At 65.6% G+C, this 54,982-nt stretch carries 54 protein-coding genes, 1 tRNA gene and 8 pseudogenes (1 of these 63 cut by a window edge); 35 read left to right on the top strand and 28 right to left on the bottom strand.

Annotated elements, in window-relative coordinates; translation table 11 throughout:
* Nucleotides 1-151: 151 nt before the first annotated feature.
* From BY998_RS18180 to BY998_RS18190, 3 genes and pseudogenes are all read left to right on the top strand, one after another.
* Nucleotides 152-388: pseudogene (locus BY998_RS18180) on the top strand (IS5/IS1182 family transposase); the annotation flags it as partial.
* A gap of 72 nt (nt 389-460) precedes the next feature.
* Nucleotides 461-760 (top strand): annotated as a pseudogene (locus BY998_RS18185) (transposase); the annotation flags it as partial.
* 198 nt (nt 761-958) lie between these two features.
* The gene (locus tag BY998_RS18190) at nt 959-2,173 is read left to right on the top strand and encodes a UDP-galactopyranose mutase (RefSeq protein ID WP_245421645.1); all 1,215 of its coding nucleotides are present in this window, start codon (nt 959-961) and stop codon (nt 2,171-2,173) included.
* Nucleotides 2,174-2,312: 139 nt separating this feature from the next.
* On the opposite strand, the pseudogene BY998_RS18195 reads toward BY998_RS18190, so the two are convergent.
* A pseudogene (locus BY998_RS18195) lies at nt 2,313-2,526 on the bottom strand (transposase); the annotation flags it as partial.
* 125 nt (nt 2,527-2,651) lie between these two features.
* Here BY998_RS18195 and BY998_RS18200 point away from each other — a divergent pair.
* The 6 genes and pseudogenes from BY998_RS18200 to BY998_RS18225 all read left to right on the top strand — a co-directional run.
* Nucleotides 2,652-2,825: pseudogene (locus BY998_RS18200) on the top strand (IS630 family transposase); the annotation flags it as partial.
* Between the two features lie 124 nt (nt 2,826-2,949).
* A pseudogene (locus BY998_RS18205) lies at nt 2,950-3,177 on the top strand (transposase); the annotation flags it as partial.
* 809 nt (nt 3,178-3,986) lie between these two features.
* Entirely contained in the window at nt 3,987-4,748 is a 762-nt protein-coding gene (locus BY998_RS18215; RefSeq protein WP_110353021.1) for a class I SAM-dependent methyltransferase, read from the top strand.
* Between the two features lie 377 nt (nt 4,749-5,125).
* Nucleotides 5,126-6,337 (top strand): hypothetical protein, encoded by a 1,212-nt coding sequence (locus BY998_RS24020; protein WP_146221800.1) that lies wholly within the window; start codon nt 5,126-5,128, stop codon nt 6,335-6,337.
* A 314-nt stretch (nt 6,338-6,651) separates the two neighbouring features.
* Nucleotides 6,652-8,181, top strand: coding sequence for a beta-1,6-N-acetylglucosaminyltransferase (locus BY998_RS18220; RefSeq protein WP_146221801.1), 1,530 nt, complete (start codon nt 6,652-6,654; stop codon nt 8,179-8,181).
* 49 nt (nt 8,182-8,230) lie between these two features.
* Nucleotides 8,231-8,494 (top strand): annotated as a pseudogene (locus BY998_RS18225) (transposase); the annotation flags it as partial.
* 201 nt (nt 8,495-8,695) lie between these two features.
* On the opposite strand, the pseudogene BY998_RS18230 reads toward BY998_RS18225, so the two are convergent.
* Nucleotides 8,696-8,863 (bottom strand): annotated as a pseudogene (locus tag BY998_RS18230) (IS110 family transposase); the annotation flags it as partial.
* Between the two features lie 58 nt (nt 8,864-8,921).
* On the opposite strand from BY998_RS18230, the gene BY998_RS18235 reads away from it, so the two are divergent.
* Complete coding sequence (locus BY998_RS18235) at nt 8,922-9,257, top strand: transposase (protein WP_110353023.1); 336 nt, start codon at nt 8,922-8,924, stop codon at nt 9,255-9,257.
* A 99-nt stretch (nt 9,258-9,356) separates the two neighbouring features.
* The gene (locus BY998_RS18240) at nt 9,357-9,548 is read left to right on the top strand and encodes an IS3 family transposase (RefSeq protein ID WP_181425559.1); all 192 of its coding nucleotides are present in this window, start codon (nt 9,357-9,359) and stop codon (nt 9,546-9,548) included.
* Nucleotides 9,549-9,732: 184 nt separating this feature from the next.
* On the opposite strand, the gene BY998_RS24025 is transcribed toward BY998_RS18240, so the two are convergent.
* On the bottom strand, nt 9,733-12,549 hold the full coding sequence (locus BY998_RS24025) for a glycosyltransferase (protein ID WP_181425560.1): 2,817 nt from the start codon (nt 12,547-12,549) through the stop codon (nt 9,733-9,735).
* Between the two features lie 735 nt (nt 12,550-13,284).
* Here BY998_RS24025 and BY998_RS18255 point away from each other — a divergent pair.
* Nucleotides 13,285-13,403 (top strand): annotated as a pseudogene (locus BY998_RS18255) (transposase); the annotation flags it as partial.
* Nucleotides 13,404-13,527: 124 nt separating this feature from the next.
* On the opposite strand, the gene BY998_RS18260 reads toward BY998_RS18255, so the two are convergent.
* On the bottom strand, nt 13,528-14,172 hold the full coding sequence (locus BY998_RS18260; protein ID WP_146221803.1) for a hypothetical protein: 645 nt from the start codon (nt 14,170-14,172) through the stop codon (nt 13,528-13,530).
* Between the two features lie 323 nt (nt 14,173-14,495).
* Here BY998_RS18260 and BY998_RS18265 point away from each other — a divergent pair, with 323 nt between their 5' ends.
* A complete protein-coding gene (locus tag BY998_RS18265; protein ID WP_146221804.1) occupies nt 14,496-15,470 on the top strand; it encodes a phospholipase D family protein in 975 nt (324 codons plus the stop codon).
* Between the two features lie 72 nt (nt 15,471-15,542).
* Nucleotides 15,543-16,001 carry a hypothetical protein gene (locus BY998_RS24475; RefSeq protein WP_181425561.1) on the top strand — a complete coding sequence of 153 codons (459 nt, stop codon included), beginning with the start codon at nt 15,543-15,545 and terminating at the stop codon, nt 15,999-16,001.
* Between the two features lie 549 nt (nt 16,002-16,550).
* Here BY998_RS24475 and BY998_RS18280 read toward each other — a convergent pair.
* From BY998_RS18280 to BY998_RS18290, 3 genes are all read right to left on the bottom strand, one after another.
* Entirely contained in the window at nt 16,551-16,754 is a 204-nt protein-coding gene (locus BY998_RS18280) for a helix-turn-helix domain-containing protein (protein WP_146221805.1), read from the bottom strand.
* Nucleotides 16,755-16,834: 80 nt separating this feature from the next.
* Entirely contained in the window at nt 16,835-17,083 is a 249-nt protein-coding gene (locus tag BY998_RS18285; protein ID WP_146221806.1) for a hypothetical protein, read from the bottom strand.
* A 287-nt stretch (nt 17,084-17,370) separates the two neighbouring features.
* Nucleotides 17,371-17,446: transfer RNA gene (locus BY998_RS18290), tRNA-Glu, on the bottom strand.
* Between the two features lie 123 nt (nt 17,447-17,569).
* Here BY998_RS18290 and BY998_RS18295 point away from each other — a divergent pair.
* A complete protein-coding gene (locus tag BY998_RS18295) occupies nt 17,570-18,568 on the top strand; it encodes an RluA family pseudouridine synthase (RefSeq protein WP_110353089.1) in 999 nt (332 codons plus the stop codon).
* A 221-nt stretch (nt 18,569-18,789) separates the two neighbouring features.
* Nucleotides 18,790-19,683, top strand: a complete 894-nt coding sequence (gene rpoH / locus BY998_RS18300; RefSeq protein ID WP_110353090.1) for an RNA polymerase sigma factor RpoH — start codon at nt 18,790-18,792, stop codon at nt 19,681-19,683.
* Nucleotides 19,684-20,092: 409 nt separating this feature from the next.
* On the opposite strand, the gene BY998_RS18305 is transcribed toward rpoH, so the two are convergent.
* The 5 genes from BY998_RS18305 to purB form a co-directional block, all read right to left on the bottom strand.
* Nucleotides 20,093-21,553: a histidine kinase gene (locus BY998_RS18305; protein ID WP_110353030.1), complete on the bottom strand. Its 1,461-nt coding sequence runs from the start codon at nt 21,551-21,553 to the stop codon at nt 20,093-20,095.
* Between the two features lie 41 nt (nt 21,554-21,594).
* The gene (locus BY998_RS18310) at nt 21,595-22,887 is read right to left on the bottom strand and encodes an adenylosuccinate synthase (RefSeq protein WP_110353031.1); all 1,293 of its coding nucleotides are present in this window, start codon (nt 22,885-22,887) and stop codon (nt 21,595-21,597) included.
* A gap of 246 nt (nt 22,888-23,133) precedes the next feature.
* A complete protein-coding gene (locus tag BY998_RS18315; RefSeq protein WP_110353032.1) occupies nt 23,134-23,451 on the bottom strand; it encodes a hypothetical protein in 318 nt (105 codons plus the stop codon).
* 71 nt (nt 23,452-23,522) lie between these two features.
* Nucleotides 23,523-24,380 (bottom strand): D-amino-acid transaminase, encoded by an 858-nt coding sequence (locus BY998_RS18320; RefSeq protein ID WP_110353033.1) that lies wholly within the window; start codon nt 24,378-24,380, stop codon nt 23,523-23,525.
* Nucleotides 24,381-24,441: 61 nt separating this feature from the next.
* A complete protein-coding gene (gene purB, locus BY998_RS18325; RefSeq protein WP_110353034.1) occupies nt 24,442-25,749 on the bottom strand; it encodes an adenylosuccinate lyase in 1,308 nt (435 codons plus the stop codon).
* 195 nt (nt 25,750-25,944) lie between these two features.
* Here purB and moaB point away from each other — a divergent pair, with 195 nt between their 5' ends.
* From moaB to BY998_RS18350, 5 genes are all read left to right on the top strand, one after another.
* Nucleotides 25,945-26,502, top strand: a complete 558-nt coding sequence (gene moaB / locus BY998_RS18330) for a molybdenum cofactor biosynthesis protein B (protein WP_110353035.1) — start codon at nt 25,945-25,947, stop codon at nt 26,500-26,502.
* 114 nt (nt 26,503-26,616) lie between these two features.
* A complete protein-coding gene (locus BY998_RS18335) occupies nt 26,617-26,823 on the top strand; it encodes a hypothetical protein (RefSeq protein WP_110353036.1) in 207 nt (68 codons plus the stop codon).
* Nucleotides 26,824-26,902: 79 nt separating this feature from the next.
* Entirely contained in the window at nt 26,903-27,265 is a 363-nt protein-coding gene (locus tag BY998_RS18340) for a TonB family protein (RefSeq protein ID WP_110353037.1), read from the top strand.
* An 84-nt stretch (nt 27,266-27,349) separates the two neighbouring features.
* Entirely contained in the window at nt 27,350-29,695 is a 2,346-nt protein-coding gene (locus BY998_RS18345; protein WP_110353038.1) for an Orn/Lys/Arg decarboxylase N-terminal domain-containing protein, read from the top strand.
* On the top strand, nt 29,695-30,318 hold the full coding sequence (locus BY998_RS18350) for a GNAT family N-acetyltransferase (protein WP_110353039.1): 624 nt from the start codon (nt 29,695-29,697) through the stop codon (nt 30,316-30,318). Before BY998_RS18345 ends, BY998_RS18350 begins: the two co-directional genes overlap by 1 nt.
* A 232-nt stretch (nt 30,319-30,550) precedes the next feature.
* Here the strand turns inward: BY998_RS18350 and BY998_RS18355 are convergent, their stop codons facing one another.
* From BY998_RS18355 to BY998_RS18365, 3 genes are all read right to left on the bottom strand, one after another.
* Complete coding sequence (locus BY998_RS18355) at nt 30,551-31,297, bottom strand: YebC/PmpR family DNA-binding transcriptional regulator (RefSeq protein WP_110353040.1); 747 nt, start codon at nt 31,295-31,297, stop codon at nt 30,551-30,553.
* A gap of 452 nt (nt 31,298-31,749) precedes the next feature.
* Complete coding sequence (locus tag BY998_RS18360) at nt 31,750-32,562, bottom strand: MBL fold metallo-hydrolase (RefSeq protein WP_110353041.1); 813 nt, start codon at nt 32,560-32,562, stop codon at nt 31,750-31,752.
* 23 nt (nt 32,563-32,585) lie between these two features.
* Entirely contained in the window at nt 32,586-32,795 is a 210-nt protein-coding gene (locus BY998_RS18365) for a hypothetical protein (RefSeq protein WP_110353042.1), read from the bottom strand.
* A 154-nt stretch (nt 32,796-32,949) separates the two neighbouring features.
* Here BY998_RS18365 and BY998_RS18370 point away from each other — a divergent pair, with 154 nt between their 5' ends.
* Nucleotides 32,950-33,264, top strand: coding sequence for a hypothetical protein (locus BY998_RS18370; RefSeq protein ID WP_110353043.1), 315 nt, complete (start codon nt 32,950-32,952; stop codon nt 33,262-33,264).
* Nucleotides 33,265-33,281: 17 nt separating this feature from the next.
* On the opposite strand, the gene BY998_RS18375 is transcribed toward BY998_RS18370, so the two are convergent.
* The 6 genes from BY998_RS18375 to rpe all read right to left on the bottom strand — a co-directional run bounded on the left by BY998_RS18375 (nt 33,282) and on the right by rpe (nt 39,520).
* Nucleotides 33,282-34,433, bottom strand: coding sequence for a GNAT family N-acetyltransferase (locus BY998_RS18375; protein ID WP_110353044.1), 1,152 nt, complete (start codon nt 34,431-34,433; stop codon nt 33,282-33,284).
* Nucleotides 34,434-34,435: 2 nt separating this feature from the next.
* Nucleotides 34,436-35,800 (bottom strand): lipopolysaccharide biosynthesis protein, encoded by a 1,365-nt coding sequence (locus BY998_RS18380; protein WP_110353045.1) that lies wholly within the window; start codon nt 35,798-35,800, stop codon nt 34,436-34,438.
* 92 nt (nt 35,801-35,892) lie between these two features.
* Nucleotides 35,893-36,834 carry a GDSL-type esterase/lipase family protein gene (locus BY998_RS18385; protein ID WP_110353046.1) on the bottom strand — a complete coding sequence of 314 codons (942 nt, stop codon included), beginning with the start codon at nt 36,832-36,834 and terminating at the stop codon, nt 35,893-35,895.
* Entirely contained in the window at nt 36,753-37,892 is a 1,140-nt protein-coding gene (locus tag BY998_RS18390) for an OpgC domain-containing protein (protein WP_110353047.1), read from the bottom strand. The genes BY998_RS18385 and BY998_RS18390 overlap by 82 nt, the downstream gene beginning before the upstream one ends.
* Nucleotides 37,893-38,081: 189 nt before the next feature.
* Nucleotides 38,082-38,843: an HAD-IA family hydrolase gene (locus BY998_RS18395; protein WP_110353048.1), complete on the bottom strand. Its 762-nt coding sequence runs from the start codon at nt 38,841-38,843 to the stop codon at nt 38,082-38,084.
* Complete coding sequence (gene rpe / locus BY998_RS18400; protein ID WP_110353049.1) at nt 38,837-39,520, bottom strand: ribulose-phosphate 3-epimerase; 684 nt, start codon at nt 39,518-39,520, stop codon at nt 38,837-38,839. Before rpe ends, BY998_RS18395 begins: the two co-directional genes overlap by 7 nt.
* Before the next feature lie 294 nt (nt 39,521-39,814).
* Here rpe and BY998_RS18405 point away from each other — a divergent pair, with 294 nt between their 5' ends.
* Nucleotides 39,815-40,732, top strand: a complete 918-nt coding sequence (locus tag BY998_RS18405; protein WP_110353050.1) for a hypothetical protein — start codon at nt 39,815-39,817, stop codon at nt 40,730-40,732.
* 13 nt (nt 40,733-40,745) lie between these two features.
* On the opposite strand, the gene BY998_RS18410 is transcribed toward BY998_RS18405, so the two are convergent.
* Together BY998_RS18410 and BY998_RS18415 are read right to left on the bottom strand one after the other, a co-directional pair.
* Entirely contained in the window at nt 40,746-41,606 is an 861-nt protein-coding gene (locus BY998_RS18410) for a phosphoribulokinase (protein WP_110353051.1), read from the bottom strand.
* A 28-nt stretch (nt 41,607-41,634) separates the two neighbouring features.
* On the bottom strand, nt 41,635-42,681 hold the full coding sequence (locus BY998_RS18415) for a class 1 fructose-bisphosphatase (protein WP_110353052.1): 1,047 nt from the start codon (nt 42,679-42,681) through the stop codon (nt 41,635-41,637).
* 206 nt (nt 42,682-42,887) lie between these two features.
* On the opposite strand from BY998_RS18415, the gene BY998_RS18420 reads away from it, so the two are divergent.
* Both BY998_RS18420 and BY998_RS18425 read left to right on the top strand, forming a co-directional pair.
* Nucleotides 42,888-43,874: a LysR family transcriptional regulator gene (locus BY998_RS18420; RefSeq protein WP_110353053.1), complete on the top strand. Its 987-nt coding sequence runs from the start codon at nt 42,888-42,890 to the stop codon at nt 43,872-43,874.
* Entirely contained in the window at nt 43,871-45,106 is a 1,236-nt protein-coding gene (locus BY998_RS18425) for an FAD-dependent oxidoreductase (RefSeq protein ID WP_110353054.1), read from the top strand. Before BY998_RS18420 ends, BY998_RS18425 begins: the two co-directional genes overlap by 4 nt.
* A 6-nt stretch (nt 45,107-45,112) precedes the next feature.
* Here BY998_RS18425 and BY998_RS18430 read toward each other — a convergent pair whose 3' ends face one another.
* Complete coding sequence (locus tag BY998_RS18430) at nt 45,113-45,391, bottom strand: helix-turn-helix transcriptional regulator (RefSeq protein ID WP_110353091.1); 279 nt, start codon at nt 45,389-45,391, stop codon at nt 45,113-45,115.
* Between the two features lie 357 nt (nt 45,392-45,748).
* On the opposite strand from BY998_RS18430, the gene BY998_RS18435 reads away from it, so the two are divergent.
* The 6 genes from BY998_RS18435 (at nt 45,749) to BY998_RS24480 (ending at nt 48,853) form a co-directional block, all read left to right on the top strand.
* Nucleotides 45,749-46,255, top strand: coding sequence for an META domain-containing protein (locus tag BY998_RS18435; RefSeq protein ID WP_110353055.1), 507 nt, complete (start codon nt 45,749-45,751; stop codon nt 46,253-46,255).
* A 118-nt stretch (nt 46,256-46,373) separates the two neighbouring features.
* Nucleotides 46,374-46,553: a hypothetical protein gene (locus tag BY998_RS18440; RefSeq protein WP_110353056.1), complete on the top strand. Its 180-nt coding sequence runs from the start codon at nt 46,374-46,376 to the stop codon at nt 46,551-46,553.
* Nucleotides 46,554-46,916: 363 nt separating this feature from the next.
* Complete coding sequence (gene cysK / locus BY998_RS18445; protein WP_110353057.1) at nt 46,917-47,894, top strand: cysteine synthase A; 978 nt, start codon at nt 46,917-46,919, stop codon at nt 47,892-47,894.
* A gap of 88 nt (nt 47,895-47,982) precedes the next feature.
* A complete protein-coding gene (locus tag BY998_RS18450) occupies nt 47,983-48,333 on the top strand; it encodes a hypothetical protein (protein WP_110353058.1) in 351 nt (116 codons plus the stop codon).
* Nucleotides 48,323-48,652, top strand: a complete 330-nt coding sequence (locus tag BY998_RS18455) for a hypothetical protein (RefSeq protein ID WP_110353059.1) — start codon at nt 48,323-48,325, stop codon at nt 48,650-48,652. The genes BY998_RS18450 and BY998_RS18455 overlap by 11 nt, the downstream gene beginning before the upstream one ends.
* Before the next feature lie 36 nt (nt 48,653-48,688).
* Nucleotides 48,689-48,853, top strand: coding sequence for a hypothetical protein (locus BY998_RS24480; RefSeq protein ID WP_181425562.1), 165 nt, complete (start codon nt 48,689-48,691; stop codon nt 48,851-48,853).
* A gap of 45 nt (nt 48,854-48,898) precedes the next feature.
* On the opposite strand, the gene hmpA is transcribed toward BY998_RS24480, so the two are convergent.
* Entirely contained in the window at nt 48,899-50,140 is a 1,242-nt protein-coding gene (hmpA, locus tag BY998_RS18460) for an NO-inducible flavohemoprotein (protein ID WP_110353060.1), read from the bottom strand.
* 165 nt (nt 50,141-50,305) lie between these two features.
* Here hmpA and BY998_RS18465 point away from each other — a divergent pair, with 165 nt between their 5' ends.
* Nucleotides 50,306-50,800 carry an Rrf2 family transcriptional regulator gene (locus BY998_RS18465; protein WP_110353061.1) on the top strand — a complete coding sequence of 165 codons (495 nt, stop codon included), beginning with the start codon at nt 50,306-50,308 and terminating at the stop codon, nt 50,798-50,800.
* A gap of 30 nt (nt 50,801-50,830) precedes the next feature.
* On the opposite strand, the gene BY998_RS18470 is transcribed toward BY998_RS18465, so the two are convergent.
* Both BY998_RS18470 and BY998_RS18475 read right to left on the bottom strand, forming a co-directional pair.
* The gene (locus tag BY998_RS18470) at nt 50,831-52,204 is read right to left on the bottom strand and encodes a PleD family two-component system response regulator (RefSeq protein ID WP_110353062.1); all 1,374 of its coding nucleotides are present in this window, start codon (nt 52,202-52,204) and stop codon (nt 50,831-50,833) included.
* A 54-nt stretch (nt 52,205-52,258) separates the two neighbouring features.
* A complete protein-coding gene (locus tag BY998_RS18475) occupies nt 52,259-52,639 on the bottom strand; it encodes a response regulator (RefSeq protein WP_110353063.1) in 381 nt (126 codons plus the stop codon).
* 77 nt (nt 52,640-52,716) lie between these two features.
* Here BY998_RS18475 and BY998_RS18480 point away from each other — a divergent pair, with 77 nt between their 5' ends.
* On the top strand, nt 52,717-53,013 hold the full coding sequence (locus BY998_RS18480; protein WP_110353064.1) for a DUF3572 domain-containing protein: 297 nt from the start codon (nt 52,717-52,719) through the stop codon (nt 53,011-53,013).
* A gap of 9 nt (nt 53,014-53,022) precedes the next feature.
* Here BY998_RS18480 and ruvA read toward each other — a convergent pair whose 3' ends face one another.
* The gene (ruvA, locus tag BY998_RS18485) at nt 53,023-53,649 is read right to left on the bottom strand and encodes a Holliday junction branch migration protein RuvA (RefSeq protein WP_110353065.1); all 627 of its coding nucleotides are present in this window, start codon (nt 53,647-53,649) and stop codon (nt 53,023-53,025) included.
* A 102-nt stretch (nt 53,650-53,751) separates the two neighbouring features.
* Here ruvA and BY998_RS18490 point away from each other — a divergent pair, with 102 nt between their 5' ends.
* Nucleotides 53,752-54,384: a YceI family protein gene (locus BY998_RS18490; RefSeq protein ID WP_110353066.1), complete on the top strand. Its 633-nt coding sequence runs from the start codon at nt 53,752-53,754 to the stop codon at nt 54,382-54,384.
* A 152-nt stretch (nt 54,385-54,536) separates the two neighbouring features.
* A protein-coding gene (gene ruvC, locus BY998_RS18495) for a crossover junction endodeoxyribonuclease RuvC (protein ID WP_110353067.1) crosses the window boundary here: on the top strand, nt 54,537-54,982 show its 5' portion. 124 nt of this gene lie beyond the right edge of the window; 446 of the gene's 570 nt are visible here — the first part of the coding sequence; its start codon is at nt 54,537-54,539; its stop codon lies off the right edge, out of view.

The following is a 54,982-nucleotide window of genomic DNA, read 5'->3' on the forward strand; positions in this document are numbered from 1 at the left end:
ACAGGCCAGGAGTTAAACCCGCAGCAAACCATCTGACCGTCGAAATCCCCATGCCAATCTCGACACGCGAACCCGTTACTCGGACGGGCTCCTAGGAGCCTGTCCGAGTAATCCTCTCGACGGCGAGGCTGGGGGGTGATTCACTCGGCTCATGGCCAAGGTGTTTCGCTCCTGGGACGTCGATCAGGGCTGGCTGCTGCCGCTCTCGCTGCACGAGTTCGTGCCACTCGGACACATGGCGCACCTCGTGAGCGATACGGTGCGGGAGGCGCTCGACCTCTCGGCCATCCTCGACACCTACACGGTAGAGCGCGGCTACCCGCCCTACCATCCCGGCATGATGGTGGCCCTGCTGCTCTACGGCTACAGCCGCGGCCTGTACTCCTCGCACGCTGCGCTCATGTGGCTTCGCGTGCCGCTCCAGAACCGTCGAGCCGTCTTCCTGATGTGCTATGGCACCGAGATGATCGCGAAGGCGTTGCGCAAGTAGGTCGCCAAGACGGGCGCGCAGATCCAGTACATCACGCCGGGCTTGCCCTGGGAAAACGGGTACTGTGAGAGCTTCAACGGCAAGCTGCGCGATGCGTGCCTACAGCGGGAAATCTTCTACGCATTGAGGGAAGCGCAGATCGGGATCGGGCTGTGGCAAAACACCTACAGCCGCGTCCGGCCGCATTCGGCGCTGGGCTATCGGCCGCCGGTGCCCGTCACCTTCCCGGATCTGGCCTTCCGGCTACCCATGGCTACTGCATTGCAGTAGCCTCTCACTCGGCTCGGTCCAAAATACCCGTCAGGTCACCCCACACGAGACTGATGTCGTGCGTCGAAATGACCGTTCAGCAAGAATATGCTGTGTGAGAGAATATATTTGACAATTGGTTAAATGAAGGCTGCGTAGCCCAGCCTTGATCATATATCTGTTGCAATTTGGTGGATTAATGGTATCTCTAAGATGCTTATGAAGAGACTCGGCACCTTCGGCTTGCATGAGTTAATCAACTCTCTGAGCAACAACACTCAAATGGCAGGTTTCGTTCGTATGCAAAAGATACTTGTAGTGGGTGCCGGGTTCGCGGGGGCAGTCTACGCCAGAATGTTGGCCGAGGGCGGCTATATTGTTACTGTTATTGACCGGAGATCGCACATTGGGGGAAACTGCTTCGACTATATACATGAAAGCGGTGTTCGTGTCCATAAATATGGACCGCACTTATTTCACACCTCTAACCATCGTGTTGTGGCTTGGCTGTCTCAGTTTACGAGCTGGGTCGACTATAATCACCGAGTTGTTGCAAAGATCGATGGCGATCGACTTGTGCCCCTGCCAATCAACAGAAAAACACTGAATATTACGTTGGGCCTTGATTTGAAAACGTCAGAACAGGTAGAGGAATATCTTACAAACGTCAGCAGCAAAGATGATGTGATTTCAAATGCAGAAGATTGGCTATTCGCCAATATTGGCAAGAAGCTGACGGATTTGTATTTCAGGCCTTACACAAAAAAAATGTGGAATCTTGATTTGTCTGATATGGACGCGTCTGTAGTCAAGAGAATTAATATTCGAGTAGATGACGACGATCGTTATTTTCCCCTAGATACGTTTCAAGGCATGCCGGCCGAAGGATATACGAATCTTTTTGAAAAAATATTTGAGCACGAGCGGATAAATGTCCTAACAAATATCGAATTTGACAAAAAGATGCTTCCAGATTACGATTTTTGCTTCAATAGCATGCCGATAGATGTTTTCTTCGATTACGAGTTTGGAGATCTACCCTATCGTTCGATAAAGTTTCACACTAAAATTGTTCGCATTGCCGATGCCGCATCGGAGGTTACAATAAACTACACAGACTCCGGTCCATATACGCGCGAAACATGGTGGCATAATATACCAAATCATCACTTGTTCGAAACTGGTGAGGTCGTTTGCACTGTCGAAGAGCCTTGTGATTACAAGGAGAATTATATGGAAAGATATTATCCAGTCAAAACCCACGATAGGCGTTATGAAAATGTTTATCAGCTCTACAGCAATAAAGCAAAAGAATTGAGGAATATGCAGTTCATTGGACGGTGTGGAACATATCAATACCTCGACATGCATCAGGTTATAAATCAATCGCTTATTGGCGCTGCGAAATGGCTTACAGAAAGACAATGCAAGTAGGTTGTCGCTCCGCTTGGAGGATCAGTTTCGGAATTGAATTTTGGCAAGAATGAGTACGAGTTAATGGGTAGAAACTGACGCAAGCTAAAGTGTTTTTCGGTTTGGGCTGAGGCGGCTTGGAGGGGTTCACAGGGCTTTGGCTGTAGGGCGGTAGGAACAAGAGCCGTGCGCCCGCCGTCTCGATAGCGGTCCGCACGGTCGCCCCTTGTGGCTTCCGAGGATTGTCCATCACCACGATGTCGCCCGGGGGCGACTTTGGGCACCAGCACTTGCTCTACATGTCTGGAATGCGACGCGGTTGATCGTCCGGTCGGGCACGAACGGGCCGCGATCCTGGTGAGGCGTAGACCGGCCCCAAGAGCCGCTCACGATCCGGCGCCCGACACTGGCTGCGAGACATCTTGCGCACCCCGGCGGTGCCCCCGTACCCTTCAACGCTCAAACGGCCGACTTTGCCGGCCTAGAAAAAAACACGCTCCACGCCGCCGAGTAGCAGCGGCCGGATGTGAGGGCCGAGCGCGAGGACGGGTTCGAGGCTCAGCCCGAGCTCGACCCCGACACGCTCGTCTTCCTCGACGAGACGGCGGCCGCCACCAACATGGTCCGCCGCTACGGCCGCGGCGAGCGCTGCGGGGTCGCGGTTCCGCACGGCATGTGTGGACGCCCCCTCGGGTGCAAGCAAAATCTCGGGACGGGCGTGGTGCGTGATCGGGTGCTGCCATGTCTCAGGCCTCTGATGCGGCGGAGCATGTGCCGCGGGCCCGTATGGGAGTGTGCTAACCAAGATGCCGTTGATGAGTGCGATGGCTGCCCGCCTGAAGCGGGCTGGGCGCCGCAGTCGCTACCGTCTCAGGAAGCAGGCGGTCGAGCCGGTGTTCGGGCAGATCAAGCCGGCCCGAGGCTTCCGACAGTTCCTGATGAGAGGGCTCGATCAGGTCCAGGGCGAATGGACGATGATCTGCACGGTCCACAACCTGCTGAAGCTGGCACAGGCCGGCCGGTGAGACCGCCGATCCGCCCTCACCGGCTCCCGTCTCGCCCCTCACCCTCGGCCTCATCCCCCTTACTCGGACGGGCTCCTTGATCATTCGAGCCGGCCGGACACTGCTCCAGAGGCCATCCTTGCTTCCGCTCCAGCCTTCCTCTACGCCTACGCGATCATGATCCTTGTCCAACGCCTCAGTGGTGCTTCTTGAACCATCGAACGGACACTCGAGCGTACGGTCAAACAGAACGAACGACCAAGACTGCGCGCCCCGCCCAGATTCATATACCGTTTCGTCCCTGCGAATCTTCCAGAAGTGCTGGAGCGGCTTTTGATTTTAGTCCATCAGGCAAGACGCGACGGTGCCAGCGTGTGTTCGACCCTACGGGTGGCTCAGATTAACGATAAGCCACCGCTAAGGGATGGAATCATGGTGGACCCCTAATAAAGGATATAATGAGCTAATGCCAAAGCGTGTGCGTATTTGTCAGCAGCAAGATCTGGCGCGGCACTATTCATCGGCAAAAGCGAAGAGAACTTATAGACTGCGCCCTCAGATTTATCGAAGTGGCATTAATAAACGGAACAATTTACTGGTTAGGGAAGGTTATGGCATCATATAGCGTTGTGCACATCGCCGGAGACCCGGGCGGCTGACGCTTACGCTGAGCATTGGAAAGCTTCCTGCTACTGCGCTTGTTAAAGGCTTAGAAAAAGGATATGACGCACTCAGGTATGATCTTGCCCCTATGTACATGGCAAAATTATAGAAGCGTAAGGTCACGGCTTGACTGAAGTATCATAACTGTGAGGACGAGGGATAGCAATATGAGCCATGAAGTCGAAAACAAATCTTGTGCAATTAAACTGTCAGACATGCTCGCAGACTCCAATAGCAAAGTTATTTTCGATGAGGCCGTGAAAGAAGTCGTTCTGGATCAAATATTCGGCAGAAATCTTGACAGTTTTAATCTTGATTTACTTGCAACCTTTGCAGCAAGTATCGACTCTGCGCAGTATGCGTCAAAGAATTTTCTTGAGGTTCCTCGATTTAATCATGCTCTAGACTTGATTACATATGCTATTCAGCACAGCCCCTCGGACGGTCTCAATCTCGAATTCGGTGTTTTTTCAGGGCGATCTATAACACATGCCGCGAATACCTTCAGTCAAAGGCAATTTCACGGGTTTGACTCGTTTGAGGGCCTTCCTGAGAGCTGGCGGTTTGGCTACGGAAAAGGGGATTTCGCTGTCCAAGAATTGCCGCAGGTGCCGCATAATGTTGAGCTCATAAAAGGATGGTTCGATCGGACTTTACCCTCATTTCTTGATTTGTATCCAACATACAAAGTGTCATTTCTGCACGTTGATTGCGATTTGTATTCATCAACACAAACGGTATTGCATCATCTTCGCGATCGTATAGTTGCGGGTACAATAATATTGTTTGATGAGTATTTTAATTATAGCGGTTGGCGTGAACATGAATGGCTCGCATTTCACGAGTTCGTGAATAGGTACGGCCGATCATATGAGTATATTGGATTTGTTGCTAATCATCAGCAAGTTGCTGTGCGGATACTAAAATAGTGGCCGTGCTTGGTTGAGGCTCAGTCTATTACAGATATGCGTATTTCCGAGCATGGTTTAATTATGCTTTCGTGCAACCTTAGTGCTGGGAGTTTGCGCCGTAAATGCCTTTGACTCAGTAGTAAGACATACAGAGTTCTAAAATCAGTGTCGCCATTTTCTGTGCAAAGATGGTGCCGTCGGAATTGTGACACTGAACTGGCTTCCAGAGAGAATGCTTGCTAGGTAGTCTATCGACTAGACGACTCTTCTCGCGCTAATCGTGCTTGGGCCGAGATATAGTTGAATGATTCTGAGGCTTTGCTCTGTAATGAACTGTGGTCGTGCGCGGCGAGTCAGAGGTATTCGAAATTGAGCATTAAATTGAGGATTCAGCTATGAAGATCGAGAGGCCTATCACCTCATCTCATTGGTCGTTTGGAGTTGAGGGGCGGGATCCATATACTCATGTTATGAGATTGCATGTCAACGGAGAGATATCGGGTTATCAGAACACTAATGAGCATCGATGGGCGAAAGACGGCGATAAAATATTATTTTTCGACGCGGCTGGTGAAGTAAGTTCAGTTTTCGCCAGGAATAGTGACGTCGTCGACGCGGAGCACTGGTCTGGAGTTTACAATAAAAATTCTCAGATCAGACATCAAATATCAAGGAAATTCTGCACGGCAAATTGCTACTTCAGGACTCATTTTTGGAACGATTATGCATCAAAAATGTATCATCAGTTACAGCGTTGCTGGGGAGAGGTGCCGATCGTCGCCGCAGACTATACCCGGAGTTTTGAAATCGAAAATAATATCCCAGTTGTTGCTCACTCTATAGATACATTCAGGCAGATGGGTCTTCCTTTATGGCCATCAATCGACAAAGTGATGTGGTTCAATGGTGATTACGTTCTTTATCAGCTTGCTTTGCGAGAGCAAGCTGATTATTTTATCATTGTCGAATACGACGTGTATCCTAACCTCGATTTGCGAGCGGTCATCTCGGACATAGCCTCGGATGAGGTTGACCTTGCGATTGGCAATTTTGGTGAAAGCTATGCTGGCTGGGCGTGGCATGACAGGCAAGAAAAAAGCCAGGTCTTGTGGAATAACTTTTACGGCATCGAAAAAAGCCGCACACGAAAGGCATATCATAGCTTTTTTCCCGTCGTAGTAGTCAGTCGTGATCTGGCTTTGTCGTTGTATTCCAAGCGTATCGAACTCGCTCGTGTACTTTCCGTGCAGGGCACGCAAGAGCATTTTTGGCCATTTTGTGAATCGTTCGTTCCTTCGGAAGCAGTAGCGCTAGGATATAATGTGAGAAATATATCAGATTACTTGCCATCGCCAGCGCATCTCAGTATTTCTGATGCGATGACTATGGACGAGGCTGGCAGCTCTGAATATAGTCTGGCGCATCCTACTCTCGATGGCGCTGACTTAGTAAACAAAATCTTTGTTCATGCTCAGTATAAGCTCGGGTTGCCGGCTGAAGAAGTTGCGACTTGGCTGAGAAATCGTTACAGATATACTTGGGACCCCGGCATTCAGACACTGTTTCGTGACAAATTCGTCGAGATTTTTGGAGTGCCCTTAGGATAATCTGATGTAGAACGGGTGCGGCTGCATGAGATCGTCTCCGGAATCAGGGTTGCGCCCGCAATGCGGCGTCTCGCAGGACGGTTCCGAAAGCGCGCCGACAGGCACCTCAACTAGCATTACAGTTGCAGAGTGAAGCTCCTAATTGAGAGGTTGCGGCGAGGTAGCAGCGAAATGAAAAAGCGCCGCCCGCCCGCCCGCCCGCCGCAGGCGCAGAGCTGAGAGGAGGCGAACCTACTTCGGACAGAGCTTGGGTGCTGGACTTCACCCGCACAGTGGTGCAATTAGGTCGCTACGCATGACGGGCCGCGAGCAGCTTGCAGACAGACGCTGAGGGATGGGGCGCATCAGGCACCATGACGCCAATTCCAGTTCTTTACTGCTGCCTATTCCACAATTCGCCTTTATCAATCCTACGATTGTTCAAATACCTATATAATTATGATGATATTTTCATAATCCATCTGGACACGAAGGCCGATCATTACACGCGATCAGTTGTTTCCGCTTTCGCGGAGCTCCCAAATGTTCATCTGCTATCAAAGCATGATTGCGCTTGGGGAGGGCAGAGCCTCGTCGAAGCCTCGTTAGACATCCTGTCCGTCGGCCTGTCTATAGATGCAAATTGGTCGCATGCGATCTTCCTGAGCGCTGCCCATCTCCCGACGCGCCCCCCGAAGAATATCAGATCATGGCTCAAGGCTGGGCACAGCGTCATGCGCTGGCACGCGCTCCAACATACCCCCGTCCGCCCTGATGGCTGGGAAGGCGGAATATGGGACCGATTTCACTGGCTCTACTTGGAAGAGCCGGGCACGGGTATGCGCCGCCTCGGGAAGGCTCCAGATTTTGTATGGACGTATGCGACCGGCGGCCAGTGGGTTATCCTGGCCAAAGACCACGTCGAGTATATTGTCAAAGAGGCACCTGCAGAACTGCGGCGCCGTATGTCAATTACTTTCATCCCTGACGAAGCATACTTCCAGACCCTCTTGTGCAATTCCAGATATGCGAACGAAGTAGTCTGGACTGACGCGACTTATGTGCTCTGGAAGCAAGGAGCCCATCCTGAAGACCTCAGCCTTCAGGACTACGTTAGTATTGCGCGCACAAGGTTAGAGATATTCGCCAGAAAGTTCCCCGAGCATGTCGGCCAAGATGACGAGGCCGATAGATCAATTAGAAATTTCGTCGGTCCGACCGTAATAGATGGGCTCATATGCTCAATCGAATCTGAATTAATGCTAAGGAAAGTACCTTTATCATACAGAGAAGGTAGCATCATGGGGCATGTGATAGACAACGCCCGTGCAGATTTGGGCGGCAATTGGAGGCATGGGGACATCCACACGTGGTGTCCTGAGCTGTGGACGTATCTGATCGACAGATTTGCCATCAAATCTGTCCTTGACGTAGGGTGCGGTGAGGGACATGCCGTGCGCTTCTTCCACAAGCTGGGGCTCATAGCTCATGGCATTGATGGGCTCGAGTTGAATGTCAAACGCGCTGTCTTTCCGATTGCCCGTCATGATATTCTTGCGAACAGTTATTTGATGCCTGTCGATTTTGTATGGAGCTGCGAAGTTGCTGAGCACATCTTTGAAGAGAAGGTCGACAATTATATTGATACGCTGTGCAATGGTGCTGTCATCGCCATGACGCATGCCCTCCCCGGACAGGGCGGCCACCACCACGTAAACTGCCAGCCCAAGGAGTATTGGGTCGACAAAATGACACGCAGAGGCTACGCTTTATCTGAGGATTTGGATATATTCCTAAATATCTCTAGAACTGAACGCACCTGGAATTACTTTTCGCAATCCGGGCTTGTGTTCGTCCGGTCTTAGAGCGCCTAACAAAACGGGTTATGGCGCGTTGGCGAGGATCGCCTAACCAATCCTCCCCGACGATCTCTGGCTGGAGATCGCCCCGCTTCTTCCTGCCTCGAAGCCTCGTCCACAAGGCGGTCGTCCTCCCCTGGAGAACCGAGCTGCTCTGACTGGCATCCTGTTCGTTCTGCGCACGGGCATCCCGTGGGAGTGGATGCCGGTCGAGATGAAGTGCGGCTCGGGCATGAGCTGCTGGCGGCGGCTGCGGGACTGGCAAGAGGCCGGCGTGTGGGCTCGGCTGCATCAGGGGCTCCTGAGGCGCCTTCACGCAGTCTGCAGAAACGTATCCGGCCTTCGGGCAGAGCCGTTGGCCAAGATGGAGATCCGCGCGTCCTGGGCCTCATAAAGGGGTCGGCGTCGTGCGCAGTTTTTGCCGAGAGGCTTCCAGAACACCGGGCACTGACAGGCCATCTTCCTCTCACCACTCGCAGACATCGGAAGGCCGGCGCCCGCCGCGCCGGCCGAACTCGGATTAGGCGGCTACGGCCGTTGCCTCGTAGACGCGCCCGTGGCGCAGCAGTGCCCAGACGATGCGCGCCATCTTGGCTGCCAAGGCCACCACCGCCGTGTTGGCGTGCGCTCGCGCCAGCAACCCGCGCAGCCACTTCCCGAGCCGCGTGTCACCCTGCCGGAGCGTCGGCTGGGATTGCCCCGGTTTGGTGGACACCGAGACCGCTTTCGCGTGAGGTGTTTGCCCGATGCCCAAGACCCGTCCCGCATACCCCGCCGAGTTCCGCCGGCAGATGGTCCAGCTGGTCCGCGCCGGCCGCGATCCATCCGACCTCGCCCGGGAGTTCGAACCCTCGCGTCAGACCATTCAGAACTGGGTCGCGGCGGCTGACCGCGGCGAGGGCCGCCGCGAGGCTAAGCCGCCGACGGCCGATCCTGGGCTGACGGCGCCCGAGCGCGACGAACTCGTCCGGCTGCGGCGTGAGAACCGGCAATTGAGGTTGGAGCGCGATATCCTCTCGCGCGCGACGGCCTGGTTCGCGCGGGAAACCGGAGTTCTGCCGTCGGGGTCTTCCGGTTCATGAGCGCCAACCAGGGCGACTTCCCGGTCGCTGCCCTGGCCCGTGCTCGGCGTGTCGAAGGCAGGCTACTATGCTTGGGCCGGGCGAGAACCCTCGGCACGAGTGGTCGCGGTCGCCGCGCTGCTGAAGCGCATCCGCACCGTCCATCTCGGCTCGCGCCAGACCTATGGCGCGCCGCGCGTCCACGCCGACCTGCGCGAGCAGGGCGAGCGGCATTCTCGCAAGCGCATCGCCCGGCTGATGCGCGAGAGACCGGTCTCGTCGGCGCCAGCCATCGGCGCCACTGTCCCGTGACGACGCGGCTCGTAGTCGCGCCGGCCCGAGTCCTCTCGTAGCAGGGCGAGAGTGGGCGCTACCAGCGCCCACTCTTCATCGGCGACATCGGACGGTAGGCACGGCGATCGCTGAGCATCACCCTCAACGCAAAACCTGCCTAAAAGTTCATAACACGCTCTAGGTCCAGCAAGCCATTGCACGATCACGAGGTCGCTGCTCTCAACGTGCTCCTCGGCTCAACGAATGTCTCATCGAACTGCTCAGCTAATTGGCGCAATCTTATTGACCGCTGGAGGAAAGCACTGACAGCTTGGGCAACTCTTTGCATTTCTTGGAAACCATGTCGACCCTCTTTGCGCCCGTGATCATCGAAATGTTCAAGCGCTATAGCTAAGGCTCGATCTTTGTATCCCTCTGAAAGATCGGGGTTCGCCGCAATGTAAATTTTGCTTTCAAATGCCTGAAGAGCAGCTAGCTGCTCTTTTGCGACTGAAAATATTCTAGCGTTTATAGCAATGGTAGCGATAAGCCCGCGAATTTCAGCCAAGCGCTGACTTGGTACGCTGACATTCATAAGAGACGCAATCAAACGAGCTGCAGACGTCCCATCAATTTGACGGGACCGTGCCAAGACGTACAACAACTCGACAACGTTGGTCTCCAGCTCATCACCGGTGTCGACTTTCTTCAGAAGAAGTTCAACAATGCTGTTCACTCTCCCTAGTTTTAATAGAGCGATAATCTCGGCCGACTGTCCAATTAGGTCAACGGCATTGAGTTCAAGCGCGGCGTCAGATGCCGCAATGCTTGCCGCAGGCCGTTCGGCAAGCGTGCTCTCTGTGCATGCAGTGCGGATCAGAGATCGCTCCCACGCAGCTGCAGCTGCCGGGGAATCTATTGCACGCGCATAAGCAGTCAATGCCTTGACATGTTCACTGATATTACCCGTCGTTGCTACGATAGACTGCAGCAGCGAGCGATGCGGTGAAATTGAGATCGCCCAGCTCCAACTATTTGATTGATCAGTCACGGCCTCAGCTCCCGCTGAAACCTCGATTGCGTCACGCCAAGATTCTAGGTTACGACTAAAATCGAGCGCCTCAACAACACGCAGTTTGTTTGACATAAAAGAAGTGCTATTAATCATACTAGGGCGGCCGACCTCATACAGGTAGAGGGGCCTCGGGACAATCTGTATATTAGCGCCGGCCTGTGCCGCACGCACGTAAAACTCATAATCTTCGTAACCTACGCCTTTCAATTCAGTGTAGCCCCCCAGATCCTCCATCAACGATCTTTTGATCAGCGCAGTCGCTGCCCCAAATGCGTTGCTGAGGTGGGAAACGGAAAGAGGGCCGCCCGATGGTACGTAGGACACCTTGCTGACGAACTCTTCAGGTGCAAGCTCATAAGTGTTTCGAACACTAATATCCATAAACACGTTCAAGCAATTTGTAATGTCAGATTTGGTTGCAAGAGCAACTGAGACAAAAGTTTCGACAGCTTCGGGAAGCAAGATGTCGTCATCGTCTAGGAATAATATATAATCCGACTCGGACTCTTTGACGATTGTATTTCTTGCCGCGCCAAGATAACCATTCTCGCGCGTTATAAACCGGCCACCCACGCGTGACAATAAGCCTTTAATGTGTGGTAGGGCCGCGATTGTATCTGGTGAGTTCGATCCATCATCGACTAAAATTAATTCTATATTATCGTACGTCTGACGCAGAACGGACATAATGGCCGCGAGAGCTTTTTTGGGCCGATTGAAATGCGTAATTCCAACTACTACCTTAGGATTGACAATTTTGGCCGATGATTGCTGCTGCTGCTGCGACGCCTCGCCGAGATTGGAATGAAATTCATTCCATTTATGTGCCACCGCTGTTGGAGCTTCGGCGAAACGTGGGACCGGCGCTCCATTGTGCATAAGTCGCAACAGTGCTTGAGCTATCTTTGTGTCTTCGGTTGCGACCACCGTATCTTTGTGCTGGGCGGCATCGATGAGCTCTTTCGCCCCTCCATCGAGTGAAGTGAGTATGGGGCATCCAGCCGCAATCGCTTCAGCGACCGTGTAAGGCGAATTTTCAGCGCTTGATGGTATGACAACAAGCGAGCACTTCCGGTCCTTGAGGAATTGAATTGCATCGGAGCGTTCCATTCCGACATGAAATGTGAATGGAAAGCTCCATTTTTTGGACCGCTCAGTCAGATATACACCGGACGGACGACCGTTAATTTCACCGAAGCCGCCCACAAACGAGACAGTGATATCTTGTGCCTCTAGTTTCGAAGCGATCATATCGAGCGCGTTGCAAAAAGTAACAATGCCCTTACGTGCTTCGTGTCGTCCAAAGAAAACAATCTCCTTGATTTTGACCGTTTCAGCATAGTTTATATTGGTGCGCCTAGCAATGCGTTCGCAATGCTCGTAAACGTTTTTTATGACATGGACGCAATTGTTCTGTGGAAGCGTGAAGTCGTTGTTTTTCAACCACTCAATGAGATATGCACTGGGGCTGACGACATGGTCAGCCAAGCGGATGGACTCCTTTTCTAAGTGATCAATTTTGAGCTGATCAATATGTGAGAAAAGAGCTCGGTTAGCGTGTACTGTCCAACGGGTTGGGCCATGAAGCTGTACAATTAGCTTAGTGTTTTTAAAATCAATCCTCTGATGCTTTGCGGCACAACTGAAAAACCCAAGGCCTTTATAATCGTGGAAATGAACAAAATCATAATCGACTTCATAATCCGCCAGGTGTCTGTAGACAGCATAAGACCTGCATTCCGCGGCAGATAAATTAAATACATACTTTCCGCCTTCGATTTGAATTACATTAACGGCGAAATTTCTAAAATAATTTTGGGCTTCCTGAACGCTCCCGACATGGTCCGTTGGATAAAAATGGATGTCGACCTCATGATTTTTCTTAGCAAGCGAGATCGCCAACTCGAAAATGGCCGCTCCGATTCCTCCTGAACGGCTAAAGTTTGCGAGCTCTTCGGTGACCAACGCTATTTTCATTCAAAACCCCATAAATTGTGATCAGTAACTGCAGGCCAAGGCTCAAGCGCACTCAAGAGTTGCTACTAGCAACAATCCTGATATAACGCGCAGAAATAACAGTATTGCTACAAGCAGTCTTGCTCGGCGCCTTCACGGTTTGTGGCGACTCTGGTGGGTGAATTTGAGATCTGACACGATCGGAGCGTTCCTTTTGGGCACGCACGTCGAAGTTTTTTGCCATATGTATTCTTTTGCGCCGAGGGAGTTCGGGCACATACCAGAAGCTGGAGTGCTCCGCATCCTCGGGATATCGCCTTTCGCATCCTGGCCAAACCTCATGGCGTAGTAGCAGGCAACAAACTCGATCGTGGGGCTTGACGTCCTCACCCCTTCTGTGGCGCCACGACGTGCGCCGGGCCCTCGGCACCTACCTCGAACTGGAGCGTCAGGGCGGGGCCGGGTCTGCCATCCTGGCCCACAGCCGCCCGCTCGCGAAGGGCGAGAAGGTCAAGGAGCGCGAGCTCGCGCTGGCCATAGCACTCAAGCACTACATCTACAGGACTACATCCACAGGCAGCGCCTCGACCTCAGGGGCGGGGGGATGGGAGCCTGGACCGCCACGGTGCTCGACGCCTACGAGTCCGAGAGGGCCGGCTTCGAGTCCCGGGAGGCGGTCGCCCAGCCCTAGGGCGTCTCTGCAAAGGGGTTCACAGGCTGGGTAGCCGGCCCCGTGTGGGCTTGATGCGGCGCTTTGAACTGACTGACACGCGCATTGGGAGCAGATCGCCCCGCTGCTGCCTCCGCAGAAGCCGCGCATGGGCCGGTCTGCAGAGGATCACCGCCAAGTCGTGAACGGCATCGGACGAGCGCGCGGCCGACGAGATCGATGGTTTCGTCGATGCCGCCGATGAGCGGAATATCCGAGAAGCGGCCTTGGATCTTGGCCCACTCGTCGCGGGTCTCACTCCCGAGGCGCGCTGCGTATTACTCGAACGCTTCATGGAGGATGCCTACCACGACGAAGCGTCCATTCGCGCGCGCGGCCGCTTCCGCGAGCTCTTGGAAGAAGAACACGTCGCCACTTGCCTCGCCCGCGACGCCTTCGAGGAATTTGCCGAGCTCGTCGATGATGAGCAGCACGCCATCCTTCGGTCGCGCGTTCGCCTCTTCGAGCAGCCGGGCGATGAGTTCGCGGCCGGAAGCCGCTGGCTTGCGCTGGCGCCCCGCGGCCGGCGCCTTGCCGCGCCGTGCGCGTTCGAGCGCGTCACTGATATCAGCGACCGGATCGCCGCGCTGGCCAACGACGGCGATGGATCGCCGGCCCGCCGGGCTCGGCTGAAAAGCCGCCTGGATTTTCTGCGCGGTGCCGCTCCCGACCGCTTGGCTTGCGGCGGCGCGGAGGGCCCCCTTGGGGCCGAGCAGCGCGGCGAAGGTCACGGCCAAGCTGGATTTGCCGCTGCCACAGGGGCCGGTCCAGGTGAAGGCGCATTGCCGCGTGGAGGCCACTTGGCTGGCCATGCTGAGCAGGGCGCTGGCGGCCGAGCGTTGGCAGACGAAGCCCTGCAAGGCGTCGATCTTGCCGAGATCACCGTCGACGCGGACGTTATGCAACGAGAGTGTGCTCGGCATCCAAAAGGAACCCACACGCTCCAATTTGGATCAGGTACTTAGTACGCCGATCGGCGCTCAAAACGCGCTCTGGATCACAGAGTTGCCGTTGGGACGTTGCATTATTGGTGTGCCAAACGGCGAGGTTCGTCGATGCCAGTTGCCCCGTCCTAAACCGCTGCCGCCCCGCGAAAGCTCACAAGTGATCCGAGTGGCTTCTTGTCGAAGCGGCTCGTGAGGTCGTGGTAAGGTACCGATGGCCAAACTAGTGTGGCAGAGGTCGTTGGGTGGCTGGTCCATGCCTGGCGCCTATGTCCACCATCCGCTGCGACGGGGTAGAAAGCATGTCGACGAGGTTCCTTCACGGCGACAGCATCCTCGTCGCCATCCGCGAGGCCAACGCACGCCATGCTAAGCGCAGCCTGGGCGTCGCCTCCTGGAAAGCCGACGCCGTCGAGCGCCTCTGCCTTGGCCAGGACCTCAGCGACACGAAGGTCATCTGCGATTTGTGGGGCGGAGGCTGCGACCCGCAGGCGATCATCGCCTTATTAAAGGGGGGCGCCAGGGTCCGGCACGTCGAAGACTTCCACGCCAAGACTTACCTCTATATCGACCAAGTCGTCATCGGCTCCGCCAACGCATCTCGCGCCAGTCTTGGGGGAGCCGACAGGACCGCCCCGACGCGGACGGAGGCCGCGCTTCTCTGCGACGACCGCGCTGTTCTAGACGAGGCCCAGGAATGGTTCCGCGTAGCCTGGAAGAAGGGGTCTCCGGTCGACGTGGCCGCGGTCGAGGCGTACCGGCCCTCAGCTGCCGCCAGCGCCGGGCGCCCGAGCCTGCTGCATGCCCTGGCAAACGAGCCGGAGCTTTTCTCCGGGCTAGACCTCGTGGTGACAGTCTACCGCGACGCTTGGACGAGCGAGGCGGCGCAGGCGATCTGGGAGACCATGAAAGGCGAGTACGGCGACGACGACAGGCGCGCCTACGAACGGGACGGCGACGTGCCGTTCTACGAGGTCACGCTGGAGGTCGCCGCATCCTCCCCACCAGGGCGGATCTATCTCGACCTGACGCGCTCCGGGAAGAAGCTAGCCTACAATGGGATCTGGAAGGTGCGTTCCGGTCGCCCGAAGCCTGTGCCCGGAACCGGAAGCGTCCTTGTCATGCTCGACCGGCTGCCGAGCCTGCGCGGTCGCAAGGCCCAGAACGCCGAAATGCAGTCCTTTGCTAAGGCGCTCGCTAAGCGCGTCGACGAGGCTGACCTGATCCTGCCGCACGATGCGGTTACGGCGGCGGCCAAGGAGGTCCTCGCGGACTGAACGTGCTGCTCCAAGACGTCAGTGGTGATTTGTAGGCCTGTGACCGCTGCCAGCAGCGTGCAGCGATCGCACATGCTCGCGGTCGAGGCGTCGCTTGCCTCCAGCGTAGGCGCCGTTGGCCTCAGCTCGCTCGATGCCCTCACGCTGGTGCTCCTTGATGAATCGTCATTCCGTCAGGGCCGCCGTGCCGAGCAAGGTCAGAACGATGTGGCCCGTCTCGCCGCACGTCGAGAGCCATGCGGTGACCTATGGAACCTGTTTCCCGCCTCGCGCAGAATCAACCAGCACGGAAAACGCGACCGGCTACCCTCAGCGGCGGCGCTGGCTCGGGCACGCGAGCCAATCCTAACGTGGTGGCGTATGGCTTCGGACACCGACGCGGCGCTGGCCGACCGGTTCTGGGCCGAAGCTCGGACAGCGCTACCGATAGCAGCAAACACCTCGTACGGAGCGTCGTTCTCTGGACTGGAATGGCGCCGCCTGCGTGTCAGTCAGGATCAGCAGCCGCCGGAATGGGCAGGTCGCACGTAACTGCTTCCGTGAGTGTCTGAGGCTCCATAGCAGCCCTCACGCTACAGGCGCCACTTCGCGTGGCTCAGGTTACGTACGCGCGAGGTCGCGTTGTCCAACATCGTCATGTATTAGCCGGTGCAAACCGGCTAGAAATGTGGGCTAAACTGAGGGCTGCCCCTGCGGGCAAAATGGAATATATAAAGAAAAACAATCACTTAATTAAGAATCCTGGCGGAAGGGGTGTCCGCCATGCTGCGGCCGATGGTGTGCACGAGCTCGTGCCGCATGAGGCGTCCGGCGCCTGCCCGTCGGAGAGCGCTACCGGCGGCGGGCATGGGCCACCTCGACAGCCTGGGCGCGCACGGCCGAGTTTTGAAACCGGCCGGCGCCGGGCCGAACACGGCGGTGCGCCGTGGCTTGCCCGTCGAGCTCGCCAGCGTCATATTCTGCGGTGCGTAACATCTGAGGGATTCCGCTGAGCGCCCCTGCCAGGGCGCGTGGCAATGGATCGAGACGGAAACGGCGGTCGCTCTGGTGGGAGCGAACCGCCGTTTTCGCGTTCAGGGGCTAGGCCGCGCTCGCCTGTGCGCAGCGTGCCAGGAAGTCGTCAGCATCGATGCGACGAACAAGCGTACGGTTTCTGATCTCGATTGGCTTCAGATCGCCCGCCCGGAATAGGCGATAGGCGGAGGTCCTGGAGATGCGAACGTATTGCGTAAACTCTTCGACCGTCATCGTTGCAGAGACGGCTGCGCGATCGATCTTGGACACTGTGGGCTCCTCGCGAGGCGACGGGAGCCAAGAGGGTGCATCCGGGCACGGACGATTAAGAGTCCCCTAAAACGGAGCCTTTAATCGTCGATCACGTCGAAGAAGATCGAGGGCGCCTCAACAGCGTACTTGCGATAGGCAGCCTTCACCGCTCGAGACGAGAGGAGCGGTTTGTCCGGCCCCTTGCCGTGCACAACCGCCTCGCCCAAGCCAATCCCGTCGCGTGCAAGAAGCCGCGGGTCTGCCAAGTAGCGGGGGGCGGTTCGAAAGGCCTCGTCTTCCGGCTTGCCGGCGTTCTTCAAGCTGTCGACAACAGCGGCGATCAGCATCAGGCGCTGGAGATCGGCGGGTCGCCCCCTCGGCACGACATCCCGGCGACGCAACCCAAGCATAGAAAGGAGCATGCGTCCGGCAGGCTCGTCGTTTGCTATGCAGCGACGAATTTCCGCGGGCTCGATGCCATGCTTGACCGCTTCAGCATCGAGGAATCTTTGCGCGTCACGCCCCGGTCGGACCTTGCGACCGTCTCCGGACCATCGAGCTGTGAGGGCAGGTTCTGCGGGGCTCATTTCGCCACTATCGCAGCAACGATTTCGACAACGAAATCGAAAGCCGGTGGCGCTCCCAAGGGGAATCGAACCCCTGTTTTCGCCGTGAGAGGGCGACGTCCTAGACCGCTAGACGATGGGAGCTTCCGGGCCGACGGGGGTTCGTATAGCGAGGCATTCCGGCCCCCGCAAGCGCTTTCCGGGGCGAAAGAGACGAGAATTCCCATCGTGTCCCCCAAGGTGCTTCCCGAGTTGCCTCTCGATCCGCTGCCCGCGCCGTCCGGCGCGAGCGAGGAGCGCAGCGTCGTGCTCGCCGAGGCCGCCGCGCCCGAGCGCCTCGACCGCGCGCTGGCGCGCAGCTTCGACGATCTGTCCCGCGCCCGGCTCCAGACGCTGGTGCGCGAAGGGCTCGTGCGCTGCGACGGGGCGGTGGTGCGCGATCCCGCGCGCAAGGTCGCGGCAGGGAGCCGGCTCGACCTCAGCCTTCCGGCGCCGCAGCCCGCGGAGCCCCGGGGCGAGGCGCTGCCGCTCACCGTGGTGCATGAGGACGAGGACCTCATCGTCATCGACAAGCCGGCCGGGCTCGTCGTGCATCCGGCGGCGGGGCACGAGGACGGGACGCTCGTGAACCGGCTGATCGCCCATTGCGGCGCGAGCCTGTCCGGCATCGGCGGCGTGCGCCGGCCCGGCATCGTCCATCGGCTCGACAAGGATACGAGCGGTCTGCTGGTGGTGGCCAAGAACGATCTCGCACATCAGGGCCTCTCGGCCCAGTTCGCCGACCATGGCCGCAGCGGCGCCCTGGAGCGGGCCTATCTCGCCCTGGTCTGGGGTGTGCCGGAGCCGCGCGGCGGCACCATCCGGGCCAGCCTCGCCCGCTCGCGGCACAACCGCGAGAAGATCGCGGTGGTGCGCGAGGGCGAGGGGCGGGAGGCGATCACCCATTACCGCGTCGAGGCCCTACCCGACGCGGCGGGCGTTACGGCGCTGGTCCGCTGCCGATTGGAGACGGGGCGCACCCACCAGATCCGGGTGCATCTGAGCCACCGCGGCCACCCGCTCCTGGGGGATGCGACCTATGGCGGCGCCTTCAAGACCAAGGCGGCGCTGCTCGCCGAGCCTGCCCGCGCCGCCCTCGACCGGCTCGGCCGTCAGGCCTTGCACGCGGTCGAACTCGGCTTCCTCCATCCCCGCTCGGGCGAGCGTCTGCGCTTCGAAAGCCCGTTACCGCAGGATTTTGCCGATCTGCTCGCTGCCCTGTCCTGAGGACAAGCAACAAGGTGCGTTTCGGCACTGCGACCCCTGCGCACCCGTGAGAGGTTAAACCCGGACTCCGGTTCGTGCGTTGAGACCCCGCGTGAACAGCGTTTGGCCGCTACCGGGCATTACGAATTCCCTTATACAGATGGGAAGCGGCATGGCCGGCTCAAGAGAGCGGCCTTTCGCTTGGGGCCCGCCCGACAGGGGGGCTGTTGAAGGAGGTGCACATGGCCGGCGCTCTGCCCGTGCTCGCCAATGAGGGAGGCCTTTCGCGCTACCTCGATGAGATCCGCAAGTTCCCGATGCTGGAGCCTGCGGAGGAATTCACCCTTGCCAAGAGCTGGCGCGACGAGGGAGACCGCGAGGCGGCCCACCGTCTCGTGACCTCTCACCTGCGCCTCGTGGCCAAGATCGCCATGGGCTATCGCGGCTACGGCCTGCCGATCAGCGAGGTGGTGTCCGAGGGCAATGTCGGCCTGATGCAGGCGGTCAAGCGCTTCGATCCGGACAAGGGCTTCCGGCTGGCCACCTACGCGATGTGGTGGATCAAGGCGGCGATCCAGGAATACATCCTGCGCTCGTGGTCCCTCGTGAAGATGGGCACCACCGCCAACCAGAAGAAGCTGTTCTTCAACCTGCGCAAGGCCAAGGGCCGCATCTCGGCTCTCGACGAGGGTGACCTGCGTCCCGATCAGGTCAAGCAGATCGCCACCTCGCTCGGCGTGCCCGAGCAGGACGTGGTGGACATGAACCGCCGCCTCTCCGGCGACACCTCGCTCAACGCGCCCTTGCGTGAGGAGGGCGAGGGCGAGTGGCAGGACTGGCTGGTGGACAACAGCCCGAGCCAGGAGACCGTGCTCGCCCGCGAGGAGGAGGGACGCAACCGCCTCTCGGCCCTGCGCGACGCGCTCGGCGTGTTGAACCCGCGTGAGCGGCGCATCTTCGAGGCGCGGCGGCTCGCCGACGATCCGATCACTCTGGAGGATCTCTCCGGCGAGTTCGGGGTCTCCCGCGAGCGTGTGCGCCAGATCGAGGTGCGCGCCTTCGAGAAGGTCCAGGAGGCGGTCAAGCGCAACCTCGCCACCCGCGAGCTGCCCCGGACCGAGGCGCGGATTTCATAAAAAAGGGCGTCGCTCTTCAAACGAAACGATCAGGCCGCCGACGCGATTCATTCGCGCCGGCGGCCTTTTCCGTGGCGGGAGAGTCATCTACGAGCCGCGAGGATCGGCCGTCTCAGACGAGAAGCGGCGAACGTTTGGCAAGGGTCTCACCGGCGAGCAGGGGCATGGCTGCCGTCCTCCGCGGCATCGAGGCGGGCGAAGACCATCGGCCTGGACACGATGCCGTGCTGCGCTGCAGCGTGGCACGTTTCTGCAACCTAGGGAAGAATGCGCAAGCGGCGCTGCCGACTCAAACGCGGCGCATTGTCAGGCGTAAGGATCGCGCCGCTCGGCTCGGAGCGCCTTTCCCGGGCATCGCCGCGAAGCGCGCGTCGGCGCTAGGAAGCGATTGTCCCGGTGAGGCATCCGCCTAGTTCTGCCACTGCGCGAAGGCGTTCTGCACCGCCTGGGCGCCGGCATTGCCCTTCTCGAAGGTGAGCACCGCGCGCTGGCCGGAGCTGTAGGTCAGGGCCAGATCGAGCCAGTTCCGGTGCAGCAGCAACTCGGAATTCCGGTCCACGTCGCTCTTGAGCGAAGACAGGCCGATCAGGAACAGGTTCTCGCGCACGCGCACCGGCAGGCCCGAGACGGGCGAGCCGCGGGCAGCCTCCTCGTCCTTGAGCTGGAGCAGCCCGATATTCTGCACCGCACGCTTGGCCCCGGCCTCGCCGGTGTTGCTGAAGGCCAGCTCGATCGTGTGCGAGGCCGGAAGCGTCGCGTCGAGGTTCTTGCGCATGGTCATCACCAGCGAGAAGCCCGCTTCCGGAAAATCGACGGTCACGCGCAGGGCCGTCTGCAGGGGCTCGCCCTGAGCGCCGTTCACGGCCTCCAGCCGCCAGACGGCGTGGCCGTTCGACGAACTCGGCTGGGCGCGGTTGTCGCCGGTATTCTCCTCGTAGAGGATCGCCCGTTGCGCGACGGTCACGTCCGGCTGCGCCGGGGCACTGCCCTGCACAGGCGGCTTCGGGCGCGCCTCGGGCTCGCCGCGCTCGCCCCCGACCCGGTCCGCGAACTTCGCGTCCGGCTGTTCGACCGTCGTCTCCTGCTCGGCTGCGTTCTGCGCGAGATCGGAGGGCCGGTCGCGCAGGAAGAAGGCCGCCACGGCGATCAGCGCGATCACCGCGGCCAGCACGCCGCCGACGAAGAGGTTGCGCAGGAGGCGCGAGCGGTTCTCGGGCGGCGCCACCACGTCGATGCGGGGGCGCTGGCGCCCGTTGCCGGCCTCGGCAAAACCGTTGGTTTCCGGGGCCGCGGGATCGGCGGCGTCGGCCTCCGATGCGGGCGCGGTGGGAACGAACCCTTCCGGCGCCTCCGGGATCGGCTCGGGCTTGGCGACCTCGTCCGGCCGCGAGCGCCGGGGCGGCGCCATGAAAGGCACCGTCTCGGCCTGTGGCTTCGGCTCCGCCGGCGCGGATTCCGGCAGGATGCCCGCGGGGACCGAGGCGGCGGGCAGGGAGAGCGGCTCGCCCGGCTCCTGCGGCGGCTCGGGCTCGGGCAGGCTCGGCGGCAGGGGGGCGGGCGAGAGCGGTTCCGGAGCGGGCGGCTCGGGGGGCGCTGCGAAGGGCGGGGGAGGGGCAGCCTCCTTGGGCGGCTCCTTCGGTGCCTCCGGCACGGCGGCCGGCTCGCCGTACTCGAACTCGAGCCGGGCGATCGCCGTATCGAGGGCTTGCCGCTCCAGGTCGATATCCGCCTCGGGCACGGGCGGGTCGAGGGAGCGCAGCTGCGCGATCAGGGCGCTGCGCGCACGCTCGTACACCGCCCGGCGCAGGGCGGGAGATCGATCGGGCAGGGCGTCGAGCGCGCGTGCCAGCAACGGATAATAGTCGGCCATCGTGCCCGGATCTGCCTGTCCCTACCCGCCGTTCCGAGCGCTCAATCCTCGAAGGGGTTGTGCATGAGGATGGTGTCGTCGCGCTCCGGAGAGGTGGAGAGCAGCGCCACCGGCGCCCCGATCAGTTCCTCGATCCGGCGCACGTACTTGATCGCCTGGGCCGGAAGGTCGGCCCAGGAGCGGGCGCCCGCCGTGGTGCCGCTCCAGCCGGGGATCGTCTCGTAGACCGGAACGGCGCGCTGCTGCGCCGCCTGGCTCGCGGGGAGATGGTCGAAGCGCTGCCCATCCACATCGTAGGCGGTGCAGACCCGGATCTCCTCGAAGCCGTCGAGCACGTCGAGCTTGGTCAGCGCGATGCCGTCGATGCCCGAGGTCTGCACGGTCTGCCGCACGAGGCAGGCATCGAACCAGCCGCAGCGGCGCTTGCGGCCGGTGACGGTGCCGAATTCGTGGCCGCGCTCGCCGATGCGCTGGCCGATCTCATCGTGCAACTCGGTCGGGAACGGGCCCTCGCCGACGCGGGTGGTGTAGGCCTTGGCGATGCCGAGCACGTAGCCGATGGCCCGCGGCCCCAGGCCCGAGCCGGTCGCCGCCTGTCCCGCCACCGTGTTGGACGAGGTGACGAAGGGGTAGGTGCCGTGATCAACGTCGAGCAGCGCGCCCTGCGCGCCCTCGAACAGGATGCGCTTGCCGCCCCGGCGCGCCTCGTCGAGCAGGCGCCAGACGGTGTCGAGATAGGGAAGCACGCGCGTGGCGATGCCGGTCAGCTCGTCGAGGATCGCCTGTTCGGCGATCTCTTCGAGGCCGAAGCCGCGGCGCAGGGCGTTGTGGTGAGCGAGCAGCCGCTCGATCTTCGGCGGCAGGGTCTCGGGCTCGGCCAAATCCATGAGCCGGATCGCCCGGCGGCCGACCTTGTCCTCGTAGGCCGGGCCGATGCCGCGCTTGGTCGTGCCGATCTTGGTGCCCGGCGCCCCGTCCTCGCGCAGGGCGTCGAGTTCGCGATGAAGCGAGAGGATCAGGGTGGCGTTGTCGGCCACGCGAAGGTTGTCCCGCGTGACGGTGACGCCCTGGCCGGCGAGGCGGTCGATCTCGGAGGCGAGTGCGTAGGGGTCGAGCACCACGCCGTTGCCGATCACGCCGAGCGTGTTCGGGCGGACGACGCCGGAGGGCAGCAGGGAGAGCTTGTAGACCGCGTCGCCGACCACCAGCGTGTGGCCGGCATTGTGACCGCCCTGGAAGCGGACGACGACGTCGGCCTGCTCCGAGAGCCAGTCGACGATCTTGCCCTTGCCCTCGTCGCCCCACTGGGCGCCTACGACGACGACGTTCGCCATGCGCGTCTGACCTGTCTCGAACTCGCTGGCGCGGGCGCCAAGCGGTTGCGCCACGCGCGAAAACCCCGGCCATCAGGTCGGGGATCGGGCATACGGGCGCGTCTTCGGCGATCTCAGCAGGCAGGTCAAGCGAGGGACAGACCTGCGCTGGGGAGCGAGGCCCGGCCGCCCGCACGCGTCGACGGGAAAGCGGCGCGGGCGGCGGGCCTGTCCGGCCTACTTGGCTTCCGCCTACTTGGCTCCCACCTACTTGGCGTTGTCCGGCGGCTTGATGACCGGCGTCGAGTTCGGCGTCGGCTCCGGTGCGATCGTCCGGATCCCGGAATCGACGCCCGCGGGCGGCTTGATCACGCCGTCGGACCTCTCGAGCTTCTCGCTGAGCGTGCTGCCGGTGGTGTCGCTCTCCGGCCGGACCTTCTCCGGCACCTGCTCCTGCGGGCTCGGCAGCTTCGGGTCCCGATCCTGTCCGCGCTGCGGCACGGACGGGTCCTGCGCCAGGGCCGCCGTGCTCATCAGGCCGGCGAGCAGCGCGGCGGCGCGAAGGGTGTTCTTCCTCAAGGTCATGCTGTCCTCGAAACGGTTTCGAGGACCAACGGGGGCGCGCCCCAACCCGTTCCTGTCAGGCGGCCGGCCGGTTACCGGCCGGCGCCCTCGGCGAAGGCGAAGTAGAGTTCGCGCAGCCGCCGCGCCACCGGGCCGGGTCGCCCGTCGCCGAGGGCTTTGCCGTCGATCTCGACCACCGGCATCACGAAGGCCGAGGCCGAGGTGTAGAAGGCCTCCGCCGCCTCGCTCAATTCGCGCACGTTGATGAGCCGTTCCTCGAAGGGGCGGCCTGTCTCCTGCGCCAGCGCCAGCACCGCCTTGCGGGTGATGCCGGGCAGGATCGCGTTGGAGAGCGGGCGCGTCACCAGCGCACCGGCCTGCGTCACGATGAAGACAGTGGAGGACGAGCCCTCGGTCACGACGCCGTCCTCGACCATGAAGGCCTCCGCCACGCCGGCCTCCGATGCCTGCTGCTTGGCCAGAACCTGGGCGAGCAGGGCGACCGACTTGATGTCCCGCCGCTTCCAGCGCAGGTCCGGTACGGTGATGGCCCGCGCGCCGGACTCGGCCAGCGGGTTGTTCACGATCGCCTTCTCCTGCGTGAACATCACCACGGTCGGCGCCACGTCACCCTTGGGAAAGGAGAAGTCGCGCTCGGCCACGCCGCGCGTCACCTGGATGTAGACGAGCCCCTCCCGCACGCCGTTCTTCGCGACGAGCTCGGTCTCCAGCCGCTCCCACGCCTCGGCGGTATGAGGATTGCGGATGCCGATCTCGGAGAGCGAGCGGTCGAGCCGGGCCAGATGGGCGGCATTGTCCACGAGGCGGCCGTGCAGCACGGCGGCCACCTCGTAGATCCCATCGGCGAACAGGAAGCCGCGGTCCATCACCGGCAGGCGCGCCTCGTCCAGGGGCAGGAAGGCGCCGTTGAGGTAGGCGGTTCGGTTCATCGGCTGGCTCGGTGATCGATCGGCTTAACGGCGCGAAGCAGGTTCCGTGCTGGAAGCCGCGTCAGGCTTCTCCGAACACGCGGGTAAAGATCGTGTCGACGTGCTTGAGGTGGTAGCCGAGGTCGAAGCACTCCTCGATCTGCTCGGGCTTGAGCACGGCGGTCACCTCCGGGTCGGCCTTGAGCAGGGTGAGGAAGTCGCCCTCGCCGCGCCAGACCGGCATCGCGTTGCGCTGGACCAGCCGGTAGGAATCCTCCCGCGAGAGGCCGCCCTGGGTCAGCGCCAGCAGCACGCGCTGCGAGTGGACGAGGCCGCCGAGCCGGTCGAGGTTCTTCTGCATCTGCTCGGGGTAGACCAGCAGCTTGTCGATCACGCCGGTCATCCGGGCGAGCGCGAAGTCGAGGGTCACGGTGGCGTCCGGGCCGATCATCCGCTCGACCGAAGAGTGCGAGATGTCCCGCTCGTGCCAGAGTGCGACGTTCTCCAGCGCCGGGGTCACGTAGCCGCGCACCATGCGTGCGAGCCCGGTGATGTTTTCGGTGAGCACCGGGTTGCGCTTGTGCGGCATCGCCGAGGAGCCCTTCTGCCCCTCCGAGAAGAATTCTTCGGCTTCCAGCACCTCGGTGCGCTGGAGATGGCGCACTTCGATCGCCAGCCGCTCCATGGAACTGGCGATCACGCCGAGCACGGCAAAGAACATCGCGTGGCGATCGCGCGGGATCACCTGGGTCGAGACCGGCTCCGGCTGGAGGCCCATCTGTTCGGCGACGTACTCCTCCACCCGCGGGTCGATGTTGGCGAAGGTGCCGACCGCGCCCGAGATCGCGCAGGTCGCGACCTCTTTCCGGGCGGCGATGAGCCGGTCCTTCGCGCGGGCGAACTCGGCATAGGCCTGAGCGAGCTTGAGGCCGAAGGTGACGGGCTCGGCGTGGATGCCGTGCGAGCGGCCGATGGTGGGGGTGAGCTTGTGCTCGAAGGCGCGCCGCTTCAGCGCGGCCAGCAATGCGTCGAGATCCTTGATCAGGATGTCGGCGGCCTTGGTGAGCTGCACGTTGAGGCAGGTGTCGAGCACGTCGGACGAGGTCATGCCCTGGTGGACGAAGCGCGCCTCGGGCCCGACGATCTCGGCCAGATGCGTGAGGAAGGCGATCACGTCGTGCTTCGTCACCGCCTCGATGGCATCGATGCGGGCGACGTCGAAGGTCGCGTCGCGGCCCTTCTCCCAGACCTTGTCGGCGGCCTCCTTCGGCACGACGCCGATATTGGCCAGGGCCGTGGTGGCGTGGGCCTCGATCTCGAACCAGATCCGGAACCGGCTCTCCGGCGACCAGATCGCGGCCATCTCGGGACGGGAGTAGCGGGGGATCATCTGTTTCTCGCCTCGACTCGGGGACGCGTCTGCTCTGATGCGGCGCCTAGCATGGGGCGGGGAGGAGCGTAAACGCGAGCGGCGGCAGCGCCGCCGTGCAAGGGTGACATCGACGCTGCGGCGGCGATGGGACAAGATGGGCGGCGCGCCCTATGGGATGGAACGCACGTCCGACACCTGCCTGCGGAGACGACCATGGCCGAGACGCCCTCGAACCGCGCCTTCATCCCCCTCGCCATCGCCGTGCTGACGGTCTCCGACACGCGCGTGCTCGCCGACGACAAGTCCGGCGACACCCTCGCCGCACGGATCACGCAAGCCGGCCACAGACTTGCCGACCGGGACATCGTGCCCGACGAGGTCGTGTCCATCCGCGAGAAGATCGAGGGCTGGATCCATGATCCCGCCATCGACGTCATCATCACCACCGGCGGCACCGGCTTCACGGGGCGCGACGTGACGCCGGAGGCGATCGAGCCGCTGTTCGAGAAGCGCATGGACGGCTTCTCGGCGGTGTTCCACCGCATCTCCTACGACAAGATCGGCACCTCGACGCTGCAGTCGCGGGCGACCGCCGGCGTCGCGGCGGCGACCTACATCTTCGTGCTGCCGGGCTCGCCCGGTGCCTGCCGGGACGCCTGGGACGGCATTCTCGCGAGCCAGCTCGACTACCGCCACCGCCCCTGCAACTTCGTCGAGATCATGCCGCGCCTCGACGAGCATCTGCGCCGGGGGGCGTCGATCGGCGCCTGAAATGCCGCGGCGGTTGCTGCACCGCATCGATCAAGGGTGCGCGCGAGAGAGGAACCGCCTTCGCAGCCGACGGTTGATGTCCCGGTCAAGTCCAATAAGATTCGGGAGACGTTCATGAAACAGGCGATCGGCCTCGCGGCCGCCCTTCTCGTCGGCGCCGCTTCCCTGAGCACGGCCGCCGTGGCTCAGAGCGGAAACACCACGCAGATGACCGGTTCGAACGCCACGGGCGTGAAGCCCGAGGGCAGCATGAACAAGATGTCCGGCTCCGGCGGCCAGATGAAGTCGAAGAAGATGAAGTCGAAGAAGAACAAGATGTGATGGCACGATGTGATCGGCTGACGGTCACACGGTCCCGGGGGCGCCATAGGGCGCCCTTTTTCGTTGCGGAGTCTCTGTCTTGGTCGCGTCTCTCCTCCGGTCTGTCCTCCTCTCGGCCCTGCTGCTCGCCGTCTCGCCCGGGATGGGCCACGCCGCGCCGCGGGTCGATGCGAAGGCGCGGGCCTGGGTGGCCGGCGTGGTCAGCCGCATCGGCATGGCCGACCGGGCCGCGGCGCCGGGCCGCGGCGGCGAGGTGACGCTGCGGATGCGCATCGCCGCCGATGGGACGCTCGACCGCGTCGAGATCGAGGAAGGCCCGGCGCCGCTGGGCGAGCGCGCGACCCGCGCCGTCCAGGCGGCCGCACCCTTCCCGCCGCCGCCGGCCGGGCTGCTGACGCTCGAAGGTTTCACCGAGCTGAGCTTCCCCCTCAGGCTGCGGTGAGGCGATCGCGCCTTCGCCTGTCATCGAATCGTCGCGGATGGGTCGGAAAGGCAGGACTTCCGTTCGTCAGGAGAGCCGCGCTCCATGGACTTCCACCGCCGATTCACCGTGCTGATGTGCACGCCCGCCTTCGATCCGGACGACCTGGAGGGCGCGCGGGTCGATCAGATCGTCGCGGCGGTCGAGAAGCGCGGCTTCGAGGTGGTGCGGGCACGACGCGTCGAGGATGCCTCGATCGCCGTGCAGACCGACTCGGCCGTCGGCTGCCTCGTGGTCGACTGGGGCAAGCGCGGCCTCGAGGGCAAGGCCGCAGCCCTCATCGACATGATGCGCCGGCGCGGCCTGGAGATGCCGATCGTCATCATGGTCCGCCGCAAGCGGCTGGAGGACATCCCGGTCGAACTCCTCGACTTCATCGACGGCTACATCTTCCTCGCCGAAGAGACCCCGGAATTCATCGCCCGCGGCCTCGTCTCCCGGGTGACGCAATACGCCGACACGCTGAAGACGCCGTTCTTCGGCGCGCTGGTCGATTACGCCGAGGAGGGCAACCAGCTCTGGACCTGCCCCGGCCATAACGGCGGCATCTTCTACAACCGCTCGCCGATCGGCCGCATCTTCGTGGAGCATCTGGGCGAGGCGATTTTTCGCGACGACCTCGACAACTCGGTGCTCGATCTGGGCGACCTGCTGACCCACGAAGGACCCGCCCTGAAGGCGCAGAAAGAAGCCGCCAAGATCTTCGGGGCGGAGAAGACCTACTTCGTCCTCAACGGCACCTCGGCCTCGAACAAGGTCGTGCTGGGCTCGCTGGTGGCCGAGGACGACCTCGTCCTGTTCGACCGAAACAACCACAAGGCCGCCCATCACGGCGCGTTGCTGCTCGCCGGCGGCATCCCGATCTTCCTGGAGACGGACCGCAACGCCTACGGCCTGATCGGGCCGATCTACCACGAGGCGCTCGACGAGCAGCGCATCCGCGAGAAGATCCGCGACAACCCGCTCGTGAAGGACAAGGAGGCGTGGCGCAAGGAGCGCCCGTTCCGCTGCGCGGTGATCGAGCAATGCACGTATGACGGCACGATCTACGACGCCCAGGCCATCGTCGAGCGGATCGGCCACCTGTGCGACTACATCCTGTTCGACGAGGCCTGGGCGGGCTTCATGAAGTTCCACCCGCTCTACCAGCGCCGCTTCGCCATGGGCCTGACCGGACTCGACGAGACCTCGCCCGGCATCATCGCCACGCAATCGACCCACAAGCAGCTGGCGAGCTTCAGCCAAGCCTCGCAGATCCATACCCGCGACGGGCATATCCGCGGCCAGACCCGGCGCGTGGAGCACAAGCGCCTGAACGAGAGCTTCCTCGTCCACGCCTCGACCTCGCCGTTCTACCCGCTCTTCGCCTCGCTCGATGTCGGCGCGCAGATGATGAAGGGCCGCTCGGGCGTCGTGCTGTGGGACGACACGATCCGGCTCGGCATCGAGTGGCGGAAAAAAGCCCGCGCCATCCGCAAGGAATTCGAGGAGCGCGAGGCCGACCCGAAGCGGCGCTGGTTCTTCGACCCCTTCGTGCCCGACGTGGTGAAGGGGCCCGAAGGCACGGAAATCCCGTGGGAGGCCGTGCCGACGGACGCCCTGGCCGCCGATGCCCGCTACTGGGAGCTGACGCCGGGCGCGGCGTGGCACGGCTTCACCCATGTCGCGCCGGGCTTCGCCATCACCGACCCGAACAAGCTCACGGTGCTCACCCCCGGCTTCGACCGCAAGACCGGTGCGTATACCGAGCACGGCGTGCCGGCGCCGATCGTCGCGCAGTACCTGCGCGAGAACCGGATCGTCCCGGAGAAGAACGACCTCAACTCGCTGCTCTTCCTGCTGACGCCGGGCGTCGAGTCGTCGAAAGCCGGCACGCTGATCTCCGGCCTCGTCGCCTTCAAGCGCCTGCACGACGACAACGTGCCGCTCGAAGAGGCCATGCCGGAATTCGTCGCCCGCCGGCCCAAGCGCTACCGCGGCGTGGGCCTGCGCGATCTCTGCGCCGACTACCACGCCTTCCACCGCGAATCGGGCACCTCGGCGCTCCAGCGCAAGCAGTTCATGCCTGAGCACCTGCCGGAGATGGTGATGCCGCCCAAGGCCGCCGCGCAGATGCTGACGCGCAACCGGGTCGATTACGTGCCGATCGCGGAGGCCGAAGGGCGCATCGCCACCACCCTGATGCTGGTCTATCCCCCCGGGATCGGCACGGTGCTGCCCGGCGAGCGCCTGGACGAGAGGGCCAAGCCCATGCTCGACTACTTCAAGATGTTCGAGGCGGCGGCCAATCTGTTCCCCGGCTTCGAGGCCGAGATCCAAGGCGTCTACCGCGAGACCGATCCGGACGGGCGCATCCGCTTCCACACCTACGTCGTGCGCGAGGGCGCCTGATGGCTTCGGGCGCGGCGACCATCGTCCCGAACGCCGCGCCGGGTGCGGAGGTGGTGATCCGGCCCTCGTCGGACGCCGACGTGCCGGCGATGATCGCCATCTACGAGCGCCATATCCGCCGGGGCGTGGGCGACACGGGCGATTTCGAGGAGGAGCGCCTGCTGCCCGACGAACTCAAGCGGCGGCGCAAGAACATGCGCAGCAAGCGCCTGCCCCATCTCGTGGCCGAAAGGAGCGGGCAGATCGCCGGCTACGCCTACGCCGTGCCCTTCCGCAAGCGCCCGGCCTATCGCTACACCCTCAAGCACTCGATCTACGTGCATCCCGACCATCTGCACGCGGGCATCGGGCGCCGCCTGCTGCCGGCGCTGATCGAGGCCTGTTCGGCGGGCGGCTACCGGCAGATGATCGGCTATATCGACGCCAGCAACGAGGCCAGCCTGCGCCTGCACGAGGCCTGCGGCTTCGTCCGCGTCGGCTACCTGCCGGCGATCGGCTACAAGTATGGGCGCTGGAGCGACAGCGTGATGGTGCAGTGTCCCCTCGGCACCGGCGCGGAGGACCAGCCCTCGGCCTGGCACCCGCCGGGCCGGGCGAGTCCCTTCCCGCCGCGCACCGTCTGATCCGCTTTCCGGCTGATTGCTTCCGTCTCTTCCGTCGTCATTCCGAGGCGAAGCCGTGGCAATCCAGGGTTCCGCACTCTGCGGACAATTCGCGCTCCGGGTCGCTTCGGCTCTGCCTCGCGATGACGGAGCGAAGGCCGAGGCGATCAAATGGAGACGATGTGGAGCGTCCGCGCGCGCGGCGCAGCCGGCACGATCCGGCGCGCCGTCGATGGCCTCGCGGTGAGCGCCCTCAGGCGCCCATCTTCTCCACCAGCGCCTCGGACAGGGCGAAGTTGACGTAGACGTTCTGCACGTCGTCCTGGTCCTCGATCACCTCGACGAGGCGGATCAGCTTCTCGCCGGTCTCGTCGTCGACATCGATGGTGTTCTGCGCCTTCCAGATCAGGCCGGTGCGGCGCGGCTCGCCGAAGCGGGATTCCAGCGCCTTCGAGACGTCGCCGTAGGCGTCCTGCGCGCAGGTGACCTCGTGGCCGTCGGCATCCGAGCGCACGTCGTCGGCGCCGGCCTCGATGGCGGCCTCCAGCATCGCGTCCGCGTCGGCGACGTCGGCTGCGAAGGCGATCACGCCGACCCGGTCGAACATGAAGGCGACCGCCCCGGTCTCGGCGAGGCTGCCGCCGGACTTGGTGAAGGCCGAGCGCACGTCGCTGGCGGTGCGGTTGCGGTTGTCGGTCTGCGCCTCGACGATGAGCGCGGCGCCGCCGGGGCCGTAGCCCTCGTAGCGGATCTCCTCGTAGTTCTCGCCGTCCCCGCCCGTGGCCTTCTTGATGGCGCGCTCGATGTTGTCCTTGGGCATGTTCTCGGCCCGGGCCGCGAGGATTGCGGCGCGCAGGCGCGGGTTCATCGAAGGGTCCGGCGTGCCGAGCTTGGCTGCCACCGTGATCTCGCGGGCGAGCTTGCTGAACACCTTCGAGCGGACCGCATCGACGCGGCCCTTGCGGTGCATGATGTTCTTGAACTGGGAATGCCCGGCCATGGCGGGATCGTCTTCTCGTTCGGGCGGGCGGAGGGCTCCCCTCGCCAGGGATCCTCGACGCCGCGCGGGCTGTGTCGGGAACGGTGCTTATAGGCCGCCCGCGCCCGCCGAGGCAACGCGGGGAAGGGAGTCGTCGCCCGGTGGCCGGTTCTCCCACCCGCGCCGGGGGCAAGTGCCGGATTCCCGCCGTACCGGCGGCCTCCGAGACGGTGGCCGCCGGTACGGGGAGGATGATAGACTTGCCGCGATGGACCTGCCTCGACCGGACAGGCCACGGACGCCGCGAACGGAGAGCCGGATGCCGATGGAGCAGCGCCCGACGGGAGCGGCCGGCACGCCGCGGCGCGGGGGCTGGCGGTTCGGCCTCGCCGCGCTTCTCGGCGCCCTGGCCGGCGCGACCCTGTTCCCGCGGCCCGCCAAGGGCGCTGCCTCGAGCGACACGAAGGGCCGCCTCAGGGCTGATCCTGCGCCAGCAGCGCCCGGTAGCGCGCCGCCGAGCGGCTGACTGCCTCGGCGGCACCCTCTTCGATGTGCAGGCCGAAGGCGCCGTAGAGGCGCGCGAAGGCGCGACCTTCCAGCCGCGCCGCGATCCGCGCCACGCTGCCCCCGGAGAGCGGCAGCCAGTTGGGATAACTCCAGAGGAAGGAGACCGTCTTCCGGTCCGCCCCGACTTGGACGATGTCGCCGGACAGCAGCGCGCCGCGTCCCTGCGCCCCGTCGTGCCAGTGCAGCACGCTGCCGCCGGGGAAGTGGCCGCCCAGCCGCAGGAGGTCGAGGCCGGGGAGGATCGTCCGCTCGTCCTCCTCCCAGAACACCACGCGGTCGTCGGGGCGCATGACCCATTCGCGGTCGCGGGCGTGCAGGTAGACCGGCGCGTCGAAGGCGGCGGCCCAGTCCGGCATGGTCGCGTAGTAGTGGGGATGCGAGATCGCGATGGCCGACAGCCCGCCGAGCGCCCGCATCAGCGCCACCGTCGCCGGATCGAGCAGGGCGAGGCAGTCCCACAGCACGTTTCCGTGCGGCGTGCGGAGCAGGAAGGCCCGCTGGCCGATGCCGAAGCGGGGATGGGTCTCGATCTCGAACAGGTTGGATTCGGCCTGCCGCCACGCATTGGCGTGGCCCGAGGCGAGGGCGTCCGGCGTAGTCCAGGTCTGACCCGAGGCCGGCACGTATTGCCGCTCTTCGTCGCAGATCGGGCAGCGCCGCGGCGGCGCGGCGGAGGACGGAAAGCTCGTCCCGCAGGTGACGCAGATCTGGATCGGCACGAGCCCGCTCCCGTCGGCGCTGCTCAGCCGCCGCGATATCCCTGGCCGTCCTCGGGGCGTGGGCGTTCGCGCGGCGGCGCCTCCTCGTCGCGTTGGGCGCCGATGTCGCCGGGCTCCGTCGCGCCGGGCGAGCGGCGGCCCTGGACTGAGGGCGAAACCTCGCGCTGCTCGTAGGTGCGGGCGCCGGGCGTCTCGGCGGGATCGTCGGGCCTCGTCGCGTCGGTCGAGCTCATCGGCGCCTCCAGAAGGATGTCAGGACTTCTTCACCGATCAAGAGGAGCCGTGCGGGCCTTGTTCCCCGTGCCTGGCGAGAACCGGCTTGCGGTGCAGGCGATTGCTCCGCCAGATGCCGTGGTCGGCGATCGCGCCCGAACCGGAAGCCCCAGGATGAATCGCTTCGCTCCCCCATTCTCCCGCTTGCTCTGTCTCGGCCTCGCCCTGGCGGCGTTCCCGGCCGCGGCGCAGGAGCGGCCGCTCACCCGCTCCATGACCTGCGAAGCCGTCAAGGCGCTGGTGGCACGGGAGCGCCGCATCGTGCTCGCGACGAGCCAGACCGCCTACGAGACGGTCTATTTCGAGAGCGGCGCCTGTCAGAACGAGGTGAGCGCCCGGCCGGCCTTCGAGCCGACTCTCGACGATCCGAACTGCTTCGCCGGCTATCGCTGCGTTCAGCGCAACAACGGCGACAACTCGGTGCGCTGACGCTGTGAGAAGGGGCGTCAGCCCCGCTTGAGCAGGCGCTTGGCCTCGGCCCGGGCGCGGTGCTCGAACCGGGCGAGACGCAGGCGCCGCTCCAGGGAAATCAGGCCGGCGCCGGGCGGCACGGCGACGATCTCGGCGATGGTCTCGCGCTCCGGGTAGAGGCTCTCCAGCGCCGAACCCGGCAGCGTCGCGGAATCGAGGCGCTCGGCAAAAGCCTCGCTGTGGACGGCCCGGACGATGGCATCCTCCAGCACGAGGCCGGGGGCGAGGGCGCGCAGCCCCTCGTCATAGGCGGTCTTGAGCAGGGTCGCGGTGCCGCCGGAGACCAGGGCGAGGCTCGCAGCCACCGTCCGGCCGTCGAGGCGCAGGGTATCGGCCCGGACCGCGACGGGGCCGCCGTCGGCCCGGAACAGGGCGCGGGCGAAACGCTCGGTTTGCGGACGGTTGCGCAGGGCGGTGCCGGCCTCGCCCTTCCAGCCGGCCGCCTCCAGGGCCAAGAAATCCTCCAGCGCCCGCTCCAACTCCGTGCCCTCGCTCGCACTCTCGACGCGCAGCGTCCCGGCCTCTTCGAGCCGCCTGCGGCGGCGGCGCAGATCCTTCAGGCGGCTCTTGTGCGGATGACCGGCGAGGAAGGTGTCGTAATCGGTGCGCCGCTCGAGCACGGGCCGCTCGAAATGCGCCACGGTCCCGACCTGCCAGCCGGCCCGCCCCATCGCCGCGAGGAGCCCGGCGCCGATGCGGGTTTCGCTCGCCAGGAGTGGCCAGCGCCAAGCCCGGCCGCCGGAGGCGAGCGCGAGGCCGGCGACCAGGGCGTCGAGCCGCTGCTCGAGGCCGGGGCCGTCGGCCACCAGCGGCGCGCTCGCCGTGACGTAGGGCGAGTGGAAGGGTTGTGCGATCGCCGCGCCGAGGCCGGCGATGTCCGGGCGCAGGGTGAAGGGCAGCAGGGCGCCCCAGCCGGCGCCCTCGCGGACGACGACGGCCGAGAGGCGCGGGTCGCACAGGCCGTGGGTGCGGTGGGCCTCGATGGCCTGCCGGGTGTAGAACGGGTGGGGCGCGGCGGCGCGGGCGCCGAGGGCGTCCCAGGCCGCCGGCTGTCCGGCGAGCCCCGCCACCGGCTCGATGGCGGCGCGGCAGGATGCGGGGGGATGCGCGAGGGCGAAGAGCGTCATCGTCAGGCGGCTTTCCGCGAGAGGCCGAGGACCGGCGTGGCGAGACCGTGGATCGCCCGGGCACCCAGGGCCATGGCGAGCCCGCGGCCGATCTGTGCGGCCGCCACCCCGAGTGCCGCCCCGGCGACGCCGAGCCAGGGCACCAGGATGAGGCAGAGGAGCGCGGCCAGCGCCAGCGCTGCCAGGGTGATCCCGGCGCAGAGCCGCTCGCCGCCGAGCATGGTCAGCACGTCCTCGCCCGGACCGAACAGGCTCGCGGCCACGCTGCCGGCCACCAGGATCGCCAGCACCGGCAGGCTGGCGCGGAACGCCTCGCCGAACAGTCCGAGCAGCAGCGGCGCGACGGCGAGGATGCCGAGCCCGACGCCGGCGGTGGCGAGGAAGGTCCAGCGCGCCTGCCCCCGCACCAGCCGGCCGAGCCCGGCCTCGTCGCCCCGCGCCCTGGCGGCGGCCAGGCGCTGGGCGGTGGTGGCCGAGGCCGCGTAATGCACGAAGGCCACGAATTGCTGGATGCGCGTGGCGGCGAAGTAGAGGCCGATGGCCTCCGGCGGCACGAGGAAGCCGAGGATCACCACATCAACGAAGCCGAAGGCGCTCGCGGCGAGATCGCCCGCCGCGATCGGCAGGCAGGCCCCGAGCCAGAGCTGCCAGCGGTAGAGGCGCGGGCCGGCGGGCAGGGCGCGGCGCAGGCGCACCAGCAGCATCGCGGCCTGGAGCGCCGCGGCGAGGCCGGTCGCGGCCAGCGTGCAGGCGATGGCGACCCAGGCCTCGGCCGGTGCCCCCAAGAGCACGGCCGCCACCATGGCCGCCATGATCAGGCCCTGGCGCAGCAGGTAGGGCGGCGCGATCGCCAGAAGCGGCCAGTTCTGGCTGCGCGCCACGCCCTCCAGATAATCCTGGAAGGCGAAGAGCGGCACGACGACGGCCGCCAGGAGGATCGGCGTGCCGTACGGGCCGGCGAGCAGGCCGCCCTGCGCGGCGGCCACCGCGAGCCCGCCCAGCGAGAGGGCGAATCCGCCCGCGAGGCTCGCCAGGGCACCGCCGAGCAGGAAACCGCGCACGCTGTCGAGCCGGTCGAGGGCTTGGTCGGCGGGCAGGAAGCGGCAGGCCCCCTGCGAGAGGCCGAGCGTCGCGGTGTGTCCGAGGATGGCGATCCAGACCCAGACGGTGGCGAAGATCCCGTACTCCGCCCCGCCCATCATGCGGGCCATGATGACCTGCGCGCCGTAGGCAAATCCCGCTGCGCCGATCCGGACGGAAAACACTCCGAGCGCCGAGACGGCGGGCGTCGCGCGCAACCGGGCGAGGATCGTTTCGAAGGGAGGGAGGGCCGCCGGCCGCCCCGCGATCATCTTGTCCGCTGCCATGGGCGCCATCCGAACGGGGCGCCGGGCGCGGAGGAGGCCGGCACGCTCCGCCGTCAACGTAGAGGCGGCGGCGTTTCGGGCCGGTTAAGGCACTACGGATCGCGCGTCGGCGCGGCGCCCGTCGTGCCGGTCTTGGCTGAGTCGGATTTGGCGGCATCCGGCTTCGTCGCGTCCGGATTGGCGGCATCGCCCTTCACCGCGTCGGGCTGCAGCAGCGACAGCGAGATCGCCCGCGTGGCGTGCTCGGCCATGCAGCGCAGCCCGAGATCGTTGAGCCGGAAGTGGCGGCCCAGCATGTGGGCCTCGCTGGTGCGCTGGGTCGAGAGGAAGCGCATCGCCGCGTAGCGGTGGACCAGGGGCACCGCCTCGCGGCGGGCCACGTCCTGCACCGTGCGCACCATCTGCGTGTAGTAGGCGTCGTCGGCCAAGCTCTCCGTGAAGACGGGATCGATGAGCACGATGTCGATGTCGTGGGACTTGATCCACTGCACCGACTCATCGAGGGCCTCGCCGAAGGCCTCGATGTCGACGCGGGCCAGCGCGTCGTTGGTGCCGACCTGCCAGACCACGAGGTCGGGCTCCAACTCGGCGACCATGGTGCGCAGCCGCTCGCCCGCCCCGCTCGCCACCTCGCCGGGAAGACCGCGGGCCTCGACCTCGACCTGAACGTCGGGCAGGGCCTGTTCGAGAGCATTCTCCAGCTTGACCGGATAACTCGCGGAGGCGCCGAGCCCGGCCGAGGAGGAACCGATCGCCAGCACGCGGATCGGCCGCTTCTCCTTGAGCGCGGCCTTGACCGCCTTGAGCCGGGCCAGCGTGTAGAGTTTCGAGCCCGGCACCCGGCACTCGGGCGACAGGCTCTGATCCAATGTCTCGGCCGCGGCGGCTGATGGCACGGTGGTTGTCGCGGCGGTTTCGCCGCGCGCGGAGACGGCACAGCCGAGACCCAGGCTCAGGCCGAGCCAGAGGATGAATCCGCGGGCGAGGCGGTGTCGGGCGCCTTGCGCGTCGGCCGCGGCCTGCGGGAACGCCATTCGACGAACCATGCGGTGAAACCCAGTGCAAACAGGCCGAAACCTACGACCGAAATGTCAACGATGATACCGCCGCCCGTTTGAAAGCGCACGAATTGTGCAGCCAGGCTCAACAGCGATCCCATCGAGAAGACCGCGAGGGAGTTGCGCCCCAAACCTGACAGAAACCGGGCGAGCGGGCCGAGCCGCGGCGCGACGAGTGCGTAGACTGCCTGGAAGGCCAGGATCATCCCGCAGAAATGGATGAGCCGGGCGGGCGAGAGATAGGTCTTGTCGAAGGTGAACACGAGCCGGGGCTCGGGCGCCAGCATCGGATCGGGCCGCAATTCCAGCACCGCGAGGACGAAGCCGACGATGACGATGCCGATGCCGAGCGGCGTCAGGCGCCGCCACAGGCGCCGCAGGCGGTCGGATTCCCGCGTGGCCTCGTTCGCGAGGAAGCCCAGCACGAGCAGGAGCTGCCAGCAGAGCGGGTTGAAGAACCAGTCGCCCTCGCCGGGCCAGGAGGGGAAATTCCACTCGAAGACGAGGCTCGCCCCGTAGAGCGAGAGCGAGAGCGCGAGCAGCAGGGTCCGGCTGACGCGGCCGATCAGCACCACGGCGGGCGCGATGGCGATGAGCACCACATAGAGCGGCAGGATGTTGAAGAAGCCGAGCTGGTGCGTGAGCAGCACGACCCCGACCATGGTCTGGATCGGGTCGGCGAAGAAGCCGCCGGCATTGTGCCATTCGAGGATGAGCGGGTTGTCGAGATAGAGCGCGCAGCCCGCGATCATCGCGAGCGCGAGCGCCATGATCGTGATCTGCGCCCGGTACACCTCGACGGTGCGGGAGAGCAGCCGCAGCACCGTCATCAGGCGCGGCTCGGGCAGGCCGTCCCGCCCGCGGGTCGCCAGCCCGATCGACCAGCCGGCCAGGAACACGAACAACTCGGCGGCATCCGAGATGCCGTACTGGGAGAAGGTGTAGCGCTCGAAGAAGTTGCCGGGGATATGGTTGATGAAAATCGTCACCAGCGCGAAGCCGCGCCAGAAATCGATCGCGTTCGGCTCGCGCATCAGGCTCCACGGTCCGGCGGTGTGACGTCGACGCGGCAGAGTCCCGGCCTCCCGCACGGGGGCCGCTGACGGCCGGCGCGGCGCCGTTCCGGGACCCGCGACCCGGAAGCGGAAGACGGCCGCCCTGATAGACCGCGCGGGGGCGGATTGGAAACCCGCCCGGGGGCGACGAGCGCGCGATTTCGCCGGTCAGGCCCCTCCGTGCAGGTGCCCCGCATGCCAGTCGCGCAGGCCGTCGAGGGTGACGACGCCGCCCGGCCAGGCGTAGCCCTGGATGGGGTGGTGGGGCGCGTCGGGCTCGCCGAGGTCGGAGACCGCCGAGAAGGCTCCGTCGAGCCGGTGGCTTCGGGTGTAGCGGCTGCGGGTGGCGAGCACCGGCAGCCCGGCGGCGAGCGCCGAGCGGATGCCGGCCGCGGAATCCTCGAAGGCGATCGCCTCGGACGGGTCGATGCCGAGGCGGTGGACCGCGAGCGCGAAGATGTCCGGGGCGGGCTTCTTCTGCGCCGCCTCGTCGCCGGCCGCGATCACGTCGAAGGGCTGCGCCTCATCGGGGAAGTTGAGCTCGAGCAGGAGATCGATGTTCGGCCGGCTGGTGGTGGTGGCCACGGCCAGCCGCACGCCCTGCGCCCGCGCTTCCTCGACGAGGCGGCGCACGCCGGGACGCAGGGAGAGGCCGCCGCTGCGTGCCAACTCGCCGTAGGAGCGCGTCTTGAGCTCGTGGATCTCGGGCATGCGGGCCTTCAAGCCGGCCGCCTCCGCGGGATGGAAGCGCTCGATGTAGTGGAGGAGCCGCTCCTTGCCGCCCATCACCTTGAGGAGTTCGGCGTAGAGTTCCGGCGACCAGTACCAGGGCAGGCCGAGCGCCCGGAAGGCGCGGTTGAAGCCCTGCCGGTGCAGATCCTCGGTTTCGGCGAGCGTCCCGTCGACGTCGAAGATCAGCGCCTTCAGCATCGCACGCCGTCCCGCCCGGTGGCCGATTGGGCCGCCTCGCGGATCGCGGCGACGTTCTTTCCGTACGCGTCCGGCCCGCCCTTGAAGGCCGCCGAGCCGGCGACGAGGATGCCGGCCCCGGCGCTCGCCGCCGCCCCGGCGGTCTCGGGGGTGATGCCGCCGTCGACCGAGATGTCGATGGAGCGGCCGGCCGTCATCGCCTTCACGCGCGCGAGGGTCTCCAGCGACGAGTCGATGAAGCTCTGCCCGCCGAAGCCCGGGTTGACCGACATCACCAGCACGAGATCGAGCATGTCGAGCAAGGGCTCGATGCTCGAGGCCGGCGTGCCGGGATTGAGCGCCACGCCCGCGCGCTTGCCCAAGGCTCGGATCGTCTGGAGCGAGCGGTGGATATGCGGGCCCGCCTCGACATGGACGGTGATGGCGTCGGCCCCGGCCTCGGCGAAGGCGGCGAGGTACGGATCGGCCGGAGCGATCATCAGGTGGACGTCGAAGAACTTGTCGGTGCAGGGCCGCAGTGCCTTCACCACGGCCGGGCCGAAGCTGATGTTGGGCACGAAATGCCCATCCATCACGTCGAGATGGATCCAGTCGGCGCCGGCCTGCGCGATCGCCCGCGTCTCCTCGCCGAGCCTCGCGAAGTCGGCGGCGAGGATCGAGGGTGCGATGATGGTCATGGAACGGCTCGGGGCAGGCGACGCGCCGCACCGCCTGGATCGGCGGCCGGCACTCGGGATGAATGAGGCTTCCTAACACCGATCTAGGGCGTCGGCCGGAAAGATGCTCACCGCCTTCGCGCAAAAAGCCGACGCTGTCAGGGTGAAGTGCGCGCGCGATCCGCCCCGCCGGCACCGGATGGTGCGGCCTTGCCCAATTTGTCGCGCGGACCGCCTTCGCTCGTGCACTATATGCCGGGGCGATCCGGCACTGCGCCGGCCACCGGACCGTGACGAACCCTCTTTTCTTCACCGATGCAGGAACGCCCTCTCATCCTCGGCATCCACGGTTTGGCCAACAAGCCGCCCCGTGAGGAGAAGCAGGCGTGGTGGGGGCAGGCGATCCGCGAGGGGATGCGGCGCAACCTCGGCCGGGACCGGGAGGATCTGCCCTTCGACTTCGTCTACTGGGCCGACCTGCGCTACGACGCGCCGCTCTGCGAGACCCGCAACCGGGAGCCCTACTACGCTGCCCGAGGGCGGGGGCCTTTCCCGAGCCCTGACGGAGCCACCGCCCCGACCCTGACGGATCGGCTCTACCGCGTCGTCGAATGGTGCCAGGACCGGATCGGCCGGCAGATTCTGGACGACGTCATCATCGAGCATCGCCTCGACGACCTGTGGGGCTACCACGAGGACATCCTCTTCCGCCAAGCGGCGCGGGACCGCCTGCGGGAGGCGTTCGAGCGCCACGCCGGGCGCCGGCTGCTGCTCGCCGCCCATTCCATGGGCTCGCTGATCGCTTACGACGTGCTGCGCCAGCTCGAGCGCGAGGGCTGCCGGCCGCAGGTCTCCCACTTCGTCACCATGGGCGCGCCCCTGGGGCTCTCCGAGATCAAGCACCGGCTCGCCGCCGAGCACGGGGACCTGCGGGTGCCCGAGGCGGTCGCCCGCTGGAGCAATCTCGGCGACCGGGAGGACGTGGCGACCGTCGGCACCGTGCTGTCGGAAGCCTACACCCCGAACGCGGCGGGCGTCGGCGTCGTCGATTGCCCCGTCATCAACGCCTACCGGCGGCCGAAGGGCGGGGCGAACCGCCACAAATCCTACGGCTACCTGCGCACGCCGGAGTTTTCGCGGGCGGTCGGGATGTTGCTGGACGCGCAGGGCGTGCCGCGGGGTGAGCGGGAGGCGATCGCGCGAAGCGAGGTCTCGGAAGGCGCGAGTCCCTAGGGGGCGGGCGGCCTCACGCGAGCCGTCGGCGCCGTTCCACCAGCTGCATGATGATCGGCGTCAGGATGAGCTGCATCGCCAGATCCAGCTTGCCGCCGGGGATGACGATGGAGTTGGCCCGGCTCATGAAGCTGTCGTGGATCATCGATACGAGATAGGAGAAGTCGATCCCCTTCGGATCCTTGAAGCGGATCACCACCATCGATTCGTCGGCCGTGGGAATCCAGCGGGCGATGAAGGGGTTGGAGGTGTCGACCGTCGGCACCCGCTGGAAGTTGATGTCCGTCCACGAGAATTGCGGGCAGATCGTCTGCACGTAATCGGGCATCCGCCGCAGGATCACGTCGGTGACGGCTTCCGTCGAGTAGCCGCGGGTCGAGCGGTCCCGGTGCAGCTTCTGAATCCATTCGAGGTTGATGACCGGCACGACCCCGATCTTGAGGTCGGGATAGCGGGCGAGATCGACGGCGTTGTCGACCACGCAGCCGTGCAGGCCCTCGTAGAACAGAAGGTCCGAGCCCGGCTGGAACGGCTCCCAGGGCGTGAAGGCGCCCGCCGGCACGCCGTAGCGGATCGCGTCCGCATCGTCGTGGGCGTAGTGCCGGGTGCGCCCGGTGCCGGATTCGCTGTAGCTGCGAAACACCTCCTCCAATTCGGGGAGGAGGTTGGCGCGGGGGGCGAAGTGGCTCAGCGTCGGCTCGTGCGCCATCATCGCGCGCATCGTATCGCGGTCGAACGCGTGGAAGCCGTCGCCCTCGATATAGACGGCGCTGACATCCTCCCGGCGGAAGATCTGCTCGAAGGTGTTGCGGACCGAGGTGGTCCCGGCGCCCGAGGAGCCGGTGACCGAGATGATGGGGTGACGCGCCGACATGGACGGTGTGGGGCTTGGGGCGGGCGCTCTAGCTGCGCATCAGGCCGCGCTGGCCGAACAGGGGCGAGCGGCCGGCGGTGGGCTGGCGCCCGTCATAGTACTTGGCCACGCAGGCGACCTCCTCGGTGGAGCCGAACACCAGCGGCGAGCGCTCGTGAATGCGGGCGGCCACCCGCTCCATGATGCGGGCCTGGCCGTCGGTGGCCTCGCCGCCGGCCTGTTCGATCAGGAAGGCGATCGGCGCGGTCTCGTAGAGGAGGCGCAGACGACCCTGCGCGTAGCCCTTCCGGTTGTCGCCCGGATACAGGAAGATGCCGCCGCGGATCAGCACGCGCTGCGCATCCGCCACGAGGGCGGCGGTCCAGCGCATGTTGAAGTCGCGGTCGCGCGGGCCTTCCGTGCCGCGCTGGCAATCCTCGATGAAGCTCTTGATTGGCCCGTCCCAGTGGCGCGCGTTCGAGGCGTTGATCGCGTACTCGTTCGCGCTCGGCACGATCTTCATCGCGTCATGGGTCAGCCGGAACACGCCCGCCGCCCGGTCGAGGGTGAAGATGCGGGTGCCGTTGCCCAGCGTGATCACGAAGGTGGTGGCCGGGCCGTAGACGACGAAGCCGGCGGCCGTCTGCGTCGTGCCGGGGGTCAGGAAGGAGGCGTTCGGGTCGTCGCCGCGCGCGACCGGGCGGATGCCGAAGATGGTGCCGACCACCATGCCGACGCCGATATTGGACGAGCCGTCGAGCGGGTCGATTGCCACGGCGAGCGGCGCGTCGGCCTTCAGCTGCACCATGTCCTCGGCTTCCTCCGAGGCGACCTGGGCCACGGGGGCCTCGTCCAGCGCCTGCATGAAGCGCTTGTGGGCGATCACGTCGAGCGCCTTCTGCACGTCGCCGTCGCTGTTGTGCTCGCCCTGCGCGGCGAGGTCGCCGGCCAGGGACCCGCGCCCGACGATCTCGCTCACCTCGATCGCGGCGGCCGCCAGCGCCCGGATCGTGGCGGCGGTATCCGCCAGGGAGGCGTCCCGAGCGACCTCGGCGTCGAGATGATCGTCGAGGGAGGACGCGTTGGGCTTCGTCATCGTCTTAAGGCTCGCTCCCGTCGAGGCCGCGTTCGCATTCTGCGCCCTGCGCGGCGTTCTGGCCGGCCATGTCCGCCGTGAGGCATGCAGGCGGCCGCGGACCATGATACGCCGCAGCGGGCCGGCAGCGCCAGACGGCACGGGACTGCTGTCGAAAGATTTCTAAAAAAACTTGTGGTGCCCTGCAAAAAAACTAAAAACGAGGCATGCGCAACCTCTCGCTCAAGCAGCTTCAGGCGGTCGCCGCGGTGGCGCGGCTCGGCACCATGACCAGGGCCGCGCAGGAGCTCAACGTCACCTCCGCCGCGCTCTACGCACGCATCCGCCAGCTCGAGGAGGAGGCGGGCCTGCTGCTGTTCGACCGCACGCCCACCGGCCTCAAGCCCACCGATGCGGGCCGCGAGATGCTGTGGGCGATCAACAGCATCAATACGGTGCTGGAGACCTGCACCGACCGCCTGCGGACCCTGAAGGGCGGCGGCGGCGGCCGGGTCGGTCTCGGCGTGGTCTCGACGGCGAAGTACTTCGCGCCGCCCGTGATCGCCGGCTTCATGGAGGGCCATCCGAAGGTCGAGATCGCGCTCACCGTCGGCAACCGCCAGGACACGATCGAGGCCCTGCGCAACTACGACATCGATTTCGCGATCATGGGCCGTCCGCCCCGGGACTTCGCCATCGAGGCCGAAACCTTCGGTCCCCATCCCCTGGTCCTGATCGCCGCCCCCGACCACCCGATGATCGGACGCCGCGGGCTGACCCGGGCGGATCTTGCGGAAGAATCCTTTCTCGTGCGCGAGGAGGGCTCGGGCACCCGCTCGGTGTTCGAGGAATTCATGAGCGGCGTGATGATCCGCCGGGCCAAGCTCGGCATCGATTCCGGCTCGAACGAGACCCTGAAGCAGGCGGTGATGGCGGGGCTCGGCATCGCGCTCCTGTCCGGCCACACCGTCGCCTCGGAGGTCGCGGCCGGACGCCTCGCCCTGCTCGACGTGGAGGGCCTGCCGATCCGGCGCGACTGGTACGTGGTGCGGCGCGCCGACAAGGTGCTCGGTCCGGCCTCGGACGCGTTCTGGGACTACCTCGTTCGGGAGGGCAGCCGTTTCCTCCCGAGCATCCCCGGCGGCTTCCCCGTCAACGGCTCGGACGGCGTCGCCGGCAAATCCGCCCGCAGCCCCGCCGAGGCCGGCCCATGAGCGTCAACGACATCGTCATCGTCGGCGCGGGCCAGGCGGGCTTCCAGGCCGCGGCCTCGCTGCGGGAGGCGGGCTTTGCCGGACGCCTCACCCTGATCGGCGAGGAGGCGGTGCTGCCCTATCAGCGCCCGCCGCTGTCGAAGGCCTATCTTGCCGGCAAGACCGATGCCCGCGGCCTCCTGCTGCGGCAGGAGAGCTTCTTTTCCGACCACGCGATCAGCCACCGCCCCGAGACCCGCGCGGCACGGATCGACCGCGAGGGGCGGCAGGTGCGCCTCGCGGATGGCGAAAGCCTCCCGTACGACCACCTCGTCCTCGCCACCGGCACCCGCAACCGGCCCCTGCCGGTGCCGGGCGCCGAACTCGCGGGCGTGCGCCAGCTCCGCTCCCTCGACGACGCCGACGCCCTGCGTGCGGACATCGAGAGCGCCGGCCGCATCGTCGTGGTGGGTGCAGGCTTCATCGGGCTCGAATTCGCCGCGGTCTGCGCCGGTCGGGGCCTGTCCGTCACGGTGATCGAGGCGGCCGGCCGCGTCATGGCGCGGGCGGTCTCGCCCGAGACCTCGGAGGCGTTCCGCGCCTTCCACGAGGAGGCCGGAGTCCATTTCCTGTTCGAGGCGGGCGTCACCGCCATCGAGGGGGAGGGGGGACGGGCCGTCGCCGTACGGACCGCCGACGGGCACCGGCTGCCTGCCGATCTCGTGCTCGTCGGGATCGGCGTCCTGCCGAACCAGGAACTCGCGGAAGCGGCCGGCCTGCCCGTGCGCGACGGCATCGAGGTCGATGCCTTCCTTGCCACGCCCGATCCGGCGGTCTCGGCCATCGGCGATTGCGTCCGCTTCCCGAGCCGCTTCGCCCACGGTCTGCCCGGCGGCGACCGGGTGCGCATCGAATCGGTGCAGAACGCGGTCGATCAGGGCCGCAGCCTCGCCGCACGGCTCACGGGCCGTCCCGCCGCCTACGACGCGGTGCCCTGGTTCTGGAGCGATCAGGGTCCGCGCAAGCTGCAGATCGCCGGCCTTGCGGGGCCGGGCGATGCCAGCGTCCCGCGACGGGCCGGCGCCGGCTTCTCCGTGTTCCGCTTTCGCGACGGCGCGCTGAGCGCCGTCGAATCGGTCGATCGCCCGGCCGATCACATGGCGGCCCGGCGCCTGCTGGCTTCGGCCAAAAGCCTCACGCCCGAGCAGGCCGCCGATCCGGGCTTCGATCTCAAGGCCCTGGCGACCGCCTGACCGTTCTCAGCGGTCGTTCTCCGTCGTCAGGTCGCCGAGCCGGGTGCCCTCGTCGCCCCCGCGCTGCTGCTCGGAGAGGCGTACGCCCGGCGTCGCGCCGTCGGTGAAGACGATCCCGGCCCGCATCAGGGTGCTGCGCAGCGCCTCGATCCGGCCCGAGGCGGGATCGCCCGTGCCGGACTCGAAGGTCTGCACGAAGCCCTCGTCCAGCCCCGACCGGCCGGCGAGATCCGCCGCCGACCAACCGAGCAGGCCTCGCGCGCCCCGGCACTGGGCCGCCGTCATGGTGTTGGGCGACGTGCCGCTCGCCACGCCCTCGTCCGATCCCGTCAAGCCGCTCTCCTCGATCGCGCCTACGCGCCTGCCTCGAAGCGTTCAACGGTCGGAGCGGCGGGTTCGTTTCGGCGAAGCGCGAGAATCGAATCGTCGGGGCCGGATCGGAGATCGGCGCGCCTCGACCATAATTGTGCTTGAATCTGTGACGATTCCGCCGGTTCGCGACCGGATGCACGATTCTTCCCACAGCTTGGGGCGGACGCGAGGAATACCGGCATCGCGGCGGGGTGTAAGGACCGTGTCGGGTCGTCCTGCGATCGGGCAGAAGTCCGGGGCGAGGCAGCCGAGCAGAAAGGGGGCTGAACCATGAACAGAACGCTGACCACTGCGCTGGCCTGCGCGGTTGCCGCGGGAGCGCTGGCGGCCGTGCCGGCCGCCGCACAGATGAGCATGGGCGGTGGCAATCCGTCCGGTTTCGGTGCGGGCCAACAGCCCCAGAAGAAGCCGCAATACGTCCCCGGCGCCAAGCCGACGGAGAAGATCTTTCCGCTGGGCGCGATTTGGACCGCGGTCAGCATGAACGGGAAGCCGTTCACCGGCGCGGACCGGCCGAGCTTCATCATCGACGCGCAGTACCGTGCTCGCGGCTACGGCGGCTGCAATACCTTCACCGCCACCGCCTTCCCCCTGCGCGAGCAGCAGCTCGCCGTCGGTCCGCTCGCGCTGACCAAGAAGAGCTGCGACAAGGCCCTGGCCGCCACCGAGCAGGCCTTCCTCGTCGCCCTGCGCACGGCGGGCAAGTGGGACCTCGTGGATTCGCAGCTCGTGATCCAGAGCCCGAACGGCGTGCTGCGCTTCGACCGGTCGCTTTAAGCCGCCGTTGACGACGATTCGCGAGCACGCGCGCGGATTCACCGTCCGTCAGTCTCCCGGGCCGCTTCCTCGCCCCACTCGGCCGCGCTCCGCGCGGCCGGTCAGGCGGAGAGGCGGAATGCGGATCGACCGGACCCACCAGCAGCGTGTCGTCCCGACGGTGCGGCCGGCCCACAGGGCCGCGACGCGCTACGCCTTCATCCGCGCCAACCACGAAGGGGCCGCCGCCCTGGCCGCCCTCGCCACCGGCTCCGGTCTCGGCCTCCTGGTCCTCGCGACCAGCCTTCTGGCCGCCTGAGGCCCGCGCTCGGCTGCCTGCGGCCGCGCGAGGCCCGCCGACGGGATGACAATACTGTCGTTCGGGCGCCAAAAGATAAAATAAAATTCTCCGCGCAAGCTCTGCCCGCCGCCGGCCGTGTAAAGCGGCGGTGTCCGTCATGCTCAAACCTCGACGGGGTTTGCGAAATCGGCTACGCGTCGCCCCGGCGGTCAGCACCCTGACCGGGCGGGTCCACCGCGCGATCCGGCGCGAGACCGGCCGCCTCGTAGCCTGCGGCCCGCCCCTCGCGCGGCCGACGGTTCCGATCCTTGTTTTGCCGCGCTCGCCTTCGCCGGAACGGCCTCCGTCGCGGCGGCGAGCGCTTTTGGGAGCGGACAGACGATGACTGACACCTCGACCCCGGAAGCCCGCAAGCCCGGTCACGGCCGCGTCTACGGCTCGATCACCGAGACCATCGGCAACACTCCGCTCGTGCGTCTCAACCGGCTCACCAAGGAGCGCGGCGTCGATGCCGAGATCCTGCTCAAGCTCGAGTTCTTCAACCCGATCGCGAGCGTCAAGGACCGCATCGGCGTCAACATGATCGACGCGCTCGAAGCCTCGGGCCGGCTCAAGCCGGGCGGCACGCTGGTCGAGCCGACCTCGGGCAACACGGGCATCGCGCTGGCCTTCGTGGCCGCCGCCCGCGGCTACCGCCTGATCCTGGTCATGCCGGAGACGATGTCGCTGGAGCGGCGCAAGATGCTCGCCTTCCTCGGCGCGCAGCTCGAGCTGACGCCCGGTCCGCAGGGCATGAAGGGCGCCATCGCTCGGGCCGAGGAGCTGATCAGCGAGATCGACGGCGCCGTCATGCCGCAGCAATTCTCGAACCCCGCCAACCCCGAGATCCACCGCAAGACCACCGCGGAGGAGATCTGGAACGACACGCAGGGCCGGCTCGACGCCTTCGTGGCGGGCGTGGGCACCGGCGGCACGGTGACGGGCGTGGGCGAGGTGCTCAAGCCCCGGCTGCCGGACCTCAAGGTCTTCGCGGTGGAGCCGGTGGACAGCCCCGTCATCTCCGGCGGCCAGCCCGGCCCCCACAAGATCCAGGGCATCGGCGCGGGCTTCATCCCCGAGAACCTGCACACCGACGTGCTCGACGGCGTCCTCAAGGTCACGAACCAGCAGGCGGTCGACACCGCCCGCGACCTCGCCAAGTTCGAGGGCATCCCCGGCGGCATCTCGACGGGCGGCAACGTCGCCGCGGCGCTGGAACTGGCCTCCCGGCCCGAGTTCCAGGGCAAGCGCATCGTTACCGTCGCCTGCTCCTTCGCCGAGCGCTACATCTCGTCGGTGCTGTTCGAGGGCATCGGCTAGCTCTGGCTGCGGCGCGGGCCCTGCGACGGACCCGCGCCGCAACTCCTCCGGTCCCGGATTGTTGTCCCGGTCAGATCAGGAGGATGACATGACGGACAACGACCGCTCGCGGCCGTCGCTCAAGACGTTCGATGCCTATGCCGACCGCAACGGCCAGGATCTCGGCTCCGACTCGCCCCTCGATGTCGGTCTCCCCTCGCGGACGCAGGCCGACCTGAAGAGCAATCCCGACGGGCTCTCCGAGGCCGCGCGCCTCGCCTCCGGCACGCCGCGCCAGGACGCGGTGGAGCAGACGGAAGCCGAGACGCCGGAGGAGAACCTGCGCCGGATCTCCGACCCCTCCACGACGCCGGTCAAGCCCGACGCCAAGGCCGAGGAGGCCATCGAGCGCGCCACCGCCGCCGTGGGTCAGGAAGAGGCGCCGCGCCATGGGAAATGAGAACCGGCCCGAAGAGGATCTGAGCAACACTGGCACCCGCAAGCCCGACGAGGCGGTGGGTTCGCGCGGACCACATCCGGCCGGCGGAGGCCACCAGACCCCCGAGCAGGCGGCGATCACCGGGCAGGGCTCGGCCGGGCGCTCGGATGCCGAGCGGCGCGGAGAGTGGGGCGGAGGGGCGGACGGCAAGGCCGAGTCGGGACGCGCGCCGCCCGCGATCGGCGGCTCCTCAGGGGGACATTCCGACCGCAAGGCCGCGGCCGGTCCGCGGGAGGGCGAGCCCGTGGCCGGCGAACCGGAGCGGGCCAAGCGCTCCTGATCGGTTCAGGGGCGGTGAGCGCGAGGGGAGGGGATCATGGACGGACGGGACGAGAAGGATCGCGAGACGTCGCGGGAGCGCGGTGACGGGGACAAGCCCGCCAACAGCGCTCCCGACGCGGTCAAAGACCCCAACGAGAAGACCGACGGCAAGCCCGGCGTGCCGGCGCAGGGCGACGAGACCGATCCGGGAAGCGGCTGAAGCCGCCGACACCGGCTCGGGCGGGAGCCGGCGTCGGCGGTCGGATCAGGCGGCCTGGCGGGGTGCCTCCAAGAGATCATCGGCGGGGCCGAAGAACTCGTAGCGCACCCGCTCGGGCGGAATGCCCGCTCCGATGAGGCCGTTGGTCAAGGCCGCCAGGAAGGGTTTGGGGCCGCACAAATAGTAGGTGGCGCTCTCCCGCGGCGTGTGGGCGACGAGCCACTCCGCCGTGATCAGCCCGGAGGCGTCGTAATGCTCGCCCGGGCGATCACCTGCCTCCGGCTCCGCGTAGAAGACGTGCGCACGCAGGTTCTCCCGGCTCGCCACGAGCTTGCGGACATGGTCGCGCATGGCGTGGACCCGCCCGTTCAGGGCACCGTGGACGAACCAGGTCGGCCGCTCCGGCCCCGTCTCGGCGAGGGTCTCGAGCATGCTCGCCATCGGCGTGAGGCCCACGCCGCCACTGACGAGCACCACCGGCGCCTCGCTCTGCCGGTCCAGGAAGAAGTCCCCGGCCGGTGCGGTGACCTTCAGCACGCTGCCGGCACCGACCGAGGCGTGCAGCCAGTTCGAGACGATGCCGGCGGGCAATCCCGGGGCGGTCTCGCGCTTGACGGTGATGCGGTAGGCGCGGTCGTTCGGCGCGCAGGAGATCGAGTAGTTGCGCTTGAGCACGCCGTGGTCCGGCAGCTCGAACAGGAAGCCGAGATACTGGCCGGGCTCGTGACGGACCACGGGCCCGCCATCGGCGGGGACCAGCACGAAGGAGCGGATCGTCTCGCTCTCCGGGGTGACGCTCTCCACCACGAAGTCGCGCCAGCCGTTCCAGCCGCCGGGGCGGGCGGCGAGGTCGCGGTAGATCGCCGCCTCGCGGCCGATGAGCAGCTCCGCCAGGAACCAGTAGGCCTCTCCCCAGGCCCCGGCGATCTCCGGCGTCGCCGCCTCGCCCAGGACGTCCCCGATCGCGCCGAGCAGGGCGTCCGCGACGTGAGGGTAGTGCTCGGGCAGGATGTTGAGCGCGACGTGCTTCTGGGCGATGCGCTCGACGGCGCCGGCCAGCACGCCGAGATTGTCGATGTTGCGGGCATAGGCGAGGACGGCCTGCGCCAGCGCCTTGGGCTGCGAGCCGGTCTCGCCATGATGCGACTGGTTGAAGAGATCCCGAATGTCCGCGTTCTCGAACAGGCGCTCGTACATGCGCCGCGTGATGGTCAGGCCGTGGGCTTCGAGGGCCGGCACGGTCGCTTTGATGAGGGCGATGGTCTGGGGTGACAGCGGCCTGGGCATGGATCGTTCCAAAGGTTCATCTGGCATGAACCTTTTATGGCGGCCTCGAAAAAGGTGCAAGCAGAATGTATCTTATCGCCGCAACCGATTGGGCATCCCGCCACGCCGCGCTCCGACGCGCCCGGTCTCATCATCCCGTGGCCCTGAAGGCCGTTCGGAGCCGCCATGCGCCTGACCCGCTATACGGACTACGCCCTGCGAACCTTGATCTATGTCGGCCTGCACGAGCCCCGGCAGAGTTCGATCGGCGAGATCGCGCGCGCCTACGGGATTTCGGAAAGTCACCTGACGAAGGTGGTTCACCAGCTCGGCCGTCTCGGGCTGATCCGCACGATCCGGGGCCGGGGCGGCGGCCTGCGCCTCGCCAGGACGCCTGCGGAAATCGTGGTCGGGGCCGTGGTGCGCGAGACGGAGGACGACCTCGCTTTGGTCGAGTGTTTCTCGGGCGGGGCCTGCGCGATCACGGCGCCCTGCCGCCTCCGGCGCGCCCTGGGCGAGGCGCTGGCGGCGTTCCTCGCCGTTCTCGACGGCTACACCCTGGCCGATCTGCTCCACGGGAGCGAGGGCGACGAGATCGCGCGACTGCTGGGCTTGCCCGGATCGGGCGCGGCGACCTCGGCGGGGAGCCGGGTTGCGAACGGGGATCGCGAGCCCGTCTGACCGTCGCGACGAGACGTGCCGACCGAACGCTTATGCCGCGGTCGCCTCGACGCGGTTCCGGCCGAAGGATTTCGCGCGGTAGAGCGCGGCGTCGGCGCGCTTGATGACGTCGGCCGGGCTCGTATCGGTCGGGCGCCGCACCGAGACGCCGACCGAGACCGTGACGGAGATGTCCTGCGCTCCGCCCATGATGCCGAAGGGCGTCACCTCGATCCGCTCGCGGATGCGCTCGGCGATGGCGCGCGCCTCGGGCAGGTCGGCGCCGGGCACCACGATCACGATCTCCTCGCCGCCGTAGCGGGCCAAAATGTCGATCGGCCGCACCTGCTGGCGGATGCGCTCGGCGAAGGCCCGCAGCACCTCGTCGCCGGCCTCGTGGCCGTAGGTGTCGTTGATCGACTTGAAGCGGTCGATGTCCAGCAGCAGGCAGGCCAGCCCCTTCTGGTGGTGCGTCGCCTCGCCGAAAGCCGTGCCGATCTGCCGGTCGAGATAGCGCCGGTTGTGCAATCCCGTCAGGTCGTCGGTGATCGCCATCTCCATGGAGGCCTGCAGCACCCCGCGCAGGGTCTCGCAGAAGCGGCGGCGGCGCACCTGCGTGCGCACCCGGGCGATCAGCTCGTTGCGGTCGATCGGGCGCAGCAGGTAATCGTTGACGCCGAATTCGAGCCCGCGGGTCACGCGGGCCTTCTCGTGCATCTCGCCGATCATGATCAGCGACAGGCTGCGCGTCCGTTCGAGCGAGCGGAGTTGGCTGCACAGGCGCAGGCCGTCGAAGCCCTCCAGGTCTAGGCTCACCAGGGCCAGTTCGAAGCCGCCCTCGGGCGCCATGACCAGGGCGCGGTGCGGGTCGGTCTCGACGGTGACCTGGTGGCGCTCCCCGAGCGCCGTCGCGATGCGGTCAATCGCACCCGGCCGGTCCTCCACGAGGAGGATGCGGGCACCGTCCCCGCTATCGGCCGTGGCGAGCGCCAGCGGATCGGGACCACCGATGTCGCGGGTCGCGAGCACGCGCGAGCGCAACTCGTCGGACACGGCCTTGAGCCGCACGAGGCTGCGCACCCGCGTCATCAGCGCGGTGTCGTCGATGGGCTTGGTGAGAAAGTCGTCCGCGCCCGCGTCGAGACCGCGCAGCCGGTCGGCGGGCTGATCCAGAGCGGTGACGATCACCACGGGGAGGTGGGCGGTGACGGGGTTGGACTTGAGCCGGCGGCAGACCTCGAAGCCGTCCATGCCGGGCATCATCACGTCGAGCAGAACGACGTCGCAGGCGCCCCGCTCGCAGATCGCCAGGGCGTCGGGGCCGTTCATCGCCACGACGACGTCGAAATACTCGAGCGAGAGCTTCGTCTCGAGCAATCGGACGTTGGGGTAGAGATCATCGACGATCAGGACGCGAGCCGACATCGTTCCTCCGATGCGCGGCCGAACGACCGCCCCGGCGCTCAGGCCGAAGGGGCCTCAGGCGGCGCCGTCATCCCCAATGTACTTGCGGACCGTTGCCAAAAACTTGGCAACCGAGATCGGCTTGGACAGATAGGCCTCGCAGCCGCCTTCACGAATGCGTTCCTCATCGCCCTTCATTGCAAAGGCGGTGATGGCGATCACGGGAATGTTACGAAGGTCGTCGTCGTCCTTGAGCCACTTGGTGACCTCCAGCCCCGACACCTCGGGCAGTTGGATGTCCATGAGGATCAGGTCGGGATGATGGGCGCGGGCGAGTTCGATCGCCTCGATGCCGTTGGCGGTCTTGAGGGTCGCGTAGCCATGCGCCTCCAGCAGATCGTTGAAGAGCTTCATGTTCAGCTCGTTGTCTTCAACGATAAGAACGGTTTTCTTCATGACCTGCTCCGGCGCGGTCGCGATGGCGTTCCACCCCGTGGTCCGGCCCTCATCCTCTCTTAAACTGCCACTTGTTGATGAAACGCAAACTTGATCATAGAGATGCGGGAGCCGAGGGCTTGGCGACCGAAGTGCTGGGATGGCTCGTCGCCGACGAGGACCGGCTGTTCCGATTCGTGGCCGCGAGCGGCCTAGCGCCCGGGACCCTGCGCGAGAGCGTGCGCGATCCCGGCTTTCTCGGCGCGGTTCTCGACCATGTGATGAGCGACGAACCGTCGCTGCTCGCCTGCGCCGAGACGATCGGGGTCAAGCCGGAGCGGATCGCCTCTGCCTGGCACAAGCTCCAGCCGCCGCCCTTCGACGAGGGCGGCTGACGCGCGCGCCTACCGGGCGAGCTCCCGCAGGCCGAGGCGGATCAGCGTCTTGGCCTCAAGGGTGCCGGCCTCGTCGCCCGCGCCCTTCAGCGCGGTGGCGATGGCGGCGGAGGCCTGGACCTGGGGATAGCCGAGATTGACCAAAGCCGAGATCGCGTCCGCGACCGGCTGCGGCGCCGTTCTGTCCTCGACGGCGCCGGTCAGCGCCACCAGGGCCGGATCCACGGGCGCGAAGGCGGGGGCCTTGTCCTTCAGTTCCGCGACGAGGCGGGCGGCGAGGCGCGGGCCCACGCCGGGGGCGCGGGCGACCGAGCCCTTGTCGCCGGTGGCGATGGCGGTGGCGAGTTGCGCTGGCTCCAGGACCGAGAGGACGCCGAGCGCGACGCGGGTGCCGACGCCCTGCACCGTCTGGAGCAGGCGGAACCATTCCCGCTCCGCATCCGATCGAAAGCCGTAGAGCCGGATCATGTCCTCGCGGACATGGGTTTCGATGGCCAGATCCGTGGCCTCGCCGGGCTTGGGCAGCCGCTGCAGCGTGCGGGCCGAGCAGTGCACGACGTAGCCGACGCCGTTCACGTCGAGGATCACGAAATCCTCTCCGTAGGAATCCACTAGCCCCTTGAGCTTGCCGATCATCGCGCCTGCCGATCCTATGAGGGCGTCGTTCCTCACGGGTCCGTTGCCGCGCCCGCCCGAACGCCATATCCGTCAGGCCGGCCCAACCGACAAGGTGACCGCATGAAGCGCACGTTCGCCCTCGCCGCCCTCCTGCTGCTGGCTGGTGCCGGCGGAGCCCTGCCGTCTCCGGCAGCGGCCCAGGAGGCCGGCCCCGCCCTCACCAAGGATCCGAAGCAGGTGAAGGCGGGCCGCTACCGGCTCGACACCGCGCACGGCAAGATCACGTGGTCGATCAGCCATCTCGGCTTCTCGACCTATTATGGCCAGTTCACGGAGGTGTCGGGCGAACTCGCCCTCGATCCGGCGGCGCCCGACAAGAGCATGCTGTCCGTGAAGATCGGCACCGGCAGCGCCAACGGCCTGAACGAGAAGCTCAACGCCCATCTCAAGACGCCGGACTTCCTCGACGTGGAGAAGTTTCCCGAGGCGACGTTCGTGAGTCAGTCGGTCGAGCCGACGAGCCCGACCACCGCCCGCGTCAACGGCACGCTCACCCTGCGCGGCGTGTCCAAGCCGGTCTCCTTCGACGCCACCTTCAACCAGGCCGGGGTCAATCCGGTCGACAAGATCTACTCCGTCGGCTTCGACGGCTGGACGGTGATCAAGCGCTCCGATTTCGGCGTGAACGCCTTCCTGCCCCTGCTCGGCGACGAGGTGGCCCTTCGGCTGGAGGGCGAATTCAAGCTGCAGTGACGGGAGCAGCCTCGTCTCTCATCACGTCTGCGTGATAGAGTCCCGGCCGCCACGCAGGCGGCCCTCCGGTGCCGGCGGGGTTACGGCAACGCTCCGTTCACGGTACGTGCCGTAACGAGCCGGTTCCGGCAGCGACAGGGAGGCCCAGGGCCATGACGAGCGAGGTGCGCATCCTCGGCATCGATCCGGGCCTGCGCCGCACCGGTTGGGGGCTGATCACGGCGCAGGGCACCAAGCTGTCCTACCTCGCCTGCGGCGTCGTCACCTCCGACGGCGACCTGCCGCTGGCCCTGCGCCTGCGCGAACTGCACGAGGGGCTGACTCGCGTGGTCGCGAGCCACGCGCCCGACGAGGTCGCCGTGGAGGAGACCTTCGTCAACAAGGATGCGCAGGCGACGCTCAAGCTCGGCCATGCCCGCGCCGTGGCGCTTCTGGTGCCGGCTCTGGCCGGTCTGCCGGTGGCGGAATATGCCGCCAACCTCATCAAGAAGACCGTCGCCGGCTCCGGCCACGCGGAGAAGGTGCAGATCCAGGCGATGGTGCGCTTCCTGCTGCCGAAAGCGGAGTTCAAAGTCGCCGACGCGGCGGATGCGCTGGC

The sequence above is a fragment of the Methylobacterium sp. B4 genome (assembly GCF_003201865.1).
In the GTDB taxonomy this organism is placed as follows: domain Bacteria; phylum Pseudomonadota; class Alphaproteobacteria; order Rhizobiales; family Beijerinckiaceae; genus Methylobacterium.

Coding starts and splice junctions, on each gene's coding strand:
- BY998_RS18450 (WP_110353058.1), top strand. CDS start 47,983: ATGACGGACAACGACCGCTCGCGGCCGTCGCTCAAGACGTTCGATGCC.
- BY998_RS18430 (WP_110353091.1), bottom strand. CDS start 45,391: ATGACGGCGGCCCAGTGCCGGGGCGCGCGAGGCCTGCTCGGTTGGTCG.
- BY998_RS24020 (WP_146221800.1), top strand. CDS start 5,126: ATGAAGATCGAGAGGCCTATCACCTCATCTCATTGGTCGTTTGGAGTT.
- BY998_RS18470 (WP_110353062.1), bottom strand. CDS start 52,204: ATGTCGGCTCGCGTCCTGATCGTCGATGATCTCTACCCCAACGTCCGA.
- rpoH (WP_110353090.1), top strand. CDS start 18,790: ATGGCCGGCGCTCTGCCCGTGCTCGCCAATGAGGGAGGCCTTTCGCGC.
- BY998_RS18335 (WP_110353036.1), top strand. CDS start 26,617: ATGAAACAGGCGATCGGCCTCGCGGCCGCCCTTCTCGTCGGCGCCGCT.
- BY998_RS18490 (WP_110353066.1), top strand. CDS start 53,752: ATGAAGCGCACGTTCGCCCTCGCCGCCCTCCTGCTGCTGGCTGGTGCC.
- BY998_RS18235 (WP_110353023.1), top strand. CDS start 8,922: ATGCCCAAGACCCGTCCCGCATACCCCGCCGAGTTCCGCCGGCAGATG.
- purB (WP_110353034.1), bottom strand. CDS start 25,749: ATGATCCCCCGCTACTCCCGTCCCGAGATGGCCGCGATCTGGTCGCCG.
- BY998_RS24475 (WP_181425561.1), top strand. CDS start 15,543: ATGCTCGCGGTCGAGGCGTCGCTTGCCTCCAGCGTAGGCGCCGTTGGC.
- BY998_RS18455 (WP_110353059.1), top strand. CDS start 48,323: ATGGGAAATGAGAACCGGCCCGAAGAGGATCTGAGCAACACTGGCACC.
- BY998_RS18385 (WP_110353046.1), bottom strand. CDS start 36,834: ATGGCGTTCCCGCAGGCCGCGGCCGACGCGCAAGGCGCCCGACACCGC.
- BY998_RS18310 (WP_110353031.1), bottom strand. CDS start 22,887: ATGGCGAACGTCGTCGTCGTAGGCGCCCAGTGGGGCGACGAGGGCAAG.
- BY998_RS18265 (WP_146221804.1), top strand. CDS start 14,496: ATGTCGACGAGGTTCCTTCACGGCGACAGCATCCTCGTCGCCATCCGC.
- BY998_RS18260 (WP_146221803.1), bottom strand. CDS start 14,172: ATGCCGAGCACACTCTCGTTGCATAACGTCCGCGTCGACGGTGATCTC.
- rpe (WP_110353049.1), bottom strand. CDS start 39,520: ATGACCATCATCGCACCCTCGATCCTCGCCGCCGACTTCGCGAGGCTC.
- BY998_RS24480 (WP_181425562.1), top strand. CDS start 48,689: ATGGACGGACGGGACGAGAAGGATCGCGAGACGTCGCGGGAGCGCGGT.
- BY998_RS18380 (WP_110353045.1), bottom strand. CDS start 35,800: ATGGCAGCGGACAAGATGATCGCGGGGCGGCCGGCGGCCCTCCCTCCC.
- ruvA (WP_110353065.1), bottom strand. CDS start 53,649: ATGATCGGCAAGCTCAAGGGGCTAGTGGATTCCTACGGAGAGGATTTC.
- BY998_RS18345 (WP_110353038.1), top strand. CDS start 27,350: ATGGACTTCCACCGCCGATTCACCGTGCTGATGTGCACGCCCGCCTTC.
- BY998_RS18315 (WP_110353032.1), bottom strand. CDS start 23,451: ATGACCTTGAGGAAGAACACCCTTCGCGCCGCCGCGCTGCTCGCCGGC.
- BY998_RS18395 (WP_110353048.1), bottom strand. CDS start 38,843: ATGCTGAAGGCGCTGATCTTCGACGTCGACGGGACGCTCGCCGAAACC.
- BY998_RS18355 (WP_110353040.1), bottom strand. CDS start 31,297: ATGGCCGGGCATTCCCAGTTCAAGAACATCATGCACCGCAAGGGCCGC.
- BY998_RS18475 (WP_110353063.1), bottom strand. CDS start 52,639: ATGAAGAAAACCGTTCTTATCGTTGAAGACAACGAGCTGAACATGAAG.
- BY998_RS18425 (WP_110353054.1), top strand. CDS start 43,871: ATGAGCGTCAACGACATCGTCATCGTCGGCGCGGGCCAGGCGGGCTTC.
- BY998_RS18410 (WP_110353051.1), bottom strand. CDS start 41,606: ATGTCGGCGCGTCACCCCATCATCTCGGTCACCGGCTCCTCGGGCGCC.
- BY998_RS18390 (WP_110353047.1), bottom strand. CDS start 37,892: ATGCGCGAGCCGAACGCGATCGATTTCTGGCGCGGCTTCGCGCTGGTG.
- BY998_RS18405 (WP_110353050.1), top strand. CDS start 39,815: ATGCAGGAACGCCCTCTCATCCTCGGCATCCACGGTTTGGCCAACAAG.
- BY998_RS18415 (WP_110353052.1), bottom strand. CDS start 42,681: ATGACGAAGCCCAACGCGTCCTCCCTCGACGATCATCTCGACGCCGAG.
- cysK (WP_110353057.1), top strand. CDS start 46,917: ATGACTGACACCTCGACCCCGGAAGCCCGCAAGCCCGGTCACGGCCGC.
- BY998_RS18375 (WP_110353044.1), bottom strand. CDS start 34,433: ATGACGCTCTTCGCCCTCGCGCATCCCCCCGCATCCTGCCGCGCCGCC.
- BY998_RS18350 (WP_110353039.1), top strand. CDS start 29,695: ATGGCTTCGGGCGCGGCGACCATCGTCCCGAACGCCGCGCCGGGTGCG.
- hmpA (WP_110353060.1), bottom strand. CDS start 50,140: ATGCCCAGGCCGCTGTCACCCCAGACCATCGCCCTCATCAAAGCGACC.
- BY998_RS18320 (WP_110353033.1), bottom strand. CDS start 24,380: ATGAACCGAACCGCCTACCTCAACGGCGCCTTCCTGCCCCTGGACGAG.
- BY998_RS18465 (WP_110353061.1), top strand. CDS start 50,306: ATGCGCCTGACCCGCTATACGGACTACGCCCTGCGAACCTTGATCTAT.
- BY998_RS18190 (WP_245421645.1), top strand. CDS start 959: ATGAAGAGACTCGGCACCTTCGGCTTGCATGAGTTAATCAACTCTCTG.
- BY998_RS18480 (WP_110353064.1), top strand. CDS start 52,717: ATGAAACGCAAACTTGATCATAGAGATGCGGGAGCCGAGGGCTTGGCG.
- BY998_RS18440 (WP_110353056.1), top strand. CDS start 46,374: ATGCGGATCGACCGGACCCACCAGCAGCGTGTCGTCCCGACGGTGCGG.
- moaB (WP_110353035.1), top strand. CDS start 25,945: ATGGCCGAGACGCCCTCGAACCGCGCCTTCATCCCCCTCGCCATCGCC.
- BY998_RS18420 (WP_110353053.1), top strand. CDS start 42,888: ATGCGCAACCTCTCGCTCAAGCAGCTTCAGGCGGTCGCCGCGGTGGCG.
- BY998_RS18305 (WP_110353030.1), bottom strand. CDS start 21,553: ATGGCCGACTATTATCCGTTGCTGGCACGCGCGCTCGACGCCCTGCCC.
- BY998_RS18365 (WP_110353042.1), bottom strand. CDS start 32,795: ATGAGCTCGACCGACGCGACGAGGCCCGACGATCCCGCCGAGACGCCC.
- BY998_RS18370 (WP_110353043.1), top strand. CDS start 32,950: ATGAATCGCTTCGCTCCCCCATTCTCCCGCTTGCTCTGTCTCGGCCTC.
- BY998_RS18215 (WP_110353021.1), top strand. CDS start 3,987: ATGAGCCATGAAGTCGAAAACAAATCTTGTGCAATTAAACTGTCAGAC.
- BY998_RS18285 (WP_146221806.1), bottom strand. CDS start 17,083: ATGCTGATCGCCGCTGTTGTCGACAGCTTGAAGAACGCCGGCAAGCCG.
- BY998_RS18435 (WP_110353055.1), top strand. CDS start 45,749: ATGAACAGAACGCTGACCACTGCGCTGGCCTGCGCGGTTGCCGCGGGA.